The 57,671-nt window shown below is 47.4% G+C and carries 40 protein-coding genes, 2 pseudogenes and 2 riboswitches (1 of these 44 running past the window's edge); of the genes and pseudogenes, 5 read left to right on the plus strand and 37 right to left on the minus strand.

What is annotated here, in order from left to right; genetic code table 11:
* Positions 1–34: 34 nt before the first annotated feature.
* The 7 genes from ACR0QE_RS05015 to ACR0QE_RS05045 all read right to left on the minus strand — a co-directional run bounded on the left by ACR0QE_RS05015 (position 35) and on the right by ACR0QE_RS05045 (position 7,589).
* Entirely contained in the window at positions 35–1,537 is a 1,503-nt protein-coding gene (locus ACR0QE_RS05015) for an N-6 DNA methylase (protein ID WP_432627270.1), read from the minus strand.
* A gap of 451 nt (positions 1,538–1,988) precedes the next feature.
* Positions 1,989–4,319, minus strand: a complete 2,331-nt coding sequence (recD2, locus tag ACR0QE_RS05020) for an SF1B family DNA helicase RecD2 (RefSeq protein ID WP_432627271.1) — start codon at positions 4,317–4,319, stop codon at positions 1,989–1,991.
* Positions 4,320–4,418: 99 nt separating this feature from the next.
* The gene (gene efp, locus ACR0QE_RS05025) at positions 4,419–4,976 is read right to left on the minus strand and encodes an elongation factor P (protein WP_177977561.1); all 558 of its coding nucleotides are present in this window, start codon (positions 4,974–4,976) and stop codon (positions 4,419–4,421) included.
* A 110-nt stretch (positions 4,977–5,086) separates the two neighbouring features.
* Entirely contained in the window at positions 5,087–5,590 is a 504-nt protein-coding gene (locus ACR0QE_RS05030) for a YqeG family HAD IIIA-type phosphatase (RefSeq protein ID WP_432627272.1), read from the minus strand.
* 56 nt (positions 5,591–5,646) lie between these two features.
* A complete protein-coding gene (gene nrdR / locus ACR0QE_RS05035) occupies positions 5,647–6,117 on the minus strand; it encodes a transcriptional regulator NrdR (protein ID WP_432627273.1) in 471 nt (156 codons plus the stop codon).
* A gap of 149 nt (positions 6,118–6,266) precedes the next feature.
* The gene (locus ACR0QE_RS05040) at positions 6,267–6,539 is read right to left on the minus strand and encodes a PRC-barrel domain-containing protein (RefSeq protein WP_432627274.1); all 273 of its coding nucleotides are present in this window, start codon (positions 6,537–6,539) and stop codon (positions 6,267–6,269) included.
* A gap of 108 nt (positions 6,540–6,647) precedes the next feature.
* Complete coding sequence (locus ACR0QE_RS05045; RefSeq protein WP_432627275.1) at positions 6,648–7,589, minus strand: carbohydrate kinase family protein; 942 nt, start codon at positions 7,587–7,589, stop codon at positions 6,648–6,650.
* Between the two features lie 261 nt (positions 7,590–7,850).
* On the opposite strand from ACR0QE_RS05045, the gene ACR0QE_RS05050 reads away from it, so the two are divergent.
* The gene (locus tag ACR0QE_RS05050; protein ID WP_432627276.1) at positions 7,851–8,849 is read left to right on the plus strand and encodes a hypothetical protein; all 999 of its coding nucleotides are present in this window, start codon (positions 7,851–7,853) and stop codon (positions 8,847–8,849) included.
* Positions 8,850–8,908: 59 nt separating this feature from the next.
* Here ACR0QE_RS05050 and ACR0QE_RS05055 read toward each other — a convergent pair whose 3' ends face one another.
* The 9 genes from ACR0QE_RS05055 to rpsO form a co-directional block, all read right to left on the minus strand.
* Positions 8,909–9,601, minus strand: a complete 693-nt coding sequence (locus ACR0QE_RS05055) for a response regulator (RefSeq protein ID WP_432627277.1) — start codon at positions 9,599–9,601, stop codon at positions 8,909–8,911.
* Positions 9,594–10,643, minus strand: coding sequence for a sensor histidine kinase (locus ACR0QE_RS05060; protein WP_432627308.1), 1,050 nt, complete (start codon positions 10,641–10,643; stop codon positions 9,594–9,596). The genes ACR0QE_RS05055 and ACR0QE_RS05060 overlap by 8 nt, the downstream gene beginning before the upstream one ends.
* A gap of 334 nt (positions 10,644–10,977) precedes the next feature.
* Positions 10,978–11,730, minus strand: a complete 753-nt coding sequence (tpiA, locus tag ACR0QE_RS05065; RefSeq protein WP_432627278.1) for a triose-phosphate isomerase — start codon at positions 11,728–11,730, stop codon at positions 10,978–10,980.
* A 151-nt stretch (positions 11,731–11,881) separates the two neighbouring features.
* On the minus strand, positions 11,882–13,108 hold the full coding sequence (locus ACR0QE_RS05070) for a phosphoglycerate kinase (protein ID WP_432627279.1): 1,227 nt from the start codon (positions 13,106–13,108) through the stop codon (positions 11,882–11,884).
* A gap of 197 nt (positions 13,109–13,305) precedes the next feature.
* Positions 13,306–14,337, minus strand: a complete 1,032-nt coding sequence (gene gap / locus ACR0QE_RS05075; RefSeq protein ID WP_432627280.1) for a type I glyceraldehyde-3-phosphate dehydrogenase — start codon at positions 14,335–14,337, stop codon at positions 13,306–13,308.
* Positions 14,338–14,635: 298 nt separating this feature from the next.
* The gene (locus tag ACR0QE_RS05080; RefSeq protein ID WP_432627281.1) at positions 14,636–16,303 is read right to left on the minus strand and encodes a Na/Pi cotransporter family protein; all 1,668 of its coding nucleotides are present in this window, start codon (positions 16,301–16,303) and stop codon (positions 14,636–14,638) included.
* A 429-nt stretch (positions 16,304–16,732) separates the two neighbouring features.
* Complete coding sequence (locus ACR0QE_RS05085; RefSeq protein WP_432627282.1) at positions 16,733–18,205, minus strand: M14 family zinc carboxypeptidase; 1,473 nt, start codon at positions 18,203–18,205, stop codon at positions 16,733–16,735.
* 4 nt (positions 18,206–18,209) lie between these two features.
* The gene (locus ACR0QE_RS05090) at positions 18,210–20,318 is read right to left on the minus strand and encodes a polyribonucleotide nucleotidyltransferase (protein ID WP_432627283.1); all 2,109 of its coding nucleotides are present in this window, start codon (positions 20,316–20,318) and stop codon (positions 18,210–18,212) included.
* A 482-nt stretch (positions 20,319–20,800) separates the two neighbouring features.
* Positions 20,801–21,067: a 30S ribosomal protein S15 gene (gene rpsO, locus ACR0QE_RS05095; protein WP_177977497.1), complete on the minus strand. Its 267-nt coding sequence runs from the start codon at positions 21,065–21,067 to the stop codon at positions 20,801–20,803.
* Between the two features lie 565 nt (positions 21,068–21,632).
* Here rpsO and ACR0QE_RS05100 point away from each other — a divergent pair.
* Both ACR0QE_RS05100 and ACR0QE_RS05105 read left to right on the plus strand, forming a co-directional pair.
* Positions 21,633–22,361, plus strand: coding sequence for an exonuclease domain-containing protein (locus tag ACR0QE_RS05100; RefSeq protein WP_432627284.1), 729 nt, complete (start codon positions 21,633–21,635; stop codon positions 22,359–22,361).
* Between the two features lie 104 nt (positions 22,362–22,465).
* On the plus strand, positions 22,466–23,491 hold the full coding sequence (locus ACR0QE_RS05105) for an acyltransferase family protein (protein ID WP_432627285.1): 1,026 nt from the start codon (positions 22,466–22,468) through the stop codon (positions 23,489–23,491).
* Between the two features lie 154 nt (positions 23,492–23,645).
* On the opposite strand, the gene ACR0QE_RS05110 is transcribed toward ACR0QE_RS05105, so the two are convergent.
* The 16 genes and pseudogenes from ACR0QE_RS05110 to ACR0QE_RS05185 form a co-directional block, all read right to left on the minus strand.
* Positions 23,646–25,037: an O-antigen ligase family protein gene (locus tag ACR0QE_RS05110; protein ID WP_432627286.1), complete on the minus strand. Its 1,392-nt coding sequence runs from the start codon at positions 25,035–25,037 to the stop codon at positions 23,646–23,648.
* Between the two features lie 201 nt (positions 25,038–25,238).
* A complete protein-coding gene (gene lysS, locus ACR0QE_RS05115) occupies positions 25,239–27,194 on the minus strand; it encodes a lysine--tRNA ligase (protein WP_432627287.1) in 1,956 nt (651 codons plus the stop codon).
* Between the two features lie 241 nt (positions 27,195–27,435).
* Positions 27,436–27,918 (minus strand): transcription elongation factor GreA, encoded by a 483-nt coding sequence (greA, locus tag ACR0QE_RS05120; protein ID WP_177977492.1) that lies wholly within the window; start codon positions 27,916–27,918, stop codon positions 27,436–27,438.
* A 236-nt stretch (positions 27,919–28,154) separates the two neighbouring features.
* The gene (gene dusB, locus ACR0QE_RS05125) at positions 28,155–29,123 is read right to left on the minus strand and encodes a tRNA dihydrouridine synthase DusB (RefSeq protein WP_432627288.1); all 969 of its coding nucleotides are present in this window, start codon (positions 29,121–29,123) and stop codon (positions 28,155–28,157) included.
* 11 nt (positions 29,124–29,134) lie between these two features.
* The gene (locus ACR0QE_RS05130) at positions 29,135–29,542 is read right to left on the minus strand and encodes a DUF6145 family protein (protein ID WP_432627309.1); all 408 of its coding nucleotides are present in this window, start codon (positions 29,540–29,542) and stop codon (positions 29,135–29,137) included.
* Between the two features lie 186 nt (positions 29,543–29,728).
* The gene (gene pfkA, locus ACR0QE_RS05135) at positions 29,729–30,703 is read right to left on the minus strand and encodes a 6-phosphofructokinase (protein WP_432627289.1); all 975 of its coding nucleotides are present in this window, start codon (positions 30,701–30,703) and stop codon (positions 29,729–29,731) included.
* 173 nt (positions 30,704–30,876) lie between these two features.
* A pseudogene (locus tag ACR0QE_RS05140) lies at positions 30,877–32,112 on the minus strand (OB-fold nucleic acid binding domain-containing protein); the annotation flags it as partial.
* 163 nt (positions 32,113–32,275) lie between these two features.
* Complete coding sequence (gene ltrA, locus ACR0QE_RS05145; RefSeq protein WP_432627290.1) at positions 32,276–34,213, minus strand: group II intron reverse transcriptase/maturase; 1,938 nt, start codon at positions 34,211–34,213, stop codon at positions 32,276–32,278.
* Positions 34,214–34,985: 772 nt separating this feature from the next.
* Positions 34,986–37,247, minus strand: a pseudogene (locus ACR0QE_RS05150) (DNA polymerase III subunit alpha); the annotation flags it as partial.
* 301 nt (positions 37,248–37,548) lie between these two features.
* Complete coding sequence (locus ACR0QE_RS05155; protein WP_177977488.1) at positions 37,549–37,806, minus strand: HPr family phosphocarrier protein; 258 nt, start codon at positions 37,804–37,806, stop codon at positions 37,549–37,551.
* Between the two features lie 30 nt (positions 37,807–37,836).
* The gene (gene whiA, locus ACR0QE_RS05160; protein WP_432627291.1) at positions 37,837–38,802 is read right to left on the minus strand and encodes a DNA-binding protein WhiA; all 966 of its coding nucleotides are present in this window, start codon (positions 38,800–38,802) and stop codon (positions 37,837–37,839) included.
* 27 nt (positions 38,803–38,829) lie between these two features.
* Positions 38,830–39,732, minus strand: a complete 903-nt coding sequence (rapZ, locus tag ACR0QE_RS05165) for an RNase adapter RapZ (RefSeq protein WP_432627292.1) — start codon at positions 39,730–39,732, stop codon at positions 38,830–38,832.
* A 49-nt stretch (positions 39,733–39,781) separates the two neighbouring features.
* Positions 39,782–40,675 (minus strand): UDP-N-acetylmuramate dehydrogenase, encoded by an 894-nt coding sequence (murB, locus tag ACR0QE_RS05170; protein ID WP_432627310.1) that lies wholly within the window; start codon positions 40,673–40,675, stop codon positions 39,782–39,784.
* A gap of 202 nt (positions 40,676–40,877) precedes the next feature.
* Positions 40,878–41,816, minus strand: a complete 939-nt coding sequence (gene hprK / locus ACR0QE_RS05175) for an HPr(Ser) kinase/phosphatase (protein ID WP_432627293.1) — start codon at positions 41,814–41,816, stop codon at positions 40,878–40,880.
* 128 nt (positions 41,817–41,944) lie between these two features.
* Positions 41,945–43,831 (minus strand): excinuclease ABC subunit UvrC, encoded by a 1,887-nt coding sequence (uvrC, locus tag ACR0QE_RS05180; protein WP_432627294.1) that lies wholly within the window; start codon positions 43,829–43,831, stop codon positions 41,945–41,947.
* Positions 43,832–43,961: 130 nt separating this feature from the next.
* Entirely contained in the window at positions 43,962–44,651 is a 690-nt protein-coding gene (locus ACR0QE_RS05185; protein WP_432627295.1) for a DUF1653 domain-containing protein, read from the minus strand.
* A 199-nt stretch (positions 44,652–44,850) separates the two neighbouring features.
* On the opposite strand from ACR0QE_RS05185, the gene ACR0QE_RS05190 reads away from it, so the two are divergent.
* Both ACR0QE_RS05190 and ACR0QE_RS05195 read left to right on the plus strand, forming a co-directional pair.
* Entirely contained in the window at positions 44,851–46,332 is a 1,482-nt protein-coding gene (locus tag ACR0QE_RS05190) for a DUF1846 domain-containing protein (RefSeq protein ID WP_432627296.1), read from the plus strand.
* A 278-nt stretch (positions 46,333–46,610) separates the two neighbouring features.
* Positions 46,611–46,694, plus strand: a riboswitch (cyclic di-GMP riboswitch).
* Between the two features lie 144 nt (positions 46,695–46,838).
* A riboswitch (cyclic di-GMP riboswitch) is annotated at positions 46,839–46,922 on the plus strand.
* Between the two features lie 109 nt (positions 46,923–47,031).
* Positions 47,032–47,538 (plus strand): CAP domain-containing protein, encoded by a 507-nt coding sequence (locus ACR0QE_RS05195; RefSeq protein ID WP_432627297.1) that lies wholly within the window; start codon positions 47,032–47,034, stop codon positions 47,536–47,538.
* Positions 47,539–47,710: 172 nt separating this feature from the next.
* On the opposite strand, the gene ACR0QE_RS05200 is transcribed toward ACR0QE_RS05195, so the two are convergent.
* The 5 genes from ACR0QE_RS05200 to ACR0QE_RS05220 all read right to left on the minus strand — a co-directional run.
* Positions 47,711–48,739 carry a hypothetical protein gene (locus tag ACR0QE_RS05200; RefSeq protein ID WP_432627298.1) on the minus strand — a complete coding sequence of 343 codons (1,029 nt, stop codon included), beginning with the start codon at positions 48,737–48,739 and terminating at the stop codon, positions 47,711–47,713.
* On the minus strand, positions 48,736–49,686 hold the full coding sequence (locus ACR0QE_RS05205) for a class C sortase (RefSeq protein WP_432627299.1): 951 nt from the start codon (positions 49,684–49,686) through the stop codon (positions 48,736–48,738). The genes ACR0QE_RS05200 and ACR0QE_RS05205 overlap by 4 nt, the downstream gene beginning before the upstream one ends.
* 8 nt (positions 49,687–49,694) lie before the next feature.
* Positions 49,695–50,552, minus strand: coding sequence for a class C sortase (locus tag ACR0QE_RS05210; protein WP_432627300.1), 858 nt, complete (start codon positions 50,550–50,552; stop codon positions 49,695–49,697).
* A 381-nt stretch (positions 50,553–50,933) separates the two neighbouring features.
* Positions 50,934–52,454, minus strand: a complete 1,521-nt coding sequence (locus tag ACR0QE_RS05215) for an isopeptide-forming domain-containing fimbrial protein (protein WP_432627301.1) — start codon at positions 52,452–52,454, stop codon at positions 50,934–50,936.
* 237 nt (positions 52,455–52,691) lie between these two features.
* On the minus strand, positions 52,692–57,671 hold the 3' portion of the coding sequence (locus tag ACR0QE_RS05220) for a SpaA isopeptide-forming pilin-related protein (RefSeq protein WP_432627302.1). 168 nt of this gene lie beyond the right edge of the window; the window shows 4,980 of its 5,148 coding nt (coding positions 169–5,148); its start codon lies off the right edge, out of view; the stop codon is at positions 52,692–52,694.

Consider the following 57,671-nt stretch of genomic DNA (forward strand, 5'->3'; position numbering starts at 1 on the left):
ACAAATCCGAATTTAATTTTTCCAAATAGCATTATTACAGCCCCAAAAGCTGTGATAATGCTTCCATTTCTTCACTTATCTTTGCTTCCAGCTCTCGCAAATCAGTCATAATCTCTTCAGTTGAAGGATACTCAACTGGAACATACTCGACTTTCTTATACTTGTTGATGGAAAGCTCATAATTGTTTTCAACGATTTCCTCTTTTGGAACGAAGAAGCTCTGCTCGGTGCGCTCTCGATCTGCTTCTGCATCTAAATTATGGAAGCGTGCAATAATATCAGGAATATCGTTTTCCTCAATCTCATTTCGCTTATCATCTAAACTACGTCCATCTGCTTTCATATCGTAAAACCAGACTTTATCGGTTCCACCATGTCCTGTCTTTGTGAAAATCAAAATAGCAGTGGAAACTCCTGCATACGGTTTGAACACACCAGACGGCATAGAAATGACTGCTTCCAGTCTGTTATTTTCGATGATTTCCTTGCGAATTGCCTTATGTGCTGTGGAAGAGCCAAATAATACGCCATCTGGAACGATACATGCACATCTTCCGCCCACTTTAAGCATTCTCAAAAAGAGTGTCAGGAACAATAATTCTGTCTTTTTCGTTTTGCATACTTTCAGCAAATCTGCGGATACAATATCGTAATCCAGACTACCTTTGAAAGGCGGATTTGCTAAAATCAGGCTATATGCCTCTTTATCCGAGTTCTGATCACTTAAACTATCACGATACTCAATCGACGGATTATCTACCCCATGTGTCATCATGTTCATCGCAGCGATACGAAGCATGGTTCGATCCATATCAAATCCATGGAACATGTGATTCATATAGTGATCTTTATTTTCTTTCTTTAAGAGCACTTCCTGCTTACGATTTTTTCTTAAATAGTCACCTGCTTCTACTAGAAAGCCTGCTGTACCACAAGCAGGATCACAAATTACATCGTCTGCTTTCGGTTGCATCAGCTCCACAATCATTTTAATAATGTGTCTCGGAGTACGGAACTGACCATTTACACCAGCTGTTGCAAGTTTAGAAAGAAGATACTCATAAATATCACCACGGGCATCCATATCTTTCAACTGTGCTACCTGTTCGTAAATTCCATCCATCGCATTTACAATTTTATCCAGCATTAATGCAGTTGGAATCTTGAAGATTGCATCGCCCATATATTTTGCATATGCACTATCTTTGTCTCCATGAAGATTCTTTATAAACGGAAAAACCATTTCCTGCATCGTTGCGTACATCTGTGTTGCAGGAAAATCATGAAATACACTCCATTTCAGCTGATTGCCATTAACTACGCGATCACCGATCTGAACATTTTCTTTAAAGACACTTGTATAAGGCAATCCCAGCATCAATGCTTCTTTCGCATGACGGTTATCTGTCTCATCCAAATCGTGAATAAACATCAAATACGTCATCTGTTCAATTACATCTAATGGATTCGTCAATCCACCTGTCCAGAAAATTTCCCATAAACTATCAATCTTACTTTTCAGTTCTCCTGTTACCATCTAACTGTGCCCTTTCTCGTACTTCATCTATAATCTCTTTTGGAGCAAATCAAATTTATTTTACCATTATTTTTCTTTTCCTTGTTAATTTTTTTAATGTTTTTTACGCAATCAAAATAAAACCTCTCACTTTAATATTGCCAAATCAACTAAGCAGGCGCAGGGGTGGCAGGGAATCCAATGCGAACCCGTGCGAAGCGCCGGTGTTTAGACCGCGTATTTTGCGGTCTTACGCACCGCTGCGCTGAGCCCGGAGTGAGAACGAGTTCGCATGGACTTCTCCTGCCTGCCACTGCGTCTCATAAAGACAAATAAATTTTATATCACTATTTTTATCCAATGCAATCTTATCAAGAAATATCTTCCAAAATAAGAATCTCAAATTCTTTTAAGCTATTTCAAGAATCTCAAACCTAGCTATCAAAACCTATATAAAATCAACATCCTATATTTAAAAGCTCCAATTTTCCCCAAACTCTTCACTCGGAAACTCCCCCATCAAGAACGCATCCCCACTCTCCCGCAACCGCATCTTCAAATGCGTATTGCGTTTCGTGACGGTCACATTTCGTACTGCATATGCTAGCGCCTTCTTCGTTCCGACAATCACGAGCACCTTCTTTGCGCGGGTGATTCCTGTGTAGATCAGATTACGCTGGAGCATCACAAAGTGATTCATCAGCACCGGCATCACGACAATCGGATACTCGGAGCCCTGCGCCTTATGGATCGTCGTCGCGTAAGCGTGCACAAGCTCGTCCAGTTCCGACGACTCGTAAGAGACGATCCGCCCGTCAAAATCAACACTGAGCACTCTGCTTTGCATATCCACGGACACGATGAGTCCGATATCCCCGTTGAAGACTTCTTTCTCGTAATTGTTCCGGATCTGCATCACCTTGTCATTGACGCGGTAGGCATATCCGCTCCGGAAAAGCTGATCGCCCTGCGGATTTAAAGCTTCCTGAAGCATTAGATTCAATTTTGCGGCCCCGACGACTCCGCGCTGCATCGGTGTGAGCACCTGGATCTGCGACGATGGCACCGCATAATACCTCGACAGCTTTGTCTTGACGAGATTCACGACTTCCGCTGCCGCCTCCTCCGGATCTTCCTTCGACGTGAAGAAGAAATCCGTGTCCGCCCCGTTTGAGAGATCCGGCATCTGCCCCTGATTGATCCGGTGCGCATTCATGATAATCCGGCTGCTGAGTGCCTGTCTGAAAATCCGTGTCAGGCGGATCACCGGAACTGTCCCGGAATCCATGATATCGCGCAGGACGTTTCCCGCACCGACAGATGGAAGCTGGTCAATATCTCCGACGAGAATCAGGCGCATCCCAAGCGGAATTGCCTTTAGCAGCGAGTTCATCAGCACAATGTCGATCATTGAACACTCATCGACGATCAGCACATCACCCTCAAGCGGATTTTCCTCATTTTTCTGGTATCCCTCCGGCGGTTTGCACTCTAAAAGCCGGTGAATCGTCTTCGCCTCAAGTCCGGTCGCCTCGGTCATCCGCTTTGCCGCCCGCCCTGTCGGTGCCGCAAGCAGAATCTTTAATCCAAATGACTGAAACGCCGTGATGATTCCCTGTGTTGTCGTCGTCTTTCCCGTTCCCGGCCCACCTGTGAGTACCATGACTTTTGAGACTGCCGCCTGGCGGATCGCCTCGGTCTGCACCTCATCGTACTCCATATGGACGCGCTCCTGAATCTTTTTGACATCGACGGAGAGCTCTGTGTTTCCCGTCTTCTGCCTCGCCTGCATCAGGGAAGTCCAAAGACGATCCTTTGCCGGAGTCTGCGTCAACCGCCGGAGTCTTGATGCGACTCCTGTCTCTGCATAGTAAAATGGTGGGAGATAGATCGCTTCCTTCAAATCCCCTAAACCAAAATCCCCCAAACCACTAGAATCCCCATTATCCTCTCTCCACGCTTCACAGATCAGATCCTTCGCTTCCCGCATCTTCTCAATCGCCCCGGCAATGCACATCTCATCCGCCTCGAGAAGTTCTGTCGCCTTTTTGATCAGCTGTTCCCGCTCCGCATAGACATGCCCCTCATCTGCAAGTGCGCTGAGCGTGTACATGATTCCGCTCCGGATTCTCGCAAAATCATTTTTCTCAAATCCCAGCTTCTGCGCAATTCCGTCTGCGGTCCGAAATCCGATTCCCCAGATGTCATCTGCAAGGCGAAACGGATTTTCCTTTACGATCTGGATGCTCGCATTTCCGTACTGGCGATAAATTTTTGCCGCAAAGGAAGTGCTGACCCCGTGATCCTGAAGAAACAGCATGATGTTCTTGATCTCCTTCTGCTTCTCCCAGCTCTCGTGGATCATCTGGATCCGCTTCTTTCCGATTCCCTCCACTTCCAGCAGGCGGTTCACGTCGCTCTCGATGACCTCAATCGTCTCCGTCCCAAACGTCTGCACAATCCGCTTTGCAAACTTGGGACCGACTCCCTTAATCAGACCGGAACCGAGGTATTTCTCAATCCCGAAAACAGTTGCGGGCATCGTCTCCTCCCAGCTCTCTGCCGTAAACTGTCGCCCGTACCGGCTGTCAATCTTCCAGTTGCCATCAATCAGGAGAACCGAACCGACATTGACATCGAGAAGATTTCCGACGACGGTCACAAGATCTGTGTAATTCTTGACGGCACACTTCAAGACGGTATAACCGTTTTCCGGATTCTGGTAGGTAATTCGTTCCACGACGCCGCGGATCCGCATCGTTTTAAATCTTTCTCCGCCTGCTCTTTCTCCATTCTCTCCCATAAGCAAAATTCCTCACCCTTACAAAAAAGACCCTTCGGAAAACAACCTGTCTCCCAAAGGGTCTTTTTACATTTCTTTTAATCGGAGTCCAATTAAAAATTAAACTCTGGACAGATACTCGCCAGTACGGGTATCGATCTTGATCTTGTCTCCGTTGTCTACGAACAGCGGTACATATACGGTAGCACCAGTCTCTACGGTAGCCGGCTTGGTTGCACCCTGTGCGGTATCGCCCTTGAAGCCCGGCTCGGTGTTGGTGATCTCCAGCTCTACGAACAGCGGCGGCTCAACAGAGAATACCTTGCCGTTGTAAGAGCAGATCTTAACGGTCTCGTTCTCTTTCACGAACTTCAGAGCGTCACCGATTACGTCCTTAGCCAGAGCCATCTGCTCATAGTTCTCCATGTTCATGAAGTTGTACAGATCGCCATCCTCGTACAGATACTGCATATCTACACGGTCAATTCTTGCAGCCGGGAACTTCTCGGTCGGACGGAAAGTTCTCTCTACAACAGCTCCGGTCATAACGTTCTTAATTTTGGTTCTTACAAATGCAGCGCCTTTACCCGGTTTTACGTGCTGGAACTCTACGATCTGATAAACAGCTCCATCCATATCCAGGGTAATTCCGTTTCTAAAATCACCTGCTGAAATCATGTGATATTCCTCCTTGAATTTGCGTACTCGCTCATAATCTATCTTATTTTATAATAAACAGCTTGTTTTTTCAACTGTTTTTTTCGCGCATCCCCGATTTTCCCCGTCAATTAAGCCTTTTTTAGACTTTTCCTATAAAAATAAAGTACGATCGCCTCCAGATACCGTTTCAGGACGATCTGGATCTCCTCCTTCGGGTTGATCGGCTTCACGAGAATTCCGTAAATCCCGCTGCGGTTTGCCCCATACACGTCCGTAAAGAGCTGATCGCCGACAAAGATCGTATTCTTCTCATCGGTCCCCATCCGCTCCATCGCCTTCCGGTAATTCTTCACAGACGGTTTTCCCGCCTTGTAAATATACGGGGAATTCACCTGATCCGCGAACGATTTGACTCTCGGTTCCTTGTTGTTTGAGAGCAGACAGGTCTTCATTCCCATCGCATGCAGGCGTGAAAACAACGCGATTGCCCGGTCATCTGCAGGGGCACCATGAGGAACAAGAGTGTTGTCAATGTCAAAAACGGCACCTCGGATTCCTTTTTCGTACCACGATTCCCAGTCAATCTCGTAGGTGCTGTCGACCCACTCTTTCGGATAAAAACGTTCCAGCATGCTCTTCCCCTATTCTGCGTTCCTGTATTTGTACTTTTTTTGTACGGCTACTTTTTTTACTTATCCTGGCCTTCCTGCTTCTTTAACAGTTTTCCCAGTTCCTCCATGAATGTATTCACATCCTTGAATTCCCGGTACACAGATGCAAATCTCACATAAGCCACCTCATCGAGCTTCTGGAGTCTCGCCATCACAAGCTCTCCGATCACAGAGGTCTCGACTTCCTTCTCTTCCATATTGAAGATCTGATTTTCTATATCGTCAATCGCAGCATTGATCTGCTGGGTTGACACCGGACGCTTGTGACAGGAGTTGACAATCCCCGCCTCAATCTTGGAGCGGTCATACTCCTCCCGCGAGCGGTCTTTCTTGATCACCATAAGCGGCATGGTCTCTAATTTCTCATAAGTCGTAAAGCGCTTTCCGCAGGTCTCACACTGACGGCGGCGGCGAATCGAACTATTATCATCCGCCGGTCTTGAATCAATCACTTTTGTATCGGCAGCGCCGCAAAATGGACATTTCACTGATTGTCTCCCCTCTCTTTCGTCTCTCGGATTTCTACCAGTTTTTTCGGTTATTTTCTTTCTTCTCTACAAGTTTTTTCATTTTTTTGAATACTTTTTGAATAGCTTCATTTTACATGACCCTGCATAGATATGCAAGCGATTTTCCTTCACTTTCCGCCATTTTTGCACGGTTTTTCCGCATCTTTTGGCTTTTTCATTTCCACGAGAATCAAATCGTCCCCAATCTGTTTGACATCACCAAACGGAATCACATATTCTTTCTCGTGTCCGAAGATTCCACAGATACATCCCGCCTCCGGAACGATCAGATGGGTGATACAACCGGTCTTCGGATCAAAATCGAGATCTCCGACAAATCCGAGCCGTTTGCAGTCACAGATATTGACGACTTCCTTTCGTTTCAAGTCAGAAAAGCGCATAGAACCCACCTCATTTCTGGTGTATTCTATGCGCAGTTTTTTCCCGCAGTGTCTGTCAATGGCTCCACAGATTCGCAAATTTAAAAATTTAAAATCTGAACGATTTTCCTATCTCTCCGCACTGATGCCGAACTCTTCCGGCTGAAAGCGCGGGCAGACATTCTCAGAAGATGTGATCACGGATGCCGACAGTCTCGTTCCGATCTCCACCGCCTCAGCGAGTGTCTTTCCGTAAGTCAGCGCGCTTGCCGCACCTGCACAGAACGCATCTCCCGCACCTGTCGTATCTTTTACCGTCACCTTCTGTACCGGGCAGTATCCGCGGTTTCCCTGATCATCCGCATAGACAGAACCCTGAGCTCCCATCGTCACGATCATCGACGGAATCTTTGCCACTTTCAGGCGCTCCGTGAGAATCTCGCAGAGCTCATCCGGTGTCTTCTCACTGTAATCGTCGGCAAAAAAGATGCCTGCCTCAAGCTGGTTGCAGATAAAGCAGTCAAAGCTCTTGAGGAAATCCCGACGTTCAACGGCAATGCTCATGTTGCTGACCACGCCGTAGAGTTTCTTGTCATACTTCTCACACAGCTGAACCACTTTCTTGACAATCTCCTTGTCGATGTCCACCTCCAGAATCACAGAATCACAGTTCTCGATGATCTCATCCCCATTCTCCTCAAGAATCGAAAGAATCGGCATGAGGTCCGGGCGCTGGGAAATCGAACCTGCGAGATCTCCGCTGTTGTCAAATACTGCAAGCCAGGTTCCCATTCCATTCGGAATTGTCTTCATGTATTCTGTGTTTACCTTGTGATTCTTTAACTTGCGAATGACTGCCTCTCCGAGCGCAGAATCATCGACAATGCCAAGGAACGTCGGTCTCAGTTCCATATTTGCGATGTCTTCCACGACATTCCGGCTGACTCCGCCGTGGATATACTCGACACGTCCGGCATTTCTGCCGTCCGGAATATAGATATCATCCGGAAATCCCTTGATATCCACAAATACTGCTCCGAGAACTACGATTCCATTTTTACTTCCTGCCATTTTTTAACTTACCTGTTTCCCTTTCTTCCTCTTTTCGCGTATCTCTTGGTTGCCGCTTATGCGCCGATAAGCAGCAATATTTTTTACCTATATTTTTCCGCGTTTTTACGCTATTTTTCGCATAACACAGTGATGATAGCAGATTTTTTCTCTTTTGACCAGAGGATTTCCATAAATCTTTCGGATATCTTAAATCTTTTCTGGTCCCATTTTGGTATAATGGCACTAATATCAGCACGAATCATAAGGAGTGTAGGATTTATGCGCAGATTTTTAACGCTTATCATAACGATTCTGACACTCGGAATTCTTCTGACAGGATGCCAGCTCTTCTCCACTGCGGTTTCCTCTCCTTCCTCGAGACAAACAATCGCGGAACATTCTGCAAGAGTCGGTCACAGACATGACACTGACGAGAATTCCGACAGACCGTATCAGAATCCGGAACAAGATCCTAATCAGGATCTCAATCAGGATCAAAATGAAGATCGAAACAAGACGAAAAAGAATGCTTCCTCTGATCTGCCTTCCCAGATGGTCTATCTCGAGGAGAACTGTCTGCGTGCAACGGGACGCAAAGCTCATTTAAACGGCAGACACGCCACCCTCTCAATCACACATGTCATCAAGAGCAGTGAACGTCCCTCCTCGAACGGCGAGGCAAACTTTTCCTGCCTCGGCGCCCCGTGCATCATTCTCCACGAGGGAGCTGCTGCTGTTCGCGTGAACGGCCAGTATATGCTGTTTCTCGCCGATGACACGATTGAGTACGAGGGCATTTACAAAAAGAAAAAGGATGTCTCAAAAGACACCCTCAAATGGCTGCATTTCTATGACTCTCTCTCGGAAGCAGAGCGAAATGCAATCAATATGATCCCGTCTGAGCTTGCAGACGAGCTTCCTGAACGCTTCACGATGGAGACGGAAGCGATCGCTTCTCTCGCGGAAGATACTCCCTCCTACATCGCAGCCCTGACCGAAAAGGAACTGAATGAGACGGAAGATCTCGCGCAGTCCTACTACAATGAGTCCTCCTCCGACTGTGAGGGCGTCGATCAGATCTACCCGCTCGACGGAGATTTTTCTCTCTATCACAATGCCGGAATTGAGGCGGAGTACGGCCCGGGAAATCTGATCATCTACAAGATCATCACCGTCTCGGACCGGCGCTCCGGCAATTCCTACCACACGGTCAGCATCGCTCGCTCGAGCAAGTCCGGCGCGTGGAAGATCATCAACACCGGACAGCAGGGCAGCTGATTGCATTTCGATGCCACTCACCTAGACTTGCTTCCATTTTTCATTTTCGGCTTGATCTGCTATTCCCGCATCCGGTATCCCACGCCGATCTCCGTGTTGATGTAATGCGGTTCCGCCGGATTCTTCTCCAGTTTTCTGCGGATGTTCGCCATATTGACGCGCAAAATCTGGTTGTCCGTATCGGCGTAGGGTCCCCAGATCTCCTTGAGGATCAGATCATAGGTGAGGACTTTCCCCGCATTTTGGGCGAGCAGGGAGACGAGCTTGTACTCGATCTGGGTCAAATGCACCTCATTTCCATCGAGCGTCACAAGACGCTTGTCAAAATCGATCCGAAGACCATCACTCTCATAGACAGCAGCCCGCGGCTTGTCCGCGGTCTGAACGCTGTGGCGCAGTGCCGTGCGGATTCTCGCGAGAAGTTCCTCTGATCCGAATGGCTTCGTGATGTAATCATCGGCACCCGCATCGAGGGCAGCCACTTTCTCTCTCTCAAGGGTGCGCGCGGAGATCACGATCACCGGGATCGAGGCAAATTCTCTGACTTTGTGCAGGACATCCATTCCATCGATATCCGGAAGACCCAGATCCAGAAGAATCAGATCCGGCTGGTGGGACATGCAGAGAGAGAGACCGGACATTCCGTTCTGTGCACAGAGTGCCTTATATCCGTTGGAACTCACAATCGTCTCCATATAACTTCCAATCGTCTTTTCGTCCTCAATAATCAGAATCGTCGGTTTATTATTCATTCAACTTTTCCTCCTCAAGCGGTAATGTAAAAATAAACTCTGCTCCCCGGTCATGGTTGACGGCGCAGATTGTGCCATGATGCGCCGTGATGATCGTCTTGCAGATCGTCAGTCCGATTCCCATTCCCTTGTGGGAGTCCCCACTTGCATTTTTATCAATTCCTACACCGTCAAAGATCGTGTCCAGACGCGCCGGATCAATTCCTTTTCCGAAATCCCGGATATGAAAGACGGCATTCTCCTCTTCCTTCGTCACCCGGAATTCAATCTCATCCTCGACACCGGAATGGTAAACGGCGTTCTCAAGCAGATTGATGATCACCTGCTCAATCAGCATCGCGTCCATCGGAACCATCAGAAATTCATCCGGCACACTGACACGCACCTTCGCCTTTGGCAGGCGGCGTCTGAAACGCATCATCGCCTCGGACACAACCTCCTCGAGAGGTTCGGGGCTTGTGTTCATCTTCGCATCGCCCACCTGAATCCTCGTGACTGTGAGAAGATTTTCAACCATATTTAACAGCCAGTTTGCATCCTCCCGGATATTGGCGACCATCTCGCGCTTTTCACTCTCCGACATGTGATCTCCGCCCTCGAGATAGGCATTCGTCATTCCGATCATCCCGGTCAGGGGCGTGCGCAGATCATGGGAAACGGCACGCAGAAGGTTGGCACGCATCGTCTCTTTCTCTGCCTCGAGAAGCATCTTGTCGCGCTCTTTCAGGATCTGATTTTTCTGTTTCAGCTGGGTCGTCGTCACACTCGTGATCGAAGAGATGATCATCATTCCGCCAAATGTCACAAGATACCCGTCGATCGAAAAGTTCAGGCTCATGTAGGGATAAGTGAACGCAAAATTCACACAGAACACGCCGAGCAGGGAGGCAAGAATTCCTGCCACATATCCCGTTGTGCAGCGCGCAGTCAGCATCACCGCAAGCACATAGATAATCGACACACTGGCATCATTCTGTCCAAAATGGAGAAATGCCAGAGCTCCGAGTGTTGCCACCGACATAAAAAAACACACCACTCCCATATTTTTTGCATACTGTCTGTGGCGCTTCTTTTTCTCCCACTGCTTTTCCGTCAGCTTTTCTGCCAGTTTTTCATTTTCTGCGTACTTCTCTGCATACTTCTTTGCGTAGTTCTCCGCATGATACTCCCCAGAGCTCTCTGACCTCATTTTCCTGCAAATTTCTTGAACATGTTCTCGCAGTCTCTGTTTTATCTCATCGATTTTCGTGATGGAAAACTCCCCCTCTCCCCCAAAAGTAAATATGATAGGACGCAATTTCCTATAAAACAAAATCGGGGCAGGATGTCCTCCTGCCCCTTGAATTTTACTACACGGAAAAACAAGTGTAAATAAATTATTTGTTATAATTTACGATTGCGCCAAAGTCCGGTTTCAGAGATGCGCCGCCTACAAGACCACCATCGATGTCTGCCTGTGCAAACAGCTCCGGTGCACTCTTTGCAGAAACAGAACCGCCGTACTGGATGCGGATTGCTGCTGCGGTTGCCTCATCGTAGATCTCTCCGATGCATGCACGGATTGCTGCGCAAACTTCCTGAGCCTGCTCAGTCGTTGCAACCTTGCCGGTTCCGATTGCCCAGATCGGCTCGTAAGCGATGACAGCAGTCTTAGCCTGATCTGCGGTTACATTCAGGAAAGCAATCTTGATCTGCTGGCGGATCCAGTCGATCGTGATGCCCTGCTCTCTCTGTGTTAAGGACTCGCCGCAGCAGATGATCGGGGTCAGGCCATGCTCAAATGCCTTGAGCACTTTCTTGTTTACGGTCTCATCAGTCTCTGCGAAGTACTCTCTTCTCTCGGAATGTCCGATGATGACATACTTGACGCCTGCATCGGTCAGCATATTCGGGGAAATCTCGCCGGTGTATGCACCCTTCTCCTCAAAGTACATATTCTCAGCGCCGATCTGGATGTTGCTTCCCTTTGCAGCCTCGATTGCCGGAATGATGTCGATTGCCGGAACGCAGAATACAACGTCAACATCATCATTCTTTACCAGCGGTTTTAAGGTATCAATCAGGGCAACTGCCTCGCTCGGAGTCATGTTCATCTTCCAGTTGCCTGCTACAATTTTCTTTCTTCCCATGATGTTCTTCTCCTTCTATTCCCCACTATGCAATTCAGAGCCTCCCCCGTCCCGGGGAGTGAACGGGAAAACATACTTAAAAATATATTTTCTCATTCAGCCCCCGGATTCAGATGAGACTCCAAAAGCATCTTTATATACTCGGTTTTATTTATTCCTTATCGTCAGCTGCTGCTACGCCCGGAAGGGTCTTGCCCTCTAAGAACTCCAGGGATGCGCCGCCACCGGTAGAGATGTGGCTCATCTTGTCAGCGAAACCAAGCTGGTTTACAGCTGCTGCGGAATCACCGCCGCCGATGATTGTGGTTGCGTCGGTCTCTGCCAGAGCCTCTGCGACTGCGATCGTACCCTTTGCCAGAGTCGGGTTCTCGAATACGCCCATCGGTCCGTTCCATACAACGGTCTTTGCGGTCTTAACAGCCTCAGCGTACATCTCTGCGGTCTTCGGTCCGATATCCAGACCCATCTTGTCCTCAGCGATACCATCAGCAGATACAACCTCTACCTCGATCGGTCCATCGATCGGATCCGGGAATGCGCCAGCGGTAACAGCATCAACCGGAAGCAGAAGCTTCTTGCCGAGCTTCTCAGCCTTCTCCATCATCTCCTTGCAGTAGTCAAGCTTGGTGTCGTCTACCAGAGACTTACCAACGTTCTTGCCCTCAGCCTTTAAGAAGGTGAATGCCATACCACCGCCGATGATCAGGGTGTCGCACTTCTCAAGCAGGTTGGAGATTACGTTCAGCTTATCAGCAACCTTAGCACCGCCCAGGATTGCAACGAACGGACGAACCGGATTCTCAACTGCATTGCCCAGGAAGTCGATCTCTTTCTGCATCAGATAACCAACTGCGTTGGTACCACCCTTCTCGGTGATGTACTTGGTTACGCCTGCAACGGAAGCGTGTGCACGATGAGAGGAACCAAATGCATCGCATACATAGTCATCAGCCAGATCAGCCAGCTCCTTGCTGAACTCCTCGCCGTTCTTGGTCTCCTCAGCGCCGCGGAAACGGGTGTTCTGAAGCAGAACAACGTCGCCGTCATTCATCTTTGCAACAGCCTCAGTAGCTGCCTCTCCGGTTACATGGTAATCGGAAACGAAAACAACTTCCTTGCCCAGCTTCTCAGACAGACGCTTTGCAACCGGTGCCAGGGACTCACCCTCGTTCGGACCATTCTTAACTTTTCCGAGATGGGAGCACAGAATTACCTTTGCGCCCTCGCTGATCAGCTTGTTGATCGTCGGCAGAGCTGCCACGATACGGGTCTCATCGGTGATCTCGCCATTCTTTAACGGTACGTTGAAATCGCAACGAACCAGGACTCTCTTGCCTTTTACATTCTTTAAATCGTCAACACTCTTCTTATTTAACATAGCAGATGTCGCTCCTTCCACACAAAAAAATTGTTTTACAATAAAGCAAAAAAATTTCCTATGAGACAAAAAGAGGTCCGGCCCTCTTTGAGACCGGACCCCTTCATGAGTCTTCTTCGATTTCTCCTGCTCTCAAGCAGACTTCAGACATTTCTCATGTTCATGCCTGTCCGTCTGCTCAGTCTGCGTCGGTGAAATTAAGCCAGCTCTGCGAAGTACTTGATGGTACGAACCATCTGGCTGGTGTAAGAGTTCTCGTTATCATACCATGAAACAACCTGAACCTCGTACAGATCGTCTGCAATCTTGGAAACCATGGTCTGAGTTGCATCGAACAGAGAACCGTACTTCATACCGATAACATCGGAAGAAACGATCGGATCCTCGTTGTAGCCGAAGGACTCGCTAGCTGCTGCCTTCATTGCTGCATTGATGCCTTCCTTGGTTACGTCTGCACCCTTAACAACAGCGGTCAGGATGGTGGTAGAACCGGTCGGAACCGGAACACGCTGTGCAGAACCGATCAGCTTGCCGTTCAGCTCCGGGATAACCAGGCCGATTGCCTTAGCTGCGCCGGTGGAGTTCGGAACGATGTTTGCAGCGCCTGCTCTTGCTCTTCTCAGATCACCCTTTCTGTGCGGGCCATCCAGAATCATCTGGTCGCCGGTGTAAGCGTGAATGGTGCTCATGATACCGGACTGGATCGGAGCGTAGTCATTCAGAGCCTTTGCCATCGGAGCCAGGCAGTTGGTGGTGCAGGATGCTGCGGAAATGATGGTATCGTCAGCGGTCAGGGTCTTCTCGTTTACGCTGTAAACGATGGTCTTCAGGTCGTTACCAGCCGGAGCAGAGATAACTACCTTCTTAGCGCCAGCGTCGATGTGAGCCTGAGACTTCTCCTTGGAGGTGTAGAAGCCGGTGCACTCCAGAACTACATCAACACCGATCTCGCCCCACGGAAGATCCTTTGCGTCTTTCTCTTTATAAATTGTAATCTTCTTGCCATCTACGGTAATGGAGTCTTCTCCCGCCTCAACGGTGTGCTTGCCCTCGCCAATGTGACCAGCGTATCCACCCTGAGCGGTATCATACTTCAGCAGGTGTGCCAGCATCTTCGGATCGGTTAAGTCGTTGATTGCAACAACCTCGTAACCCTCTGCTCCAAACATCTGACGGAATGCCAGACGACCGATACGGCCAAAACCATTAATTGCTACTTTTACTGCCATGATGAAATCCTCCTGCTTGTTAAAAATTTAATGATTGTTAAATTATAATCAACCTGCCTCTATTCTACCCAATTCTCTATAAAATAGCAAGTAGTTTTTTTGCATTTTAAAAACTCTTGTTGACTTTTTTTCTTTTGTCTCACTCTTTTTCACAGGTTTCTCTCTGAATTTTTACACTTTTTTGCCGCTTTTCCGCTTGTTTTGTCTCTTTTCAGAATATTTCTCACCCGGCTTGATGGTTTTTTAGCATAGTTTTTTCCAAAACTTTACATTCTGACCAGAAAAAATTCAGAGTGAATTACATCTCATCCTTGACATAACCGGCGAGATTGTATGCATGATCGGAAATACGCTCTAAATTGCTGATAATGTCGAGGAAAACGATTCCCGCAGACGGATCGCATTTTCCCTTTGTCAGTCGCTCGATGTGCTTCTCGCGCATCTCCTCCTCCTGACTGTCCACATCATCCTCATACTGGCTCACCTTGCGCACAGAGTCCATATCTCCGTTCTGGCGCGCCTCAATCGCATACTGGAATGCCTTGACTGCACTGTCGCTGATGGATTTCAAATCTGCCTGTCCCGTCTCAGAAAAGACGAGCTTGTGCTGTACCATGTATTCCGCCTGCTCTGCAAGGTTTTCCGCATGGTCTCCGATCCGCTCAATGTCACTCGCGCTGTAAAACAGGTTGTTGACCAGTTTCTTCTGTTTTTCCGTCAGGGAAAGATTGTCCACTTTAATCAGGTACTCCGTCAGGAACTTTTCCATATTGTTCAGAGTTTTCTCTGTCTTATATACGCTCTGAATCTCCTCAACATTCTCCGTCAGAATCGCATCGAGAGCCGTCTTCACATTTCCCATTGCAATCTGTGCCATATGAACGACCTCGAGGGCAGCCGTCTCAACCGCAAATGCCGGAGACTCAAAGATACGCTCATCGAGATGTTTGAGTGTTGCAGATGCCTCGTCCTCTTCCGTGTCTTCCTCATCGCTGCCCTTCACAATCATGCCGGACAGCTTGACAAGCTGGTTGGCAAACGGGAAGAGAACCGTTGTATTCACAAGGTTAAACACCGTGTGGAAAATGGAAATCTGAACTGCCGTGATGTTGGACAGTCCGATGTCCGGGCGCAGGGCAAACCACACAAATCCACCCACACCGAAAATCAATGCTCCGATTGTGTTAAAGCTCAGATGAATCACCGCTGCACGCTTTGCAGTCCGGCTTCCTCCCATACTCGAGAGCATCGCCGTCACACAGGAACCGATGTTCTGACCGAGTGTAATATAAATCGCCGCGCTCGTGGTCACGACACCATTGAGCGCCAGTGTCTGGAGAATTCCGACTGATGCGGATGAGCTCTGAAGAATTGCCGTCACGACCGCTCCGACAATCATGCCGAGAATCGGATTCTTTCCAAGCACGGCAAAAGCCTGTGCGAAGATCGGTGCATCCGTATACGGGGAGATCGACCCGGACATCAGGCTCAGTCCCATGAAGAGCAGACCAAGTCCGATCGCAATCTCTCCTGCCATATGTTTCTTCTGCGACTTGGCAAAAACCAGAAGCAGTGCTCCGATACCGATGATACATGGCGCATAGAATCCGGGATTGAGCACTTTCATCGTGTCCCCGAGCTGGCTCATCGAGACGATCCACGCCGTGATCGTCGTACCGATATTGGCACCCATGATGACGCCGACTGCCTGAGTCAGATTCAAGACTCCCGCACTTACAAAGCCGACTACCATAACCGTCGTCGCTCCACTGCTCTGGATGATTGCAGTGATCAGGGCGCCGAGGGCGATTGCCATCACACGGTTGTTTGTCAGTTTTCCCAGGAATGTACTCATCTTGCTTCCCGCGGTCTTTTGCATACCATCCGCCATGATACTCATGCCGTACAGGAACATTCCGAGTCCGCCCAGAAAACCAAACAGGTTTGAAACATCGTTGATTGACATAGTTTCCCCTTTCTCCTCGTTTGCACGTAAGCAAACCGTGACTGCCTGTTTTCTCTCTTTTCTCTCTTTTTCACAGCCACAACAATTTCACTATACCATAGAAACTTTACAGTTTTCAACCGGGTATTGAAAAAAGAGCAGTTTTACACGATAAAACATAACTTTCTTAACTGGAAATTTATATAAAAAAGAATGTGCCTTGGCACATTCTCGCGCCGAGGCGCGGTTGCTTTGGCAACCATCTTCCCCTGCGCCGAGTGCGCATCCTTGCGGAGCATTTTTTGTATGATAGGACGCAATTTCCTATCATACAAAAGACGACAGCGATGAGAGATCTTTATTTTCTCATTACTGTCGTCTTTTTCCAGTTTCAATATTTTAAGATATTTTAAGATTTAAAAGTCTGGTGAAAATCCGGTGAAAGTCCGGTTAGTGCTGCATGGCAAATTCTGCTGCCGCTGCCCAGACTTCCTTATTGTGCTGCCATACTGCCGGGAATTCGGAAACCGGCATCGGACAGGTGACACTTCCAACCTCAATCGTCACACTCGGAATCGGAGCATCCTTGATCTGTACCCAGTCCTTGAAACCGCCGTGACCACTTGATCCGCCCAGACGATAACCGGTCTTGGATGCCATCAGGTCTGCCAAAGCCTTAGATGTCTCTTTGACCTTGTTGCCTGCGTAATCCCAGTAAATGAGATTTCCCATGCTGTGATAGCTGATCGTCAGTGCCCAGTTTCTTGACAGGGCAAGATTTGCAAGTGCCTGACTCTCCGGCTCAGACAGAGAGCTTGTTCCCTTGTATGTGCCGTAGGACGGCTTCGGAGAGCTGCTCACCTGATCCCAGTCTGCCGGGAAATTCTGGTTCAAATCCGTGCCTCTCGCATCTGCCTTCCAGTACAGAAGATAGCGCTCATACGTTGCACTCGTTCTTCCAAGTGCCTTGTCATTCTCATAGCACTGGCGAATCTGCTGACGCAGACTCTCTGAACGGATTCCGCTCTCTCCAAACTGGCTGATTGCAATTCCATCCGGATTTACCATCGGAACATAGTGAATGGCAACCTGATTAAAGAGCTGGGAAAGCGGAGTTCCATTGTAGCTTCCGCTGTCATAAAATGCCAGACCGTACTCTAACTGCTTCATCACAAGAAGCGGTGTCATATATTCTCTCGCATGAATGCCCGCATGAATCAGGATGTGCTTCGGTGCATTCTGATTTCCGACAATAATCTCATAGAGATTTCTGCCGTCCAATGAGGTGCCGATCACATTCACTTTCATATGGCTTCCATAACGCGCTGATAACTTCTGAATATCCTGACTCATCTGATCATAGGTGTACTTTTCTGCCACCTTGACAATCGGATCCGTCACGGTTCCCGCAAAAGCACTCGTTCCGTCTGTCGTATTCGTCGACTCCGGAATCTGGGGAATCATTCCTCCGCCGATCCCCGAAACTCCCGGTCCAATCGAACCAGAACTGCTCATTCCCGGTCCAATCACCGGAGAGGTCGTTCCGGTTGAAGAACCTGCTGAGGTTGTTGTTCCGGAGGACACAGTGCCCGAAGATGCGGACGGCGTCGTGGAAGAAGTCGGTGCAGATGAAGTCTGCGCCGTGCCTCCCGCAGACACGACAGTGGAAGAAGTCGTCTGTCCTGCACTTGCCGCGGGCGTCGTCGGTGCTGCTGTGGTCTCAGAGGTCACCGGTGCCGGTGAAGTCTGGGCAGGAGCCTGCGTCGTCTCTGTGGCCGCTGCAGCCGGTGATTCCTGTTTTGCTTCTGTCGTCAATCCATTTGCCGGCACAATCACTTCTGCCGGTGTCGTAAAGGAAGTGCCGGCCACCATGACGGTAGCCAGCATTCCGGTAAGAAAGCCATTTATTTTTTTTGTTCTCATAAAACTAGTTTTCACTGTCCTTCTTTGCAAGGTCACCCGGCTTCATGCTCAGGCTGATCTTGCCAGCTTTGTCTACATCGAGTACCTTAACGGTTACGGTATCTCCGATATTTACTACATCCTCAACCTTCTCGACACGGCGGTCAGACAGGCGGGAAATATGGATCATTCCATCCTTCTTCGGCTTGAGCTCAACGAATGCGCCGAACGGCATGATGCGAACAACCTTACCGGTAATTACCTGACCCGGCTCAATATCGGTAACGATGTTGTGGATGATCTCCTTTGCACGGTCGATCATTGCCTGATCGGTTCCGCAAATTGCAACATTTCCATCCTCAGAAATGTCGATCTTTACGCCGGTCTCCTCAATGATCTTGTTGATCACGCAGCCCTGCTTGCCGACTACATCACCGATCTTCTGCGGATCAATGCTGATCTGGTCGATCTTCGGAGCGTACTTGCCAACGGTCTTTCTCGGCTCGGAGATTGCCTTAGCCATAACCTCATCGAGGATGTACAGTCTTGCCTCGCGGGTTCTGCGGATTGCCTCCTCGATGATCGGACGGGTCAGACCATGGATCTTGATATCCATCTGGATTGCGGTGATACCCTTGTGAGTTCCGCCTACCTTAAAGTCCATATCGCCGAAGAAGTCCTCAAGACCCTGGATATCTGTCAGAACGATGTAATCGTCATCGGTCTCACCGGTTACCAGACCACAGGAGATACCTGCTACCATCGTCTTGATCGGAACACCAGCTGCCATCAGAGACATTGTGGATGCACAGATACTTGCCTGAGAGGTGGAACCGTTGGACTCCATCGTCTCAGATACGGTACGGATTGCATACGGGAACTCGGTCTCAGACGGAAGTACCGGAACGAGTGCACGCTCTGCAAGAGCACCATGACCGATCTCACGACGTCCCGGTCCTCTTGACGGCTTTGTCTCACCTACGGAGAAGGACGGGAAGTTGTAATGATGCATGTAGCGCTTTGTGGTCTCAAGATCATCCAGTCCGTCTAACTTCTGTGCCTCAGACAGCGGAGCCAGAGTACAGATGTTGAGGATCTGGGTCTGTCCACGGGTGAACATTGCGGAGCCGTGTACGCGCGGAAGCAGGTCAACCTCTGCTGCTAACGGACGGATCTCAGTGATCGCACGGCCATCCGGACGCTTGTGATCCTTCAGAATCATCTTGCGGACAGTCTTCTTCTGATACTGGTAAACAGCATCTCCGAGCAGTGCCAGCCACTCCTCGTTGTCTGCAAATGCCTCCTCAAGCTTCTCGGTGATTGCACGGATATTTGCCTCACGGGTCTGCTTGTCATCGGTGAAAACTGCAACTTCCATCTCTGCCGGCGGAACGATCTCTTTGATTGCCTCAAACAGCTCCTCCGGAACTGCGCAGCTCTCATAGCTGTGCTTCGGCTTTCCACACTCTGCAACGATCTTATCGATGAAGGCGATGATCTCCTTATTTACGGAATCTGCCTTGTAAATTGCCTCGATCATCACATCCTCCGGAACTTCCTTTGCACCGGCCTCAATCATGATGACTTTCTCTCTCGTGGATGCAACAGTCAGAGCCAGATCAGAAGCAACCTTCTGTGCCTGAGTCGGGTTCACAACGAACTCACCGTCTACAAGACCGATCTGGGTCGTTGCACACGGACCGTCAAACGGGATATCAGAGATTGCAGTTGCGATTGCGGAACCGAGCATAGCGGTCAGCTCCGGGCTGCAGTCCTGATCTACGGACATAACAATGTTGTCAAGGGTGACATCGTTGCGGTAGTCCTTCGGGAACAGCGGACGCATCGGACGGTCAATAACACGGGAGGTCAGGATTGCATTCTCAGATGCCTTTCCCTCTCTCTTGTTGAATCCACCCGGAATCTTTCCAACTGCATACATCTTCTCCTCATATTCTACGCTCAGCGGGAAGAAATCAACGCCCTCACGCGGTTTGTCGGATGCGGTTGCGGTGGAAAGTACAACGGTATCTCCGTAATGCATCAGTGCTGCACCGTTTGCCTGCTTGGCAACTCTGCCCACATCTACGGTAAGCGTTCTGCCAGCAAGTTCCATACTATAACTTTTGTACATGTCTTGTTTTCCTTTCATCTCATTTTCTTTTTTCTTAATGCCTGTTTCCTGATCTCTCACTGATTTATTGCCTAGTCTTTCTTCATTTGCCACATATATTTCCGGATTTTCACGAAATCTCACGAATTTTTATGAATTCTTATGAGTTCTTATGAAATTTCGCAGAGTTTTATGAAACTGGAAGAAAACGGTAAAAAATTAGAAATCAATCAGTAAACAGCAGACGGAAAAGTCTCGAAAAACAGAAGGATCTCTCCTCGAAACTACTGCTCTGCCCACAATTTTGCCTGCCCTCCCAGTTTTCCATTTCTTGTAAAAAGCTTTTTGATGGGCTTTCTTCAACAAATCCTGTCTTGTAGGTACAGCAGCGGCTTCGGGGTCCTGTTCCTGTTTTTCTGTCTTTTCTGTTTTGGATTTTGGAATTCACTCAGATACAAACAAAGGCGGAGAAGAAACCCTCTCCGCCCCCTTTTATATCTAAATTACTTTCTGATACCCAGCTTCTCGATCAGTGCACGATAGCCCTCGAGGTCGGTCTTCTTCAGGTAGTTCAGTAAACCACGTCTCTGACCAACCATCTTCAGCAGACCACGTCTGGAATGATGATCCTTCATGTTGCTCTTTAAGTGCTCGGTCAGCTCAGCGATACGAGCGGTCAGGATTGCGATCTGAACCTCCGGTGAACCGGTATCTCCCGGCTTTCTGCCGTACTCTGCGATGATAGCTGCTTTCTTTTCCTTAGAAATCATTGTAAAATCCTCCTTAAAAATATTAAATAAACTTACCGGAAACCAGGTATGTGGCTGGAGTGGCCATGCAACCGGGCCTCGGCGTTTTCATACCGGAACATCATAACATATTCCTTTTTTGCTGTCAATCGCTTCTTCCATAATGAGTTCAAAAAGATTTTCGCTGACCCTCATCTTTTCCCTCCCCTGCGCCGTTTCGTGTTCTGAAACAGCTTTTTCTTTAGATCTTCATCATCGATTTCATCCTTTATCCAAAGCTCTCTGATTTCTGGAATATTCAGCATATATTCCACCATCGGAATTTTACACACTTCACTTGCATATTCACAATTTTCATAAAACAGATATGGGTCCTTCAGAAAACTTTCTGCGTCTGGACAATACCATTGTTTCTTCTAATTTTCTCCATATAAGTTTAACTGATTCCATGCAGAAAGACAATTTTATCTACAAGAAATTTTCACTTTATACGCAGATAGGAAATTTGTATTCCGCCAAAAAGAATCCTCCAAAAACTATTGACAGCATCGCTTCTTTTTCCGTATCCTTATAATTAACAATACGTATGTACAAATTACAGCTACAAATGTATCTACAAACAGATTTTCATTGGGAGGGTGAGCGACGCATGAAACACATTGTTATTGATCTGGAGATGAATCCGGTTCATCTAAAAGCAGAAATAAGAAATATATGTACCACAGAGACCATCGAAATCGGAGCTGTCATGTTGGATGATGACCTGCATGAAATTGATTCTTTTCGAACATATATAAAGCCGGAGTACAATGATGCCATTGTCCCCAAAATCAGCAGCCTTACCGGAATCACGAATGAGATGGTTGCCAATGCACCGACATATAAAGAAGCATTCCGAATGTTTACTGACTGGTGTATGGGAAAAAATGACGAGGTAACCATTTACGCGTGGAGTGATACGGATTACAACCAGATCATAAAAGAAATTGCATTGAAGAAATATGAACTCACAGAAGCGGAGCATTCTATCGTCGATTCTAAATGGACGGATTTTCAAAAAGAATTTGACAGTCATCTCGGCTTTGAGCGGCAGGTCTCTTTATCCCTTGCCTTAGAGATGGCGGGAATTGATTTTGCCGGCAAAGAACACGATGCTCTGGATGATGCGAGAAATACAGCAGAACTTTTAAAAATTTTCAAGGACGAGAATCTGTTCAACAAGACACTTCGAAAAATTGAAGAAGCAATGAAACCAACCTCTCTGGGCAACACCTTGGGAAGCATGTTTGATTTTTCAGGACTTCATTTTTCCTGATGTCTTGATATCTTCTGTCTCTCCATCCTTTTCCCTCGCTGTCATCCTTGCTTTTGCTTTACCCGCAGTTTTACCTGTAAGAAATATACAAAGGAGAAAAACGTATGACTTATATCGTTCTCTATCTCTTCTTGTTGGCATTATGCATTTGGAACATTCATCTTGAGCCGGCCAACATGAATGTAAAAACCATTATGAACAGACTGAACAAATTGCGATTTATTTTTGCTATCCTGATCGTATTTACCCACTGCTCGCTCCCATACAAACATTTACCGTTTATTTTGTTTCCTTTAAGAAAAATATCCACATTTGGAGTCGGATATTTCTTCATGTTATCCGGCTACGGTTTAGCCTATTCCGCAGCAAACAAGCCTGATTATTTGCAGCATTTCTGGAGAAAAATAGGAAACTTACTGTGGATCACAATATTCTCAAGCGTATTAAGCACACTCATCAAAAATCTGGTGCTTGGATGGAATGAGGCTCTGAGTCTGATCAACTGGTATATGCCAGCAATCATCGTCCTGTATCTTGTTTTTTATGCGGCATATTGCCTATTCCCGAACTCCAAACATATCCGGAATCTTTTTCTTTTTGGAACTGTATCTGCCGTCATTCTGATGATCCTGTGCGCAGATCACTTTACCGGAAATAACTATAGAAATTATTACATCAGCGAACTGGCTTTCCCGTTTGGAGTGTTTATTTACGAGTATGCAGACGCCATCACCATATTTATGAAAAAGAAAAGCGCAATTTTTCTGATCCTTGTGGCAGAAATTGTCATTGGAGGCGTTGCCTTCACTGTTCCCGAAAGAGGCGTGCTGGATTTGGTTTTTCATAATCTCATGTTGGTTCCGGTCGGTCTCCTGCTGATTTGGCTGATGGATAAGATGGAGATCCAGAATCCGGTCTTAAAAACTATGAACCGGTATTCTTCGTTCATCTATCTCTTCCAGTTTCCGATACTTGTGATTTTGAAGAATGCTTATTTATCGAACGAGCGTCCTTTTGATGTGTTTTATTTTGTTGGGGTCTTAGGCCTGACCTGTCTCTTGGCAGTTATCATACAAAATGTATCCGATCGTGCCGGGATATTGATCCGCAAACATCTGCTTCATAAATAAACACAAACAAACATAATTCCAGCAATTATCCCTATAAATCTTTTTAGCGCCAGTCAGACAAAATCAGATCCTTTACCTGATTTTACCTGCTGGCGCTTCTTTTTGCTTTTCCTGTCAGGGATACACCCTTGTCACATTCCCTGCTGTTTCTTTCTTATTTTTGTTCCTGTGACTCCTGCATCAGAATGCGGATGTGCTCATGCATTTCCTTTTTATCGCGCGGTTTCCAAACCTGCGGTTTCGGGGGCTTCTTGCGCTCCATCGAGTAAGCCACCGGAATCAGACGCAACGCCATCGTGCTCCAGAAAGAGAAAGATGTATTATCCGTCAGATACGTCATCGTCATATAGCTGAGATTGCAAAGATACAAAAGCGTTGTCTCATCATCCGCATACTTTGTCCAGAAAATAGGCGTGATGATATACTGAATACCGGACCAAAACATAAAGCCCGGGAAGCCCATTTCCACGAATACTTTCAGAATGTCATTGTGAAACGGATATGGATGATTGATAATCCCTGCGTTATACCAGATTCCCACAATGGAATCCACATATTCAAATCCTTTTCCAAAATATCCTACCGAAAATTCATAGTAATCGTTTGCCAGACTCCAGAGATAGTCACGTCCCATCATATCAATGCCAAGCACTTTCAACACTTGGGAGACCACTCCGGTGCGAACTCCATAAAGATACAAAAAGAAAAAAATTACCCATGCAATTCCCCAGAGAACAAAAATGGGTTTTTTCTTTTTAAACAGGCGAACAAAGTATGCCACAATAACAAATAAAACAACGGCAGGAATCGCAATACGCTTCATACCGACAAAAAAGAAAAAGGTACATGCAATCAGAAAAAAGATGCGCTGACGTTTCTCTCTCCTCGTCTCATGAGGGGCAAATGCTGCGTAATAGAGCACCAGCTGGCCAAACACAAATGTGATATCATGGATCTCCAGATTGCGCGCATATCCCTCTGCCTCTCCGAACGTCACAAGGCAGGTAACCAGTGACTGAATACTTGGTCCCAGGCCAAAATTTGGTATCTCAAGGACCATAATTCCTGCATTGGCCATACACATCGCAATGGCAAACATATCAATGGTTTTTGATCCAAATAGATAAACACCTGAAATTGCCGTCAAAATCGAAATGCTCTGAAAGACAAGCTTGGAACAGGCGTCCACCATTGTAGAAATATTATTCAGATTCATCATCCAGATGACCATGGACCAGAGAAGCAGCGCAGCAATCAATGACATACAGACAAGCGCCGGCCAGACTATTTTTTTCAGACGTTCGATATCCGGATAAATAAATCCGTAACCCACAGTCATGGCGATCACACCCATTGTAAATATTTTCGGCAGGCCACCGAGCATATTGTTCAATGTCTTCCACTCACCCAGACCTGCAAATGTCAGCAAGCCAATAAAGCAGACACAAAGCAGTCTCTGCCAGAAAGGACTGTCTTTATAAAAGATGGAAGAAGGAGCCTTCTGAGTATAATCCCGCTTTACAATGATTTCAGATAAGGTTCGCACCTATTCTTTCTCCTTTGCTATGTGCTATACAAAACAGCATTTCTGAAGAGAAACACTGCCGACCACCGATCAAATTCCATATTAAGACAAATGGGGCTGTCGCCTTCGCAAATTTCTTTGCCGAGCGATCGCCCCATTCTTTTCTCTTACTCTTACTTTTTCACGTCGACACTCGCGGAGCATACAACTCAGAAGACGATTTTAGTACAGCTTTGCACCTGCCGGGATGTGATTGTCTACCATCAGCAGATTCAGCTTCTCCTCGCCGTTCTCCTCGCATACTGCGGAGAGCAGCATACCGCAGGACTCAATGCCCATCATTGCGCGCGGCGGCAGATTGGTGATTGCCACAAGGGTCTTGCCAACCAGCTCTTCCGGCTCATAGTAAGCATGGATTCCGCTGAGGATGGTGCGGTCCTTGCCGGTTCCGTCATCAAGGGTGAACTGAAGCAGCTTCTTGGACTTCTTCACAGCCTCACACGCCTTTACCTTTACGGCACGGAAATCAGACTTGCTGAACGTATCAAAATCTACCTGCTCCTCAAACAGCGGCTCAATCTTCACGTTGGAGAAATCGATCTTCTCGTTCGGAGTGAAGAAACCATTGTTGTCGCCAGCAGCTTCCTTCTCGCCGGCCTTATCTGCGGACTTCTTTCCTGCATCTAAGGACTTCATCGTCGGGAAGAGCAGAACGTCACGGATTGCCGGGCTGTTGGTGAACAGCATAACCAGACGGTCAATTCCGTATCCGATACCGCCTGTCGGAGGCATACCGATCTCAAGTGCATTCAGGAAGTCCTCATCGGTGGTATTTGCTTCCTCATCACCAGCTGCAAGTGCAGCCTCCTGTGCCTTGAAACGCTCTCTCTGGTCGATCGGATCGTTCAGCTCGGAGTATGCGTTACACATCTCTCTTCCGTAGATGAACAGCTCGAAACGCTCTACCTGCTCCGGATGATCCGGCTTCTTCTTGGTCAGCGGAGAGATCTCAATCGGATGATCCATGATGAAGGTCGGCTGAATCAGATGCTCCTCAACAAACTCCTCGAAGAAGAGGTTGATGATGTCGCCGCGAACGTGACGCTCCTCATAGTGGATGTCCTTCTCGTCTGCCAGCTTCTTTGCTTCCTCAGTGGTCTTGATCTCGTTGAAATCAATTCCGGTGTACTTTTTGATTGCATCGATCATGGTCAGGCGCTCAAACGGCTTTCCAAGATCAATCTCAACCTCTGCATACGGGATCTTTGTGGTACCGCACACCTCATTTGCAATGTGGCGGAACATATTCTCGGTCAGATCCATCATGCCATAGTAATCGGTGTATGCCTGATACAGCTCCATCAGGGTGAACTCCGGATTGTGACGGGTATCAAGACCCTCGTTACGGAATACACGGCCGATCTCGTAAACCTTCTCCATACCGCCGACGATCAGACGCTTTAAGTACAGCTCAAGGGAAATACGAAGCTTTACATCCTCATCCAGTGCGTTGTAATGGGTCTCAAACGGTCTTGCAGCAGCACCGCCTGCATTTGCAACAAGCATCGGAGTCTCAACCTCTAAGAAGCCCAGATTGTCGAGATAACGACGGATGCAGCTGATGATACGGGAACGCATCACGAAAGTCTTGCGCACATCCTCGTTCATGATCAGGTCCACATAACGCTGACGATAACGGGTATCTGTGTTGGTCAGACCGTGATACTTCTCCGGCAGAATCTGCAGGCTCTTGGACAGCAGGGTCACAGAATGTGCGTGAATGGAAATCTCACCCATCTTTGTGGTGAATACCAGACCGCGGATTCCGACGATATCACCGATATCCATGCGCTTGAAATCTTTGTATGCATCCTCGCCAAGGTCATCACGGCATACATAACACTGAATGTTGCCCTTCAGATCCTGAACGTTGCAGAAAGATGCTTTACCCATCACACGCTTGGACATTACACGTCCTGCGATGGATACCTCTTTTCCTTCCCACTCACTGTAATTTTCCTTTACATCCGTGCTGTGTACGGTCACATCATACTTTGTGATCTTAAACGGATCCTTGTCTGCTGCCTGCAGTTCTGCCAGCTTCTCGCGGCGAACCTTCAGAAGCTGGTGAACATCCGGCTCCTGTGCCTGCTTTGCGTTCTGATTCTGCTCTGCCATTTCTATCTCCTTTGCCTGTTATTTCCCTTCATGCCGCCTGTCATCGTCCACTGTCCCTGTGCGCAGAATGCGAATTTCCCTGCATCGTCACAGCTTAAACTCCCGACAGCATGTCTGTCACCTTTGTCAAAACTTTAATCTTCTGTTTTATTTATTCTTTATCAGATTTTGTTTTTATTTATTCGACTTTCTTCCCCCGATTCATTAGAGCGGGAGCAAAAATCTGATCAGAAAAATCTGATTAGGATACTCTCTGGATCTCCAGCACTTTGTACTGAATAATTCCTGCCTGAGTCTCAACGTCAACGACATCGCCAACGCGCTTTCCAAGCAGTGCTCTTCCTACCGGAGACTCATTGGAAATCTTGTTCTGAAGGCTGTTTGCCTCGGTAGAACCAACGATCTTGAACTCCATCTCCTCATCAAAATCAACATCATATACTTTCACTTTGCAGCCGATGCTGATCTTGTCCAGATCTACCTCATCCTCGTCTACAACCTCTGCATTTTTCAGAAGCTTCTCCAGCTCCTCGATTCGCAGCTCGATGTCTCTCTGCTCATCCTTTGCAGCATCATACTCAGCGTTCTCAGACAGATCGCCCTGCTCTCTTGCTTCCTTGATCTTCTGTGCAACCTCACGACGACGATTTACCTTCAGATCCTGAAGCTCATCCTCATACTGTTTCAGTCCCGCATAAGTGATAATATGTTTCTTGTCTGCCATAACTATTTCCTTCCTTAAAATAATACTTAAAATAACACTTAAAATAATGCTTAGAATAATACTTAAAGCAATGCTTGCTTAAATAACGCTTAAACGAATCCTTATGATGTCATTCAAATCTGATTTTTGTCTGATTTCAGCTTGATTTTAGCTCATTGCATGCAGAAGACGCGTCATCGGCGCGTCTCCTCACATACTCAAGTATCACAGTATTATATCCCAAAGGGTGCGGGTTGTCAAGAACCCAGACCATTCGTATTTAACAGGTTTTCAAGCTGTTCAAGCGTCTCAAGTTCATTGCTTGCGCGGCGCATGGAAGCCGAATGAGGAAGACCTGCCGTGTACCACGCCACATGCTTGCGCATCTCCTTCATTCCGATGTACTCCCCCTTCATTTTCACCTGCATCCGGGCATGGCGCAGGATCATTTTTCCGATCTCTGCCCCCGTCGGTTCCGGAAGAAGTTCTCCAGTCTCAAGGTAATGGGCCGTGCGCTTGAAAATCCAGGGATTTCCCCTTGCTCCTCTTCCGATCATCAGACCGTCACATCCGGTCTCCTCTAAGCATCTCTTTGCAGCCTGCGGTGTGAAAATATCACCGTTTCCGATGACCGGAATCCGCACCGCCTCCTTGACCTGGCGGATGATGTCCCAGTCTGCGGTGCCGGAGTAGTACTGCTCCCTCGTTCTTCCGTGAACCGCAACTGCTGCCACCCCACAGCTCTCCGCAATCTTCGCAATCTCCACCGCATTGACATGATCGTCATCAAATCCCTTGCGGAACTTTACGGTGACCGGTTTCTTCACGCTTCTCACCATCGCTGAGAGAATCTCTTCAACAAGCTTCGGATTCTTCATCAGGGCCGATCCCTCGCCATTTCCGGCAACTTTCGGAACCGGACATCCCATGTTCAGATCAATCAGATCATAGGGACCGTCCTCGATCTGGTGTGCCATCGCTGCGAGGATCTGCGGATCGGAACCAAAAAGCTGTACCGCAATCGGACGCTCTGACGGATCAACCTCGAGAAGTTCCTTCGTATTTTTGTTCTTGTAAAGAATCGCTTTCGCGCTGACCATCTCCGTGTACAGCAGGCCGCAGCCCTCCTCCCGGCAGAGTACGCGAAACGGGAGATCCGTCACACCCGCCATCGGAGCGAGAATCAGGTTGTTTTCTAATTTTACGTTTCCAATCTGTAATTTCATTCGCCCTAGTCCTATTCCTCGTCTGCTCCGTTGTCATCATCATCAAAGCCGTCGGAATCTCCATCATCGGAGTCCTCATCGTCCTCGACGTCCTCGCCAAGATAGAATACCTTGTAGTAAGTCTCCAGTGCCTTCAGAAGTTCCTGTCCTTCCTCACGGTACTGCTTAATCTTTAAATCTGCTCCAATCTCATCGTAATAACCGTCGTACTCAGATGTCGTGTGACAGAATTCCAGAGTACCATCCTCCTCAAATTCCAGAGTCAGGATTCCTCCGCACTCTTCCGTAAACCACACGCACATCACCTGAAGCTGACGCTTGATGGATTCCGGCAGATTTGAAAATTCTTCATTAAAATAATACTTCTTATCGTATCCATTAGAACCACAAAGTACCATTCTTCCGTCGTGTCCTTCCATTTTCACCTTTCCTCTCTTTTCAAGTTTATTTCACATAAATCCATTTCATTTAAGTCCATTCCCGCACCCGCAAATACTTCGCGCAAGAAACATTTTTTGATAAACAATTTTTTCACAAAGAATGCCCGGCGAAATTGCTTCCGCCGGGCAGTTTTATCGTTATGCCTGTTTTTTATCTGAGAAGTTTTACTTCACCAACATTCTTGCAATCTCATACTGCTCTTCCGGAATATCCTTCGTCATCTGGAGTGCTTCCTGAATATCGTAGTCCACAAACTCACCGTGCTTGTAGGCAACCAGACGATTGCTCTTTCCCTCGCACAGAAGCTCTGCTGCTCTTGCGCCCATGATGGATGCGTATACACGATCCTTACAGGTCGGAGTACCACCACGCTGCATGTGACCGAGGATCGTTGCTCTGGTCTCAATGCCGGTTGCTGCCTCAATTCTTCTTGCCATGGAAGTGGAATGTCCGATTCCCTCTGCATTGATAATAATATTGTGACGTTTACCGCGTTTCCGGTTCTCAATGATACGGTTGATCAGCGCCTGCTCATCTCCGTCGTAACGCTCCGGAAGCAGAATGTCCTCTGCGCCGTTTGCAATGCCGCACCACAGAGCGATGTATCCGGCATTTCTTCCCATTACCTCAATGATACTGCATCTCTCATGGGAGGTAGAGGTATCACGTACCTTATCGATCGCCTCCATTGCCGTATTGACTGCGGTATCAAATCCAACCGTGTAATCGGTGCAGGCAATATCAAGATCGATCGTTCCAGGAACACCGATCGTGTTTACACCGAGTGCTGCGAGCTTTCCTGCTCCGCGGAAGGAACCGTCTCCGCCGATTACCACGATTCCATCGATTCCGTGCTTGCGGCAGATATCTGCACCTGCCTGCTGTCCTTCCGGTGTGGTAAATTCTTTACATCTTGCTGTATACAGAATGGTACCGCCACGGTAAATAATATTTGACACGCTGGTGCTGTCCATATCGATGATCTCTTCCTGAAGAAGACCTGCGTATCCACGCATGATTCCCTTTACCTTCAGTCCTTTATTCAGAGCGGTCCGGACAACTGCGCGAATCGCAGCGTTCATTCCCGGTGCATCTCCACCGCTTGTTAAAACACCAATCGTTTTTACTTGCTTTGCCATAGTAGTCTCCTCCTGTCAACAGCGTATATATAGTGTAGGCTTTGCCCTTTCTTCGACTGTCACGCTCCCTCTCACAGACCCCCTGTGAACGCAACGGATCATTTACACCCTCAGCTCCGAGCTGCCCTCTCAGTGCACACGCACTGTCCACTGCCTAGTGTAAATCATTTTTTTCATCTTTTCAATCCCTTTTCTACAAGTCTGATATTTTTTTCACCAAGTTCTTCATTCAATGTGTCAAGAAGCTCTTTATTTGTGCATATTTTCCAAGATGCAGGGAGCACTTTCTTTGCGCGCTCTTTTTCCAGATAAATAATGACGGTATCCGCCGCATTTGGGGTCTGTCCTTTGCGGAGAATGTCAAAAATCCTCTGATTTTTCTCATCATACTCCGCCTTATCAGCAAATTTTAACCAAAGCTCGCGGGGAACCGATTCAAACGGAATCACCTGCTCACAGATCAGTTTTCCGACCGGATCATCTCCGATTGAGGTGCGGCCCTGCACGAACACTTTTGCATCCTCGTTGAGCATTGATCTCTTGCTCTCGTAGTCTCTCGGGAAAACCAGAACTTCCACGGAGCCAACCATATCCTCAACCGTGAGAAATGCCATCTGCTGCCCGTTTTTCGTCGTCTTGACCGTCTTTGACGTGATCATTCCGCCGATTGTAACCCGGCTGTTGTCTGCGACTTTTGCATGACCGGTCTCCTCGTCGACTGCAAAGTCCGCAGTCCGGGCCGTCACGCTGTTTTTCCATAGGTCGAGATACTCCTCAAGCGGATGGCCGCTGACATAGACACCGAGAATCTCTTTTTCAAATGCCAGGAGTTCTTCCTTCGGATATTCCGGCACATTCGGCATCGTGATCTGATACTGTTTTTTCTCTGACTCCTCCGCAAAATCAAAGAGACTCATCTGCCCCTCAAACACATTTTTCCGGTCTTTCGTTTTCTGATCGAGCAGTTCCGGCGCCACTTCCATCTTCTGCCTGCGGTTTCCCGGAAGAGAGTCGAAAGCTCCCGACTTGATAAAGCTCTCAAGCGTTCTCTTATTGACTTCACGTCCGCCCATCCGATCCACAAAATCATCGAGGGAAGTGTACAGTCCATTCTCCTCACGCTCTGCAATGATCGCGTCCACAACACTTCTGCCGACGCTCTTGATCGCAGAAAGGCCATAGCGGATCGCCCCGTTTGACACGGAAAATCCACTCTCTCCCTCATTGATGTCCGGAGGAAGAATCGCGATTCCCATCTGCCGGCACGTCAGAATGTACTCGGAAACTTTTGAGATGTTATCCATGACGGAAGTCATCAGCGCCGCCATAAACTCTCTCGGATAATAGTATTTCAAATATGCGGTCTGGTATGCAACAACCGCGTAGCAGACTGCGTGCGACTTGTTAAATAGCGATAGGTAAGTATTTGATGTTATCTCTAACTTTTCCCCCGCTCCACACCGTGCGTGCACGTTTCCGAGCACACGGCGTTCCATCGGTAAGTGTTTTCTTTTTACTTAATCAATCAACCAAATTTTATTGAGAAAATTTTGTAGTTAATATTTTATTTTCCTATATCGAAATAGGATTAAGGTTTGCATTTATGCGTAGTTTATTAAGCTTTTTTATTTGCTCTTTATCCAAATTTAGAATATTTAAATATTTTTCAATTATGTCCCTGTTCGTTGCATGCAACAACTTATGTACCATATCAAGGATTAATACAAGATTGTTGTAGTTATCAGTGCCTCCGTCTTTTCTAGGTTTTATGTGATGACAGTGTATTTCTTCGGTATTGCTGAAAATTTTTCCTGTGATGGCACATTTCCCGTATTGCGCTGAAAACAATGAGATTCTGTTATCCATATATTCAACGCTATTATTGTATGACGGCTGCCTCATCATGTTTAGCATAAGGTTTGTGTTGAGCATCAAGTTATTATGTATTTTTGCTCTTCCTTCCACTGTGTATCTACATATAATTCTCAGTCTTGACTTGGCATTTTTATGTTGGACGTATTTGATTGGATATATCGGTTCATCAGTTCCTGCCACATATCGTAGCATCTTTGACTTACTATATCTAGCTTTTTCTACACTTGTTAGCTTTCTACCATTTTTAACTAGTCTACAATCTTTACTTGTTCTAAGTCTGTTAGTAAGTACTGCCATGACTAGCCTTTGTGCTCTGCTTAAGTCAGCTACTACCTCGGTTGCTATACAGTAATAATTCTGTGTGCCCATAACAATAGTATTGTATAAGTAGATTTCACCGGCCTCCTTATAGTGAGGTCTTGGCTTGGCAATTCTTTTTGCTTGTGCTACAAGATTGTTTTCTATTTTGGCTTTGGCTTTATCGCAAATATGGGATTTTACTACTAATTTGTCACCTTTATGATGTAATCTCATTTTAAATCCTAGGAATTCAGTGTATGTTCTTTTGGAATCAACAACCCTAGTTTTTTCTTCTGATACGTCTAGCTTTAGACGCTCTTTTAACCACATCGTTGTTGCTATTTTGACTCGTTCGGCTTCATCAGGGTATCTGCAACATATTCTGAAGTCATCAGCATATCTGACTATTCTCATTTCTTTCAATCTTGTGCTTTTCATCGCACGGTATGCATTGCTTTTTATATAACTATCACTGATGTTATCGTGTTTGACATATTTGTCAGTTACTGGGTTGTTTTCCCATTGGCTTTCAATCCATTTGTCAAGTTCGTTGAGTACTATGTTAGCTAATAATGGGGATATTATTCCTCCCTGTGGGGTTCCTTTATCAGGTATAATTATATTCCCATCTGGCATTTTGATTGGTGCCTTTAAAATTCTATTTATGATTTCTAGTAGTTTTTTATCCCTAATACCCATACCTTTGATTTGTCTGATTAGCTTTTTGTGATTTACGTTGTCAAAGAAACCTTTGATGTCAAACTCAACTACATATCTGAGATGATACTTTTGTAAGAATGAGTACATTTGTGCCACAGCATGTTCTGCTGAGCGGTTTGGTCTAAATCCATGACTATTTTCACTAAATTTTGCTTCACAGATGGGCTCCATGACTTGCTTGATACAGAGCTGAATCAATCTGTCCCATATGCATGGTATACCTAAGGGCCTTGTTGTCCCATTTGGTTTGGGTATATCCTTTCTCCTTACTGGTTTTGGTCTGTATCCATGAGGACTACCAGTGACTATGTATCTGACTTTTTCTACCAAAACTTCTGGTGGAAATTTTCCGATGTCCTTAATTGTTAATTTGTCCGTGCCTGGTGTTATGCTACCTTGATTAGATTTAATATTTCTATATGCTAAAAGAATATTTTCTCTAGAAAGTATTATTTCAAGTAAGTCAGTGAACTTTTCATTCCTTTTACTTTTTTCATACAGTTCATCAAAGGTATTTTGCATTCCATAGTATTCGGCATGACGTAGGTCATCTACACATAGCTTCTTTTTATTTTTTGATTTTGTTTCAGTTTTCTCATTTTTCTCATTTGGCATAAGGCATCACTCCTTTCTAAATATAGAATGAGTGACAACTTTTGTCATACTCGCATTCCTTATTGCGATTGAATAGTATTGGTTATCACTTAACGACTTGAGGCCATCCCTCCATTTCCATTACAGAAACTTCATTGGTTCGACCTCTACTTTTCAGCACCGGTTCAACTGCTTATACATTAGTAGTGCTTTCACAATTTATTCCAAAAATTTGAAACCCGATACCTTTCCTTGTTCCAATAAACCTATCTGTACATACAGCCTTAGGTGCTTGCTTTAAGCCTGTCTGAAAGATGTGCCTGTAACACACCACGGTTTTTCGTAACGCGTATTCCTACTCAACCGCCTCAAGACTCCCATTCTAAGGAATGACCCATTTCTAGGCCACCAAATTATAGACCCGTACATTCACAAGTTCGTCAGTTCCTTGATGGAACATTCTCACCATAGCTATTTTATAGACCCCCGACATATAGGTAGCACAGTCCACCTCTGGACCGCTTTCCTCGGCTCTTCTTATTATCTCTCTTGTCCATTACAGGTGTGCTCTAGCATCTTTTTTTACCAATAATTTCCTAGCTCAATAATAATCTTCTCCGTTAGGACTACTCTCTGCCGACTTCACCGAGCTTCTAACCTATCAGCTTTCGCTTACATAGGCTAGTCGGAGTATCAGGGTGAGCATTTCAAGGTCGTTACTCCTATCATTCTACTCATTGGCTTATTAGTTCATTGTCATTAGGGCAATGCCGCTTTTTCGTCATCAGTGACTTATAGCGGAACAAGTCGCACACGCATATTTTGCAAAATCAATCATCTCATCATAGATGTGATTTGCAACCTGCTCGCTGATGCCGTTCGCGATGCAGCCCTTTACGCCTTCCTCCTCATTTCCGTAAACGAAATTCTGGCGCTCTTTCTCCATGACTGCTGTCTTCTTTTTTGACATTGCACGGCGCACAAGATCGCTTCGACCCATCGTGTATCCGGCAAGGTCACGAACGATCTGCATAACTTGCTCTTGGTACACGATACATCCGTAAGTCGGGCTCAGAATATGCTGAAGCTGCGGGCAGTCATACGTGATGGAATCCTTGTCATTCTTTCCCTTCAGATACCTTGGAATAAAATCCATCGGACCGGGGCGGTACAGGGAGATTCCGGCGACGACATCCTCAAGATTCTCCGGCTTCAGCTCCTTCATGAAACTCTTCATTCCGGAACTCTCGAGCTGGAACACACCCTCACACTTTCCGGTTCCGATCGCAGCAAGAACTTCCTTATCATTATAATTGATTTTCTCCATGTCGAGATGGGTTCCATATCCCTTCTCAATCAGCTGAACCGCATTCTGGATAACCGTCAGCGTCCGAAGCCCGAGGAAGTCCATTTTCAGAAGTCCCAGTTCCTCAAGCGTCGTCATCGTAAACTGCGTGACAATCGTTCCGTCCGAGGCTCTTGAGAGCGGAACAAACTCATCCATCGCCCGCTGACCGATCACAACGCCCGCTGCATGCATCGACGTGTGGCGTGGAAGTCCCTCAAGACGCTTCGCCATGTCAATCAGGTTTTTGACCTCCGGATCGTTCTGGTACGCCTCGCGCAGATCCGGACTCTGTTTGAGCGCCTTGTCGAGCGTCATGCCGAGATCCCCGGGAATCATCTTTGCAATCGCGTCACACCGCGCATACGGCAGATCAAGCACCCGGCCGACATCCCGGACGACACCCTTTGCGGCAAGCGTACCGAAGGTGACAATCTGAACGACCTGATCCTTTCCATATTTCTCGACAACGTAGTCAATGACCTCTCCTCTTCGCTCGAAGCAGAAGTCCACGTCGATATCCGGCATCGAGACACGCTCCGGATTCAGGAAACGCTCAAAGAGCAGATCATAGCGGATCGGGTCAATGTTCGTGATCTCCAGACAGTAGGCAACAATGCTTCCCGCTGCCGAGCCTCGCCCCGGTCCGACCATGATGTCATTCGACCGCGCAAAGTGAATGAAATCCCACACGATCAAAAAGTAATCGACATATCCCATATTGTGAATGACGCCAAGCTCATACTCAAGGCGTTTTTCGAGCGTTCCATCATCATTCGGATATCGCTTTTTCATACCGTCCTGGCAGAGTTTGTTGAGATACGTCCACGAATCATATCCTTCCGGGACCTCGAATTTCGGGAGTTTCGTGACACCGAACTCAATTTCCACATTGCAGCGCTCCGCAATCTTGTGCGTGTTGTCGATTGCCTCCTGCGCGTAGGGAAAGAGTGCTCTCATCTCCTCCTCCGACTTGACGTAATACTGGCCGCCCTCATAGCGCATGCGGTTCTCATCCGTGACTTTCTTTCCGGTCTGGATACAGAGCAGGATGTCATGTGCCTTCGCGTCATCCGCCAGAATATAGTGGATATCGTTTGTCGCGACAAGATCGATTCCAAGCTCCCTGCTCATCCGAAGGAGTCCCTGATTGACGGTTCTCTGTTCGGGAATTCCGTGATCCTGAAGCTCTAAAAAGAAATTCCCTTTTCCAAAAATTCTTTCGTAGTGAAGCGCCGCCTCCGACGCCTCCTCATACATGCCTCTTGCAAGGTTCTTCTGAACCTCACCGGCAAGGCAGGCGGAAAGTGCAATGATTCCCTCATGGTAAGTTTCAAGCACCTCGTAATCCACGCGGGGTTTGTAGTAAAATCCATCCACAAATCCCCTCGACACAATTTTCATCAGATTGCTGTATCCCTGATTGTTCTCCGCTAAGAGCACAAGATGATAATAGCGGTCTTCTCCGCTGCCCTTCTCCCGGTCAAATCGTGATCCGGGCGTCACATAAATCTCGCAGCCGATAATCGGCTTAATCCCCACTTCTCTGGCAGCCCGGTAAAAATCAATCACGCCGTACATCACACCGTGATCCGTGATCGCCATACTGTCCATTCCGAGTTCTTTCGCCCTTGCCGCTAACTCCCTGATCTTGCAGGAACCGTCAAGAAGGCTGTACTCCGTGTGGACATGCAGATGCGTAAATGCCACGTTTTTTCCTCTCTTTCTCTCTTTTTTCTTGTTTTCTCGTTTTTTTGTTTTTTGTTCTTTTTTTCAGTTTCCCTGTTTCAGTTTTTTTGTTTCTCTTTTTTATTTCTTTTTTGTTTCTTGGCACTCTGTGGATACGCCGCCGGCGCATCCCCGATATGCAAGGCAAAAAGAGCCCCGACATACTGTCGAGGCTCCCCGTCTTCTCTTTAATTGTCAATCTTTCTCAAACTTATTCGCTAGGCTTATTCTTCTTTAGATTGATTCTTCAAACTTATTTCTTAAATTGATTCTTCCGATTTATTTACTTTGCATCCGTCAGATACTTTTCAATGCTGTCCATTGCCTCAGCCTCATCCGCACCATCTGTAATGACAGTCAGTGCTTCTCCCGCATCCATACCAAGGGTCATCATTCCCATGATGCTCTTTGCATTCACCCGAGCAGTACCCTTTTCCACATAGATGACACTCTCGTACTGGCTTGCAATCTGAACCAGCATTGCCACAGGTCTTGCTTCCAGACCATTCTCAAGTCTGATGGTGATTGTCTTCTTTAACATAATAATCCTCCTCATGATATGGGCGCGACTTTACGCCCCTGTAACCGAATGCCGCTGTCGCAGATCCTCTGCCACCTCCCCGAGTTTTCGAAGGCGGTGATTGACCCCAGACTTACCAACAGGCGGATCCAGTGCCTCCCCAAGTTCCTTCAGTGTCGCCTCCGGCCTTGAAAGGCGCAGATCAGCAATCTCCCGAAGTGTATCCGGAAGTTTCTCAAATCCCATATGATCACGGATATAAGAAATATCCTCTATCTGCTTTACCGCTGCAGACACAGTTTTATTGATATTGGCAGTCTCACAGTTGACTTTCCGGTTTACGCTTCCGCGCATCTCTTTTAAAATCCGGATATTCTCCAGTTCCATCAACGCAACCGGAGCCTCCATCACGTTCAGAATATCCACAATCTGACTGCCCTCTTTCAGATAGACCACATTATACTTTTTTCTCTGTATAATCTTTGCTTCCAATCCGAAAAACAGCATCAGCTCCTGCAGCTGAACCGCCTTCGCAGGCGCGGCACATGCAATCTCAAAATGATAAAACTTTTCCGGATCACTGATGGATCCCGCTGCCAGAAATGCACCCCGGATAAAGGCACGTTTGCAGCAGCTCTTTCTGATCACCACATTCTGAGCCAGCGACAGATTCTCCTCGATCTCTCCATACGAATCAATCAGCTTTGCCGCCTGAAGAACACGGATTGCATCCTCATGTCTGCGGATACATACCGAGTAAATGCGACTGCTGTGATTTTCCATTCCCTGACGCACGGAGACATCAGTCTTTATATTAAATGTTTTTTTCAATAATGTAAAGTACTTTCTTGCAACTGCCACATTTTCTGTATGAATTTTAATACAATAGGAATCCCTCTCCGAGATCTGTACCCTTCCGCACAGACTGATGATCGCAGCAATCTCTGCAATCTGGCAGTGTCTCGCAGAGGACAGCTGATGAGAAAGTTCCTCCTTTACCATAGAAGAAAATGACATCGTTCTCTTTCATCCCTTCCCGGCAGGTCACGTTTTTTCGCCGTCCTGCAAAGGCAGACTGCGGCTCTTGTCCTTGCCGATATCGCGGTGCTCAATCTTCAGCCCGTACTCTTCAAATCCACTCAGATGCTGATAGAGCGCACTCGCAACCGTCACAGAGCGATGCTTTCCGCCCGTACATCCAATCGCGATCACCAGCTGATTCTTTCCTTCCTTCACATAATTCGGGATCAAAAAATCCAGCAGATCATACAGTTTTCCGAGGAAGACATCTGCCGTCCCGCCCCGGCGCACATATGCCTGCACCTCGGCCTCCTCTCCGGTATGGCTGCGCAGAGCCTCCACATAGTATGGATTTGGCAGGAAACGCACGTCAAAGACCAGATCCGCATCCGCCGGAATTCCATACTTAAAACCAAACGACAGAACCGTGATAAACAGGTTCTGGTACTTCTGATTGCCCACAAAAATCTTCTCGAGCTCCTGCTTGAGTTCCCTCGTCAGAAGCTGACTCGTATCAATAATGAAATCTGCACTCTCTTTCAAGAAATGCAGCTGTTCTCTCTCCAGACGGATTCCGCTGTCCACGCGCCCTTTTCCCGCAAGCGGGTGGGAACGCCTCGTCTCTTTATAACGCTTGACCAGTGTCTCATCCTTCGCATCCAGAAAGAGAATCTCACACGGGATCTTATTCTGTTTCCATCCCTCCAGAATCTTCTGAAGCTGCGGCAGTGTCTCCCCACCACTTCGGATGTCAATTCCAAGTGCCACCCGCTCATGGGCTGCCGGTTTCTGAAGCGCCAGATCGACAAACGGTTCCATGAGCGGAACCGGGAGATTGTCCACACAATAAAATCCGATGTCTTCTAACATTTTCAGGGCAATCGTCTTTCCCGCCCCGGACATTCCCGTCACAATCACCAGTCTCACGATTTTTTCCTCCGAATTTCCACTTACTTCTTTCCAGACTTTTCAGATCTTAATCTTCCGAAAACTCTCCGAGAAGTTTTACCTCCAGTTCAAGCTGCACCCCGGAATGCTCCCTGACTCTCTTTTGTACCTCGCGGCAGAGGTTTAAAAGATCTGCTGAGGAAGCCTCTCCCCGGTTAATCACGAATCCACAGTGTTTTTCGGAAACCTGTGCATCTCCGATGCGAAAACCGCGCAGTCCTGCGACCTCAATCAGGCGGCCCGCAAAATCTCCCTCCGGGCGCTTGAAGGTGCTTCCTGCACTCGGATACTCGAGCGGCTGTTTTTCTCTTCTCTTTCCCGCAAGTTCCTCCATCCGCTCCCTGATCTCTGCCGGATTTCCTTTCTCAAGGACAAATTCTGCACCGAGAACCACATATCCCTCTTTCGGGATACAGCTCGTCCGGTACCCCAGCTCCAGCTTGCCCGACGGAATCTTCACAACTTTTCCGTCCCGAGTCAGCACGGTTGCGGATACCATCACATCCTTCATCTCTGATCCGTAAGCTCCCGCATTCATGACGACAGCTCCGCCGACGCTTCCCGGAATTCCCGCTGCAAACTCAAATCCCGCAAGTTCTGCCGCGAGCGCATTTCTCGCAACCGACGCAAGCAGTGCCCCTGCTCCCGCGCAAATCCGGTTTTCTTCCACCGTGATCTCTCCAAATGCCTTTCCGATCGAGATCACCACGCCCCGGTATCCCAGATCTCCGACAAGAAGATTGCTGCCATTTCCAATCACGGCATAGGGCACGCCGGCCTCCCGGCAAATGCAAATCACTTCTGCAAGCTGATCGGCGTTGTGCGGTTCCGCAAAGTAATCCGCCGGTCCGCCCGCACGAAACGTCGTGTGGCGGCTCATCGGCTCCTTCTCACGCAGTCCTCCCTCCGGCAGAACCTGCATCAGTTTTTCTCCCAGACTCTGATCCGCTGCCTGATCTTTCCCCTGCACATTCTTTTCCACATTCTGCGCTGTCATCTGCTCTGTCATTTATTTCTCCTGCTCCATCTTGTTTTTATTGTTCCAATCGACCCGTTTTTAACTTTTCAAGAACCCGTTGCGGGGTCTGCCCCGGGTCATTCTCCTGCAAGTACAGGTGATTTTGTTACTTGCGGTCCTGCATCGCACGTCCCAGATTTGCCTGTACACGGTTGTAAAGTTCCTGAGCGGCATTGTAACCCATCTTCTTCTGGCGGTAGTTGACTGCGGCGGATTCCACGATGATTGCCAGGTTTCTGCCCGGACGAATCGGGATATTGTGGCAGACTACCTTGTTGCCCAAAAATTCCGTGTACTGATCCTCCAGACCGAGGCGGTCGTATTCTTTATCTTTATCCCAGTCCTCGAGCTTGATGACCATATCGATGTTCTGGGTATCCTTTACGCTCTCTACACCGAACAGTGCCTTGACGTCAATGATTCCGATACCGCGCAGCTCAATGAAATGTTTTGTGATATCCGGCGCACTTCCGACAAGCGTCGCATCGCTGACCTTGCGGATCTCAACCACATCATCGGTCACGAGACGATGGCCGCGCTTGATCAGCTCCAGAGCTGCCTCACTCTTACCGATTCCGCTCTCGCCCATGATCAGAACACCCTCACCGAATACATCGACGAGAACGCCGTGAATGCTGATGCACGGAGCCAGTTTTACTTTGAGCCAGCGGATGACCTCTGCCATCAGATCAGATGTCGTCTTGTCAGACACAAGAAGCGGAACCTGATAACGGCGGCAGAGATCCTGCATATCCTCATCCGGCATCTGTCCACGGCTGTATACAATACACGGAATCTCACTCGTGAGAAGACGCTCATACATCTGCACCTTCACTTCGCGGGAGAGCGTCTTGATGTAAGCCTGCTCCACATATCCGATGATCTGGACACGCTCCCGGTCAAAATGATCAAAAAATCCTGTCAGCTGAAGGGCTGGACGGTTGACCTCCGGGTGAGACAGAACTTCCTTGTCCGTATCGATCTCCGGAATCACATTCTTCAAATTCATCTTCTTAATCAATTCTGTAATTGTAACACCGTACATACCTTTTCTCCTTTTCTAAACCTCTTTGTGTTTTTTGTTTTATTTTTTGCCGATTCGGAATACAAAGCATCAGCAAAATCTGCTCCCATCATTGTATCATACGCATCTAATAACCTGCGTTCATCCTATCATATCTGTGCAGGATTGTCATCCTCGTTTTTCCTGAAAAACCGGTATACATTTTCAGCTGCCATCCGGTTCATACCCGGTATTTCCATGAGTTCCTCAACCGATGCCGCTTTCACGGCGTCAAGCGATTTCAAATGCTTCATCAGCGCCTTTCTTCTCGTGTCCCCGATTCCCGGAATATCGTCGAGAATTGAGCGCACCTGCCCTTTCGAGCGCAGACTCCGGTGATACTCGATCGCAAACCGATGTGCCTCATCCTGAATTCTCGTGATCAGACGAAATCCCTCCGAGCGCCGGTCAATCGGAATCTCCTCGTTCTGGTAATAAAGTCCCCTCGTCCGGTGATTGTCATCCTTGACCATTCCGCAGACCGGAATCGAAAGTCCGAGCTCGCCTAGTACTTCAAGCGCAATATTGACCTGGCCGCGCCCGCCGTCCATCATCAGAAGATCCGGAAAACGGGTAAAACTTCCAAGTGCTGTGCCGAGATTCTCTTTTTTGAGCCGCTCGGCCTCCTCAAGCCCGTGCGTAAACCGTCGCGTCAGCACTTCCCGCATCGACGCATAGTCGTCCGGTCCCGTCACCGTCCTGATCCGGAACTTGCGGTAATCACTGCGCTTGGGCTTTCCGTCCTCATAGACGATCATCGATCCGACCGACTCATATCCGGAGATATTGGAAATATCAAAGGCCTCGATTCTTCGCACACCGCTAAGACCGATCCAGCCGGCAACCTCCTGCATCGCCCCGCTCGTGCGCGCCTCTTCCCTCTTATTGCGCTCATTGTCCTGAATCAGAACCATCGCCGCATTTTTCTGTGCCAGCTCCACAAGCCGCTCTTTCTCTCCCTTTTTCGGAACCACAATGCGGACTCTCTGCCCTCTGCGCGCGCAGAGCCATTTCTCGATCACGTCCTGATCTTCTAACTCTTCCTGAATCCATAGCTCTCTCGGAATAAACGGGGTTCCGGAGTAATACTGCTTCACAAACCCCGTCAGGATCTGGGAGCGCCCCTCCTCACTTCCGACGGACATTCCGAAATGTTCCCGCCCGATCATCTTGCCCTCCCGGACAAAGAAGACCTGAACAACCGCATCTTCGCCGTCGCTTGCCATCGCAATCACATCCCGGTCCTCCGTCTCCTCACTCGTGATCTTCTGTTTCTGCGCAATCTGCTTCACGCTCGCGAGAAGATCCCGATACTCCATCGCCTTCTCGAATTCCATCGCCGCCGAAGCTTCTTTCATCTTATTTTCAAGATATCCGAGAAGCGTGTCATAATGTCCATTCAGAAATTCCAACACCTGCTCCGTCTTCTTCGCATACTCCTCCCGGCTGATTTTCCCCTGACAGGGGGCATCGCACTGCCCGATGTGGTAGTTCAGACACGGGCGGGCTTTCCCGATATCTCTCGGGAGCACGCGGTTGCAGGTGCGAATGCGGTAGATTTTCTGCATCAGATCAATGGTATCCTTCACTGCACCCCCACTTGTGTACGGGCCAAAATACCGGCTCTTGTCCTTTTTCATCGAGCGCGCCGTCATCACTCTCGGAAAATCCTCCCCGACTGTCACTTTGATATACGGGTAAGCTTTATCATCCTTGAGCATCGTATTGTAGCGCGGCTGATGCTCCTTGATCAGGTTGCATTCAAGGACGAGTGCCTCAAGCTCCGAATCCGTCACAATGTACTCAAAGCGGGCAATCCTCGACACCATCTGCTGAATCTTCGCCGTCTTGTTCCGGCTGCTCTGAAAATACTGGCGCACACGGTTTTTCAGACTGATCGCCTTTCCCACATAGATAATCTCATCCTTTGCGTCATGCATGAGATAAACGCCCGGCTGGGAGGGCAGCTTCTTCAACTCTTCTTCAATATTAAACACTCTCTGTCCCTTCCTTTCCCGCCTGCAAATCGTAAAAATCTAATTGATCTGTTTTCATCTGTCTGACTGATAAATCCGATAAATCTAATAAAGCCAATCAAATCTGCTCCCGGCAGCTTAGATGAAATTTTTATCTCAGACGGCTTCCATCATAGCGATATTGCATCCGTAAGAAACTTGCAATCGCTCCGACCTGCTCCTCGACGGAACCGGACTCCGGCTTCATGTCGAGCACGAGATACATGCTGTCAAGATCTCTCTGAGAGGCGGTGTGAAGCATTTTTTTCAGGCACTCCATCCGGATCTCATAACTGTCCGTCTCAAGAAAACGAAGAAAATTCGGGTCAGGCTCACCGTCCTCCACAGTCTCTTCCCCGAGATCCACCAGTTCAAAATCATCACTCTGGTCTTCTTGCATCTCTTCTGTTCCGTTTTCTTTTGTCTCTGTGGTTTCTTCTTTTTCCTTTATTATTTTTTCTATCTGTTTAGTTGCTGCCTCTTCTCTTGTTTTACGATTTGCTGCGTTTCCATCGGTTTGCTGATCTGCTCCTGCTGTCCCTGAATCCATCCCCGGATCTGCGAGATCTGCCGCTTCAACCCTCTTAAACCGATATCGCTGTTTCACATTCGGATATTTTTCTCGGTCCACCTCACTGATAAACATCTCATACGGGCGCACATACACTCCATAATCTCCATAGAGTGCCTGATAGACCACCATCTTTTCTTTCGTCTCAGAATGAGTCGCCACCGCCACAATCTGGTACATTTTATTTTTAAAATGCCGGTAGAATTCTCCCGGTTTCACCGTTCTCTCCATTCCGCCCGCCTCCTGTTCTTTATCTCCATATCCGTTTTTTCGCTTCTTACAGCATCACAGGGGGAATTTTCCAGTCAGAACTTTCCCTCCCGCAAACGATACTCTCATTATAGCACATTTCAGAATACACTTCATTTTTTCTTTTCAATTATCAACGGATGTGCTACAATATCCCTTATGGAAAGAGAGGGCACAACTGATGAATAAAATCGGATTTGACAACCAGAAATACTTGAACATGCAGTCAGAGCACATCCGTGAGCGAATCAGCCAGTTCGGCGACAAGCTGTATCTGGAATTCGGCGGAAAACTTTTCGATGACTACCACGCTTCCCGCGTACTTCCGGGATTTGCACCGGACAGCAAACTCAAGATGCTTCTCCAGCTTGCAGATCAGGCAGAGATCGTCATCGCCATCAACGCTGCTGATATTGAGAAAAACAAGATCCGCCATGACCTTGGCATCACTTACGACGTAGATGTTCTGCGCCTGATTCAGGAATTCCGCGACAAGGGTCTCTATGTGGGAAGTGTCGTAATCACCCGCTACACCGGTCAGGATGTCGTTGATCAGTTCCGCACCCGTCTGGAAAATCTTGGCATCCGCGTTTACCGCCACTATCCGATCGAGGGTTATCCGAACAACATCGCCCATATCGTCAGCGATGAGGGATACGGCAAGAACGATTACATCGAGACCACCCGTCCGCTCGTTGTCATCACAGCTCCGGGACCGGGAAGCGGAAAGATGGCTACCTGCCTCTCCCAGCTCTATCACGAGAACAAGCGCGGCATCAAAGCCGGATATGCAAAATTCGAAACTTTCCCGATCTGGAACATCCCGCTCAAGCATCCGGTCAACCTCGCCTACGAGGCTGCAACCGCTGATTTGAACGACGTCAACATGATTGATCCGTTCCATCTCGATGCCTACGGAGTCACCACAGTCAACTACAACCGTGATGTCGAGATCTTCCCGGTACTCTCCGCAATGTTCGAGGGAATCTTCGGAAGCTGTCCGTATAAGTCCCCGACTGATATGGGAGTCAACATGGCTGGAAACTGCATCATCGACGACGAAGTCTGCCAGGAGGCTTCCCGTCAGGAGATCATTCGCCGCTACTATCAGGCACTCGGCCGTCTCGCAAAGGATAAGGGCAGTCAGGATGAGGTCTATAAGATTGAGCTTCTGATGAAGCAGGCAAAGATCACCCCGGATTACCGCCCGGTTGTCCCGGCTGCGAATAATCTTGCAAAAGAGACTCAGTCTCCGGCTGCTGCTCTGGAACTCCCGGATGGCAAGATCGTGACCGGAAAGACAACCTCCCTCCTCGGTGCCTCCTCTGCGGTTCTCTTAAACGCAGTCAAGGAACTCGGCGGAATTCCGGATGAGACTCTTCTTATCTCTCCGACATTCATTGAGCCGATCCAGCACTTGAAGACCGAGTATCTGGGAAGCAAAAACCCGCGCCTGCACACCGATGAAGTTCTGACTGCACTCTCCATGTGTGCGGCAAGCGATGAGAATGCCCGCCGTGCCCTCGAGCAGCTCCCGCTGCTGCGCGGATGCCAGGTTCACACTTCGGTAATGCTCTCTTCTGTGGATGTGAAGACCTTCCACGCCCTCGGAATCCAGCTGACTTCCGAGCCGATCTACGAGGATAAAAAGCTTTACCATTAATTACTCGGAATACAATTCTGAGTACCATTCCAAGTACAATTTTAAGTATCGTTCGGAATATCATTTTGAGTATAATTCTGAATATGATTCTGAAAAAGCTGTCGTTTCGCGGTTATGATCGCGAAACGACAGCTTTTTTCAACTTTTTATTTTGTCGCGTGAAAAAACTGTTAAAAAAAATTTTATTTTCCCCTTGCATATTTTTAAATCTTACTCTATAATAAAAGTACAAAGAAACAGTCCGTGCAGATATTTATCAAGTTTCTGTGCGATTTGTATTTATAACCCGGCAAACCTGTTGAAAAGCAGGGACGCAAAGCTATAGGGCCTTCCCTTTTTAAGGATGGCAGCCAGTTGCCTGATACATTTGTAATGTATTTGTTTTAGCGTCCCTTTTCCAGTATGATCTTCAACAGTCATATGATACGGAAAAGGTTTTTTTATTTTAAAATCAAAACGCTACACACATTACGGTTCAGGCCTTTTATATCACATGAAGGGCGTGAAAACTACCTCGGCAAACTTATTGAAAAGTAAGGACGCAAAACTACAGGGCCTTCCCTTTTTAAGGATGGTAGCCAGTTGCCAGTATCGATTCTGTCGTTTCGATATTGTTTATCTTCAAACTTTTGAATAATGAAAATCAGCCTTAGTAGTTTTCCTCGTTTTTTCGATCGTTTCGATTGGAGGAAAAGGAAAATGAAGAAGACATTAATTACTCTTGCAACCGCAGTCATGATGTTCTTAGGAGCAACGGCTCCGTTCACTACCATTCAGGCTCAGGCCGCTGAGCAGACTCAGACCATGGATTCCGAACTGTTACACGATATTAACCAGCTTCGTGCAGAGCAGGGTCTCCCGGCACTTACTCTTGACAATTCTCTGAATGACATCGCAGAAATCAGAAGCAACGAAATTATTGATAACTGGAGCCACACCCGTCCTGATGGAACTTCCGGATGTGACATGATCAGCGCAGACAACTATCGCGGTGAGAACCTTTCTTACATCAGCTATGATGATTTTGATTTCTCCGCAAGCGATCAGACCGATGCAGCTGACAGCGTATTCTCCAGCCTGAAAGACAGCCCGGCTCACTACAACAACATGGTAAACAGCAACTACACCAAGGTTGGTATCCGCACCAGCGTAAGCCAGACCAGCGATGGCGTTAAGCTCTCTACCGCTTATATGTTCTCCAACTAGAATCAAGCAGTCAATCAGCGATGTACCGCATCAAAGACCAACGGTCAAAAGCCAAAAGTCAGATCAAAAAAGAGTTCGTATATTTTTCCACAAAAAAGAGTCCGGACGAAGGGAAATCCTCGTTCGGGCTCTTTTACGTTCAAGTCAATCTCAGTCCTGACCTGCGCTTCTCTTATTTTTCGTGATGTTCTTCTGATTTTCGCTTTCTCAGAAGGACAATTATTCCCGTCACACTCGCGAGAAATACAATCGAAGCAACCAGACTCACCGCAAGAGAGCGGGGATCCCCGGTTGCCGGAAGGAATCCATCACCAAGCACACCCTTTCTCGGTCCGCGCTTCTTGTTCGGATCTTTTGAGTCCGGAAGTACTCCGGTCCGGCTTCTTCTGTTTCTCGGATTATTCTCATCATCCGGGTTGTCTGGATTATCTGGATTATCAGGGTTTTCCGGTCCTGTCGGAGTCTCCGGCACTGTTGTCATCTCCGGTGTTGTCGGCTCCGTCGGAGTCTCCGGCACAGATTCCGTCGGCTCAGATGGATTGGACGGATGATCGTCGTCGTGTCCACCACCGCCACCGCCGGGCTTACTTGTGATTGTTTTTGGGTAAGCCGTCATCTCATACTTCCATCCGTCCTCCTCACGCTCAGGAAGTGTCATCAGATAGGGCTTTATCGTCACGTTGTCAAAGGACTGACGGTTCTGAGCCACCAGATAAATCCCCTGCGAAAGTTCCTCTGCCTGCAATTCGCCGCGCACAGTCTGACCGGAGAAATCCGGCTGAATCCCATTTCTCTGCGCATATCGATAGATGCGTCCCGCAAGTTCCAGCATCTCATCGGCTGTCATCTCTCCGATCGTCTCCCCGGTCTCGGAAAACGCCCCAGTCATCACATAAGTTCCGGTTCCACCGTCCCACTCTGCGACACGGTAGAGATGGATCGTCGCCTTCTTTTTTTCAGACTTTAAGTCGATCGTCAGATGAACTTTGCGATCCGGGTTCCACGATTCCGCTGCGAGTGCCGTCACCGCCGTTGTTCCAAAGATCGTCGTCAATGGCTGCCGTGTGAAAAGCTGCGTGAAAGGCTGTATAAACGGCTGTGTAACAGATTGTCCGAGAAGAGGAGCCGCCGTGCCAAGCATTGTGGCAGTCACTGCCACTGCCGTCCATTTTTTCCATGTTTTCCATTTCCATCGTCTCATTCTGGCTTTTTCTCCTCCTCTCCCTCATCTGTCTTCTGGTCCGTCTGAATCTTCTGAGTGTTCTTGGTATTCTGCTTTTTTTTCGGTTTTACCGGAATCATAAATCCAACCAGAACTGCAAGTGCAAGAAGTCCGGCTGCAATGCCTGCCTTCTGCCACAGTGTCAAGCCCTGAACAGACTGTCCGGCAAGAAGCGGATCTTCATTCTCCACTGCCCCTCTCATTGCCACGGTCTCATCGATCTTTCCATCGTAATCAATCCGTGCTCCTCGGATCAGAATCCGGTGGCTGTTGACCCCATACGGCGTACAGGTTACAAGCGTCACAAAATCGCGTTCCGGGTCAATCTGAATCTGATCAAGTTTTTCAGGGAGCACAACCTCAATCTGGTCGATCTGATACTCGAGAATCTCTCCCAACACTCTCAGATAAAACACGTCTCCGGTCTGAAGACGATCGAGATCCGTAAACAGTTTTGCTGACGGAAGTCCGCGATGACCCGAGAGCACCGCATGGGTTCCGGCTCCGCCGACCGGTAGGGAAGATCCCTTTAAGTGACCAACTCCAACCTGAAGAACGCCCTCATCTGTCCCGTGATAAATCGGAAGATCCACATGGATCGCCGGGATTCGGATCTCGCCCATGACACCCGTCCCGCCGACATTCAGCAAATCTTCATATGGGCCATCTGTGCGTTCATTTTCCGCACTTACGGCAGAAGCCAGATTCGTGTAGGCGGCTGCAAGCTCTGCATTGTATGCCTGTGCTTTCTCAAGTTCCGCTGCGTAGTTATCTGTTCCCATCTCCTCCACGGCTTCCTGATAAGTCGCAATCGCCCGGGAACTGTTCTTTTCATTCACATAGTTGCTGACAGACGGATAAGCCAAAAGCCCTCCGCCTGCCAGAAGAATGAGTCCTATCACAAAGGACATGATATGTTTTTTCACCCGGGTCTTCACTCCTTTCCATGCCGTTTCAGATCAGGTTTTTGCTTATTTCCTGTAAGAAGTAGGATCAGTCCGATCAAGAGCATCGGCAATGCAAGGACAGGTGCCGCCAGCAGTGGATCGATCTGGATGGCATCCGCAGTGACGCGAATATCGGATGAAGAGTCATCCTCATCATTTGCGACGCGGTGACCCCGCACGAGAAGTCTGTGTGAATTGATTCCGTAAGGGGTACACGTCACAAGCGTGCATAGATCCTGTCCCTGTTCTATTTCCAGATAGTGCAGATCATTCGGTTCCACGATATGAATCTGATCTACCTCATATGTAAGTGTCTCATCGAGCACTCTCAAAAGGAAGCGGTCGCCCTCTTCCACTTTATTCAAATCCGTAAACAATCTCGCCGACGGAAGACCTCGATGTCCGGAAAGCACACAGTGCGTTCCCAGTCCTCCAACCGGCAGGGAAGATCCCTCAATATGGCCTACTGCAATCTGCAGGACGCCTTCACTCGTTCCATGATAAATCGGAAGAGAAACCTGAATCGATGGAATCTCAATGTATCCCATCACGCCCGTTCCGCCGATATTGAGCTGTCTCTCATAATCCTGTCTCTGGTCATCACTCAATGACCAGCGTTTCTTTTCATCGGGCATCTGCGCGTTATACTGGCGCGCGTCCTCCCAGATTTTTTCATACTGATTTTCATCAATCTCCGCCACGGCTTCCGCGTAGGAAGCAATCGCGCGGGACTGGTGAAAGGAATTCCAATAGTCGCTGACTGTCGGATAAGACAGCAGGATCAGTCCGGCTGCAAGAATCATCACCAGTATTGCTGTTGACCAATGTTTCTTCATCCACCTCATAACTATAACTGTCTCCTGCTGTCGTTTCTCTTTTTTTCTTTTTCTAATACTCTAATACAATAATACAAGAGTTCTCTTTCTAACACGAAAGGGAATCTGAGATACTCAAAATCTCAATGCTTAAAATAACTTGCTTAATACTTGATTTATACTTGATTTATTTTATATTGTCTTTAAGGCTCTGCCGGCAAGTAAAGTCCTGCAAACACGTTCTCACTCCGGGTTCGACGTAACGGTGCATAAGGCTGTAAAAAACACAGCCTAAACACCGACGTCTCACACGGGTTTGCAGTGACTTTCTGCCTTGCAGAGCCTGCCCACGCTGCGATGTCAACTAAGTTGTCTACTATGATGTCTACTAAGCTGTCTAAGTATTACAATTTATTTTTCTTCTTTCTCCATGCGCTTCTTGGTGATCAGAAGAACAACTGCACCAAGAACAAGGATTGTACCGGTCAGGTAGAAGATGGTTGTACCGATGCCACCGGTGGACGGAAGCTCTGTACCAGTGTGGTTGACGATGTTCGTGGTTGCAGAACCATCTTTTGTGCTAACAGTAAAGGTAACGGTCTGTCCCTCTTCTGCATTTGTTCCAGAAATCACACGTCCCTCTGCATCCTTTACTACCAGATCCTTGAATGCCGGCTCATCTGACTCAGTATCATAGGTTGCCTCTACGGTAAAGATCAGATCCTCTGCCTTGTTGTAACCCGCCGGAACAGTGGTCTCGACGAGCTTGTACTGACCTGCATCAAGACGGTTGAATTCGAATTTGGTTACTCCGGTAATCTCACTGCCGACTGCAACGTAATCATTTGTTTTTTTATCAAACTTGTAAAGAGTAAAGCCTGCACCTGGCAGCTCATCGCCCTTTTTGTCTACCTTGTTTGCAACCAGCTTGTAGGTGAATACGATAACCTTGTCAAACGGGGTCTTTCCAGTACCATTTCCATAAGGATTGTTACTGAATTCCAGCTTTGCCGTATTCGGGTTTCCTTTGCTTCCAATCTCAAACTTATCATTCAGAATAGAAGTATATGTTACAACAATCTTGCTATCCTTATCTGTGGTAACTTCCTTTAAATTCTCAAAAACCACCTCAAAAGTGCAATCATCTTTCAGTCCCTCTGTTACTACCTCATACTTGCTTTCATCAACTTTGTTGTCATCGGTTGGCTCATTATTATCTTTGACTACATAAACTTTTACCGTATCCGGCTGGAAAGTGAGACCTTTAGACTGAACATCATGGAATACATATTTGTAAGTCTCATAGCTGTCATAGTTTTTCGGCAGAGTACCAGTCAGCTTGAATGGAACCTCATCATTTACATCATAGTCTGCTCCATCCTGCCAATCTGTTACATTTCCAGTAGAGTCATTTTTTTCTTTAAGTTTTTTCTCAATCGTCGGAACATCTTCCTTTGTAGTAACTGTGAGTTCCTTTTTTCCTGCGGTGTTCAGCATAACCAGAGAATACGAATCCGGATCTTCGCCCGTTTTTGTCTCTGCAATTAAGTAATAACCCTGATCAACATCTTTAAAATGATCATCCGATGTCGTTTCATCTGCGCCAAGAGCCTTTACACTTGCATAAATACTATCTGCAAATTTACGCAGATCCGTCTCATTCAATTTAGAAATATAGTCAATAATTTCTGTATCTGTTGTCTTTTTAGTAACACTCTGAAGCACTTCGCGATATTTTTCATTTACTGTATATGCAAAGTTTGAGCTGTTTCCCTCTGTCGCATCTAAGAGTCTGTATGCCTCATATTCTGCACCTGATGCACCATTTGCGATTGTAATCGTTGTTTTTTCTGCTGCGAATGCCGGTACTGTCAGTACAAATGCCAGTACGAATGCCAGAATCAGACTGGCAATTTTTTTCACTCTTTTCATTCGTTTTTTCCTCCTGCTTGTCCTTTGTTTTTCATACTCATCTCAGAGCCTCACAATCATCTCATACATCTTGCATTCATATTTTCCCGTATAAGAATGATTATGAACTTTTCCTGCTGTCACATTTTCATTTTTTTCCTGTGACAGCCTGCGTTCGAGTCCCTCGCCCGCGGAATCCAGCGACGTCTCGCGCGAATTCCAAGTCTGTTCTCGTCGGTCTCTCTCATGCGCTCCTCGTCACCTCCTCTTATCCGAAAAACTCTTTCTTTGTTTTGTTCGCATCCGCCTCCACTTTCGTGCACCAAATCCCGCTCCCGACAGGGCTGTGAGCAGTGCTCCGCTTTGCCAGATCACATCTGCTCCAACTCCACCGGTTTCCGGAAGAGAATAATCAATCTCTTTTTTATTGGTAATCAGGATATCTCCTGACTGGATGCCATTATTATTGTTATAAATGACGGTATATCCGGATGGATTACCTACTTCCATAACCCGATACCAGTATGGCTGACCTGTTTTTGAATCCGTTGCATCCACAGTCCAGGAATAACTCCAGTCATTGTCTGCACTCAGTTCAACTTCATCTCCATATGGCTTTGCATCTGCCTTCTTCCATGTCTCCACATCTCCAGAAACTTCCATTTTCAAAAGACTCGCGTAGTTTTGATCGTCCCAGTTACCTGTACCTACTGGAATCAGCAAGGTATCTCCTTCAATCTCTGAGATGTCAAAAGTTTTTGTATACCACGTCACATTTTGACCATAAGTAGAATCATAATATGGTGTCTGTGCCGTAAATCCACCTTTTTTTACCATTGGATCAGTGTTGCTATCCCACCATGTATATTTCAGCGCTTTTACTGTGATAGTTCCGGAATCTTTGACATATGCATCTGTCTCCATCTCCTCCAGATTGTTATTGTTATAATAGCGAATGATCACCTTCACCGGTTTTCCTGCACACTCCATCTCTTCCCGATAGAGCTGTACGCGGATCTTATCACTTCCCGGATCGATCTCTCGGTTCTCTTCATCCACCCAGACCTTCTTGACATTAATCTGAGTGTTTTTGTTTGGAACATAATAGAAACCGTCCCGCTCTCCATCGCTTCCGCCGTAGAACGTGACATTTCCTGCATTCGAATCACCCGTCCATCTGTTGAAGAAATTCCAGGCATCATTGTTGCTGACAATATTTTTGGAATCGGCAATCTTATTTCCATTCTGCATCCAGACAAAGTACCAGGCGTCATCGGACTTTACATATCCATCCGGTGCTTTCGTCTCTGTGATCTTGTAGAGATGATTTCGCTCAATAATCGTTCCTGTACTCGAAAGGCTGCTTCTCAGTTTGAAAATCAGCTCTCCGTTTGCATCGGTATCGTAAGTTCCAATCTGCTTCCAGTCTCCGCCTGTCTGTCCCTGATCGACTTCATAGAGCGTGAACTGTGCTCCGGAAAGAAGTTTGGAGTAGTTTTCGCTGTCAACCTTGTAAAACCGAAGTTCTGCATTCTTATCAACCGTTACGGCGGAAGTTGTATCGATCGCCACAAGCTGATTGCGCTTGGAGAACTGTCCATCCAGAGATACCTCGTTTGTCATGGTCAGTTCTTTTGACGCAGCGCTCTTATTCTCAAACGCATACTCATAGACAAGAACACAGGCAAATTCGTCCGGAATCTTCATCTCAAGTTTGCGCGCCTTATCATTGTAACTCAGACTGTATCGGCTCTTTTCTACCTCACTTCCGAGATGATCTTCTTTCTGTCCGTCGTACTGATACAACTTTACGGACGTGAGATCCAGATGAGCTTCCACTCCATTTGGCACAGTCAGATTATCGGTTAAGCTGAGTTCATCGCTATCCGGATGAAGATCAGCCGCACCCGGATTGATCACGACAGTGTAGCGCACCTTGTCGATCTGCTTCATCTGCCCAGTTGTCGCATCCCACTCTTCCAGCTGGGTTGCCGACTTGCGAAGTTTTTCCACATCCTTTGTCACTTCAGTCGTCTGATCCGATTTATTTCCATTCCAGTCCACTGTGTTCGTGTAAATCTTGTGCTCATGGGACTCATCTTTCCAGTATGGATCGTCCTTCACGGAAATCTGATAGGTAAGCTGAATCGTATTTCCGTAAGGATTGGACGGATCTGACTTCTTTGTGTTATAACCACCCGGAATCGTGATTGTCATAAGATTCGTCTTGGAATCCACACTCACCTGTGGTTTCTGTTCATTACTAAAATCATAACTTCCGCCATCCCACCAAAGTGCAGATACCTGATTATACTGCCCTATATAAAACTTTGCCTCGAGGGAACCTTCCACATAAGTGGCACCATCCGGAATCTGGTCTTTCAGCACGATCTCTCCGTTCTCATTCTCCTCCGTGTGAAGAAGAATTTCATAATAGAGAATTCCACTCTGTCTGTCATAGTTGACAGACTGCTCTCCAGAACCATAAGATGAGAAGTTGCCCCACTGGTCCTTTACCTTCGTGTTCTTCTCAATTCGGATCGGTCTTTTATGCTCATGGGAGGCATCACTCGTCATATCGTTGATACTTCCAGTGTTCACAAAATTTCTCGTCTCATTCTCATCCATTCCGGTGTAATCCACAATCGTCGGATAATCCCAGATCTTAAAATAAATGCCTTCGAGTGTCCGTCCTTCTTTCGGGGTCACCGTAATCTCAAACCGTTTTACATGAGTCGTCGTGTCACTCGGATCTACTACTTTTCCGTCAGCATCATAGTAAACAGCTGAGAATGTGACAAAGTCATTTTCTACCCATTTAATCGTATGGATCTTGCCCTCTTCATCCTGAAACTGCATCTCCATGTTTTTCTCAAAGACACTCTGAAGCTCACTTGCGAGTGCATAATGGCTGTCTGGAATTTCATTTCCATTGCCGTCAACCCCATCATGGATGACATCCTTATAGGTAAATGCAGAAAGCGTTCCATTCGGAATCGTTCTCTCTACCTTCCAGCGGTAATGAATCTTTCCGCCGTCAACGTAGTTGTTCTGATACGATTTCTGAAGCTTCTCATCGCGATGCTTAACCGAAACTGTCGTGGAAGAAGACCAGTTTTTTCCAGAATCAGGATTTTCAAAATCGGCACTGTTTTTTACATTGCCTTCCAGTTTCGGCGCCGTCGTCTGGAATTCCATCGTGTACTTATCGTTGCTTCCATTCGGAAACGTGTAAAGAATCTGACGATTCTGAACATCCGACTTCGAAATCGTTCCCACCACAGTTCCGCTGCTGTCCCGGATAATCACATCGCTGAGCAGATCCAATCCCTCCGGAAGCGTATCTTTAAGGTGATATCCACTGATATCTCGGCGGTCTTCATTGACTGCAATGTTCCAGTTGATCACATCCTTATTTGCGTCATAGTATCCGCTCTTTGCGATCATGTTCTTGGAAATCTCAATCCAGCTCCATTTCCAGTCTTCCGATCCATCACTCTTCACTCCCGCGGCATTCTGAACAGTCTCCTGTCCGGAAGTGGAAGTTGACTTGACATCCGCACGATAGTTCACCACATAACTCTCTCCCGCCTTAAGCGGTGGAAGATTTTCATAGGTAAAGGATTTGTTTCCATCTGCCTCTGTCTGAAACGTCGGCTGGTACTGATCGGAGAGATCTGTCAGATTGCCCTCAGCATCTTTTTTCTGGAGTCTAAAACTTCCTTCCTGATAAAGACCCGTTGCACTTCCTCCACTCTTGAAGCTGTCCATGATCGTCACAGTATCTTTTGTTCCGTTCTCCGTGGATGCCTCAATCGTGTAATCGATCGCCGTCTTATTTTCATTCGGAGTACCCGTCTTCGTGATCCTTAAATCGGTCTTGTCCTGATCTTTCTTTCCGATTGTGATCGTTCCGGCTGCTCCGCCAAAATTGATTTTTCCGTCCTCTCCGGTTTCGCTTGCAGAAAGTGTTCCCTTGAACTCCACTCTTCCATCAAACTCTTCTCCATCTGCGAATGCATCATAGAAAAGAATCTTGATCATTCCATTTGTGTCAATCGTGTACGTTCCGACTGCCACACCTTTCTGATACACGATTCCGGTCTGCTCTTCAAGTGGGCGGATTCCTGCCGGGAGCTGATAATAGATCGTCTTGTTGTCCTCGTCTACTTCTCCCTCCGGAATTGTGAAATCAATCTCCGCTTTCACCTGATCTCCGTCAACAAATTCGGTGCTCTCTCTCCACTCACCATTGATGATCTTCCAAACGGTTACGTTCGTGATATAATCGGTAAAGTCAATTCCCTCTTCCTCATTCTCCGCGAATGTCGCAATCTCACCGTCTTCCTCATCTGACAGATCATTCAAGAGCGCTACCGAGTAGGAATCATATCCAAAAGAGGTAAGCGGCAGTCCCTCACGCTGAACCGTCACCCAGCTGGTCGCACTGTCCGGCATTCCCTTTTCGTACCGAAGCGCCTCGATCATATCCCAACTCATCCAGTTTAGCATCAGGGTTCCCTGAAGGTTCTCCCGTGCGGAATCTGCTGCAAAAAGCGCTTCCTTCTTCTCAACGGCACTTGCGCTGTAAAACTCCACAAAGCTGAGACCGGAATCCGTCAGGTTCCACTTGTATCCATCTGCACCCTCCTCCGCATTGGAAGGACTTGCATCAGAAGGGCTCGCCTTCTTTGTCAGATCATGCTCCACGGTCTCAACCGCATGTTTCAGCATGGAAAACAGCGTATTTTTCTTTGGCTTTTCTCCTGTTTCTGCACCCACATTTTTCGCCTGTGCGTCAGACGGGGTCGCCTTCTGATTGCCCTGCTTCTCTGCCGATGTATTTTCCGCCGGCTCTGCATCCGAATCCGTCGCCAAATCTGCCAGTCTCTCTTCCTCACTCTTCAGCTTTCCGTCCTGATCGAGCGCGGAAGCAAACGTCAGATCAAAGTCCTGAGACGTTCCCTGCGGGAGCCAGAACCAGTAGTTGACTCTGCCCTCCTCGATCTCCCCATACGAATGGATCTTATCCGCTGCGACCCGGTGAAGAATGAGATCACTGCCGTCATCCATCTTCAAAGTTGCCTCGCCCTGCCGGTTGAAAGAGAGACCGACCAGATAAGCGTTCTCTTCTTTCGTCGACAATGCAAAATACGTTCCGTCTTCCTGATCCTCATCTGCGGTTGCTGCCACATGAAGCACGGATTGCTCTCCATATTCCAGAAACTCTTCTTCCGT

The organism is Brotaphodocola sp. (assembly GCF_050873065.1).
Lineage (GTDB): Bacteria > Bacillota > Clostridia > Lachnospirales > Lachnospiraceae > Brotaphodocola.

Excerpts from the sequence above, each read along its gene's own strand:
- ACR0QE_RS05015 (WP_432627270.1), bottom strand. The coding sequence starts at position 1,537 with ATGGTAACAGGAGAACTGAAAAGTAAGATTGATAGTTTATGGGAAATT.
- recD2 (WP_432627271.1), bottom strand. The coding sequence starts at position 4,319 with ATGGGAGAGAATGGAGAAAGAGCAGGCGGAGAAAGATTTAAAACGATG.
- efp (WP_177977561.1), bottom strand. The coding sequence starts at position 4,976 with ATGATTTCAGCAGGTGATTTTAGAAACGGAATTACCCTGGATATGGAT.
- ACR0QE_RS05030 (WP_432627272.1), bottom strand. The coding sequence starts at position 5,590 with ATGCTGGAACGTTTTTATCCGAAAGAGTGGGTCGACAGCACCTACGAG.
- ACR0QE_RS05040 (WP_432627274.1), bottom strand. The coding sequence starts at position 6,539 with ATGCGCTTTTCTGACTTGAAACGAAAGGAAGTCGTCAATATCTGTGAC.
- ACR0QE_RS05045 (WP_432627275.1), bottom strand. The coding sequence starts at position 7,589 with ATGGCAGGAAGTAAAAATGGAATCGTAGTTCTCGGAGCAGTATTTGTG.
- ACR0QE_RS05050 (WP_432627276.1), top strand. The coding sequence starts at position 7,851 with ATGCGCAGATTTTTAACGCTTATCATAACGATTCTGACACTCGGAATT.
- ACR0QE_RS05055 (WP_432627277.1), bottom strand. The coding sequence starts at position 9,601 with ATGAATAATAAACCGACGATTCTGATTATTGAGGACGAAAAGACGATT.
- ACR0QE_RS05060 (WP_432627308.1), bottom strand. The coding sequence starts at position 10,643 with ATGGGAGTGGTGTGTTTTTTTATGTCGGTGGCAACACTCGGAGCTCTG.
- tpiA (WP_432627278.1), bottom strand. The coding sequence starts at position 11,730 with ATGGGAAGAAAGAAAATTGTAGCAGGCAACTGGAAGATGAACATGACT.
- ACR0QE_RS05070 (WP_432627279.1), bottom strand. The coding sequence starts at position 13,108 with ATGTTAAATAAGAAGAGTGTTGACGATTTAAAGAATGTAAAAGGCAAG.
- gap (WP_432627280.1), bottom strand. The coding sequence starts at position 14,337 with ATGGCAGTAAAAGTAGCAATTAATGGTTTTGGCCGTATCGGTCGTCTG.
- ACR0QE_RS05080 (WP_432627281.1), bottom strand. The coding sequence starts at position 16,303 with ATGTCAATCAACGATGTTTCAAACCTGTTTGGTTTTCTGGGCGGACTC.
- ACR0QE_RS05085 (WP_432627282.1), bottom strand. The coding sequence starts at position 18,205 with ATGAGAACAAAAAAAATAAATGGCTTTCTTACCGGAATGCTGGCTACC.
- ACR0QE_RS05090 (WP_432627283.1), bottom strand. The coding sequence starts at position 20,318 with ATGTACAAAAGTTATAGTATGGAACTTGCTGGCAGAACGCTTACCGTA.
- rpsO (WP_177977497.1), bottom strand. The coding sequence starts at position 21,067 with ATGATTTCTAAGGAAAAGAAAGCAGCTATCATCGCAGAGTACGGCAGA.
- ACR0QE_RS05100 (WP_432627284.1), top strand. The coding sequence starts at position 21,633 with ATGTACAAATTACAGCTACAAATGTATCTACAAACAGATTTTCATTGG.
- ACR0QE_RS05105 (WP_432627285.1), top strand. The coding sequence starts at position 22,466 with ATGACTTATATCGTTCTCTATCTCTTCTTGTTGGCATTATGCATTTGG.
- lysS (WP_432627287.1), bottom strand. The coding sequence starts at position 27,194 with ATGGCAGAGCAGAATCAGAACGCAAAGCAGGCACAGGAGCCGGATGTT.
- greA (WP_177977492.1), bottom strand. The coding sequence starts at position 27,918 with ATGGCAGACAAGAAACATATTATCACTTATGCGGGACTGAAACAGTAT.
- dusB (WP_432627288.1), bottom strand. The coding sequence starts at position 29,123 with ATGAAATTACAGATTGGAAACGTAAAATTAGAAAACAACCTGATTCTC.
- ACR0QE_RS05130 (WP_432627309.1), bottom strand. The coding sequence starts at position 29,542 with ATGGAAGGACACGACGGAAGAATGGTACTTTGTGGTTCTAATGGATAC.
- pfkA (WP_432627289.1), bottom strand. The coding sequence starts at position 30,703 with ATGGCAAAGCAAGTAAAAACGATTGGTGTTTTAACAAGCGGTGGAGAT.
- ltrA (WP_432627290.1), bottom strand. The coding sequence starts at position 34,213 with ATGCCAAATGAGAAAAATGAGAAAACTGAAACAAAATCAAAAAATAAA.
- ACR0QE_RS05155 (WP_177977488.1), bottom strand. The coding sequence starts at position 37,806 with ATGTTAAAGAAGACAATCACCATCAGACTTGAGAATGGTCTGGAAGCA.
- whiA (WP_432627291.1), bottom strand. The coding sequence starts at position 38,802 with ATGTCATTTTCTTCTATGGTAAAGGAGGAACTTTCTCATCAGCTGTCC.
- murB (WP_432627310.1), bottom strand. The coding sequence starts at position 40,675 with ATGCAGGTTCTGCCGGAGGGAGGACTGCGTGAGAAGGAGCCGATGAGC.
- hprK (WP_432627293.1), bottom strand. The coding sequence starts at position 41,816 with ATGTACGGTGTTACAATTACAGAATTGATTAAGAAGATGAATTTGAAG.
- ACR0QE_RS05185 (WP_432627295.1), bottom strand. The coding sequence starts at position 44,651 with ATGGAGAGAACGGTGAAACCGGGAGAATTCTACCGGCATTTTAAAAAT.
- ACR0QE_RS05190 (WP_432627296.1), top strand. The coding sequence starts at position 44,851 with ATGAATAAAATCGGATTTGACAACCAGAAATACTTGAACATGCAGTCA.
- ACR0QE_RS05195 (WP_432627297.1), top strand. The coding sequence starts at position 47,032 with ATGAAGAAGACATTAATTACTCTTGCAACCGCAGTCATGATGTTCTTA.
- ACR0QE_RS05200 (WP_432627298.1), bottom strand. The coding sequence starts at position 48,739 with ATGAGACGATGGAAATGGAAAACATGGAAAAAATGGACGGCAGTGGCA.
- ACR0QE_RS05210 (WP_432627300.1), bottom strand. The coding sequence starts at position 50,552 with ATGAGGTGGATGAAGAAACATTGGTCAACAGCAATACTGGTGATGATT.
- ACR0QE_RS05215 (WP_432627301.1), bottom strand. The coding sequence starts at position 52,454 with ATGAAAAGAGTGAAAAAAATTGCCAGTCTGATTCTGGCATTCGTACTG.